The following is a 50,268-nucleotide window of genomic DNA, read 5'->3' on the forward strand; positions in this document are numbered from 1 at the left end:
GGCAGCAGCTCCCACACGCCTTCCGCGGCCGTTCGCAGATCGACCGCCTTCAAGTTGATGTGCATCGTGCCCTCGTTCAGCCGGGACAAGTCGAGAATATCCTCCAACAGATGAGACAGGTTGCGGCCCGTCGACACGATTAATCGAAGCCGTTCCGCCTTCGCCGCGTCGAGCCCGCCCTCGTCCAACGAAAGCTGCGCCATGTTGATCATCCCGTGCAGCGGCGTGCGCAGCTCGTGGGACGTCGTCGCCAGAAACTCGCTCTTCATCCGGTCGGCCTGCACCAGCTGCATGGAAGCTTGTTCGACCTTCTTCAGATTGTCGAAGAACCGCTTCGCGAGCAGCACGCCCATCGAAAAGACGAAGGCCAGCATCTCGATCGGAAAGAAGAGGTTGGAAGGCTGGAGACCGAGGAACGTCAGCCCGACGAACAGATGCTCATAGAACAGACAGAGCGCTCCGAGCAGCGCATACACCGATTCGGTCTTGCGGGTCAACACGCCGGCGAGCAGCCACGCCATCAAGTACAACGACAAGAGCCCCTCGAAGCCCATAAGCAAGTAATCGTAGGACGAGTATACGAACACTTCGCTCAAGAGACAGAAGACCGTCAGCAGCGCCGTGACGACCGTCGACAGACGGACCACCCAAAGAGACGCATACTGGGGGAACATAAACCGTACGAACCAGAGAATCGTAAAATAAATCGAGAGGGAGGATAACATCTGGAGCTTGCTCTGCCACTCGTAGCTCAGCGTCGGCCACCAGACGAACAACAGCTTCTCCCCGTGGGTCGCCCCGAACGCCAAATACGCGAGGAAGAAGCACCCGAACCAGAACAGCTCCGGGTTTTGCCGCCGAAGCGCATAGACCGCGATGAACAGCAGCCCAAGAGTGAGAAACAGTGCGCCGAGAATCGTCTCTACCATCTTCTCGGCCTGTTCCTCGCGCACGACGTTGTGCACGGTGCCGAGCTGGAACGTATCGAAGACGCCGCCCTGATTGCCGTAATGGAAGTTGGCCGTATGGACGGTCAGCGTCAGCGTATCGCCTCGTACCGCCGTCTCGGCGACGTACGGCGTATTTTGCGGAGACGTCGACGCCCGGTCGACGCCGGGCGTTCCGCTTCCGCCGACGGGCTCGCCGGAGACGTACAGCCAGTGCGCCGTCCGCACGTTGGACGAACGCAACGCCAACGCGAGCCGGTCCCGATCCTCGTCGGAGAGCAGCACCCGCAGCCGATACGTCCCGTATCCGAACGTCGTCTCTCCGTCTTCCGATAAGGCGTCGTCCCACTTGCCCGGCACCTGCAGGGGGACCGGCTCGACGCCCGACGGATCCTCCGTCGAAGGATCGACGTAAGCGGACGGGTAGAACAGCCACTCCCCCTCCAATCGGACGGTGCCGTCCTCCGCGAGATTCCAGTCCCGCAAATCCAGGGTGCCCCCGGCCGCTTGAGGCGAAGGGGCTTCCGCGACGAAGAGAGCGTATCCCCGGAAGAACATGAGCACTGCAAAAGCCGCCAAAATCCAGATTTTCTTACGACTCATCGGACGACCCGCTTTTTCCCGTTATATTGAACCTATTGATTTCATTCTAGCAGGAAAGCGTAGTCCCCACTACCGTTACGCGCGAAAAAGCAGCCCCCCGCGAACGGGGGGCTGCGGCGCACCGCCGCGACCGCGCGGTTACGGCGTCGGCAGAAGCAGCGAATGCAAACTTTCGAATTCATATCCTTGCGCTCTGGCGTAGTCGATGATGCGGGCCATCGCGTCCGCGTTGTCCTTCGAGACGGAATGCAGCAGCAGGATCGCGCCGGGATGCAGCTGAGCGGTCACTTGGCGGAACGCGTAATCGGCGCCCTTCTGCCGCTTCGTATCCCAATCGACGTACGCGACCGACCAGAACACGTTGACGTAGCCGAGCTTCTTGCTCGCCGCGAGCGTCCGGTCGCTGAAGATGCCGCGCGGCGGCCGCAGAAACAGCATGTCCTTCTGCTTCGTGACGGCGGCGACGCCCGCCTTCACCCGCTCCAGCTCCCGCTCGAGCTCCGCGTCGGATACGGTCGTCAGATCCGGGTGGCTCCACGAGTGGTTGCCGATCAGGTGCCCCTCGTCCGCCATCCGGCGCAGCAGCTCCGGCTGCTCCTTAATATATTGACCCGTGACGAAGAAGATGGCCGGCACCTTCTTTTCCTTCAGCACGTCCAGGATTTTCGCCGTAAACCCGTTCTCGTACCCGTTGTCGAACGTCAGATACAACGTCTTGCGCGTGCCGTCGCCCTTGAAGAGCGCGCCGTGCTTCTCGACGAGCGGCAGGAACGGCTCCTGCGCGATCGATGCGGGCTCTCCGTTCTTGCTCTTCTTGAACCCGAAGTGAAACGGCGTATCCGTCCCCGCCGCCGCCGCGCCCGCGGCGGGGCTTGCGGCCGTCAGCAGCGACAGCAGCAGCAGCAGGGCGGCGCCGATTCGAAGTCTGATCATGGCGATCCTCCTCCTCGATAGGTTTCCATCATAGGTACTATCCCTCGGAATTTCGCCTCCCATTCGCGGCTCGCGCATTCAACAAAAAAACGGCCGGACGAGGGTTTCCCCTTATCCGACCGCTTCTTCCGTATTCGGCGCTTCCTTCTTCCGATTGACGACCACGATGCCGGCCGCCACGAGGACGAGCCCGAGCAAGATGTACCTGTGGAGCGCCTCGCCGAGCAGCAAGGCGGATAGAAGTACGCCGAACACCGGAATGAGGAACAAGTACATCGAGACGTTCCCCACGCGATTGTACTTCATGATCGTGTTCCACAAGACGAAGCCCGCCGCCGACAGGAAGGCCAAGTACGCCAGCATCCCCGCCGACGCGAGCGTGAAGTCGAATCGCGGCCAGCCGCCTGCCGTCGTCGCTCCCGCCGCCAGCAGGCCGATCGCCCCGAAGAGCATCTGATAGCCGGTGAGATACGCCACGGGCATCGAGGCCGAGCCGTCTCGAGCGAACAAGTTGCCGAGGCCGGCGGCCGCCATGGCGAGCAGCAAGCAGAGCTCGCCGGCGCCGAAACGCAGCTCGAACGCCCCTTGCGTCAAGTTCACGGCGACGACGCCCGCGAAGCCGACGAGCAGCCCGGCCGCCTTGCGGACGTTCAGCTTGTCGTCCGCGTACAGGAAGTGCGCGAAGAGCATCTGGAAGAACGAGGTCGTCCCCGAGATGACCGCACCCTGCATGCCCGTGGACAAGCTGAGGCCGATGTAAAACAACACGTATTGCAGGAACGTCTGGAAGACGCCGATCTTCAGCAGCGACGGCAGCGCGCTTCGCCGCAGCCCTACCTTGCTTCTCATCAACGAGGCGAAGATCAGGATCAGGATCGCCGCCAGCAGAAATCGCAGTCCCGCGAACCAGAGCAGCTCCGCCGTTTCGTCGGAGCGAATGTCAAGCGCCTCGTAGCTTCGCTTAATGACGGGGAAGGCGCTCCCCCATAACGCCGTGCATACGACCGCCGAAACGGCGACGCCGTACGGATTTGTGAAAAATTTCTTCGTATTCAAAACGATTCCCCGGCCGAGCCGTACCCCTTCTCCTTCGATAGCGTCGATGACGCTTTCCAAGGGTACAACACCGCGGGTCGCCGGTCAATGCCTCAAGACGCGGATCGGCCCGATTTCGCCAACAGCTCTTCCTCCGGCATCGGCTTGGAAAAGTAGTACCCCTGGATAATGTCGCAGCCTAATCGATGCATGAACAAGAACTGTTCCTCCGTCTCTACCCCTTCGGCGACGATCACTAGATCCAGGCTCTTGGCGAGCGCGACGATCGCCTTCACGATGCGGCATTGCTTCTCGTTGCTCAACATATCCTTCGTGAAGTTCTGCGCGATCTTCAGCGCGTCGACGGGGAGATGATGCAGGTCGCTCAGCGACGAATACCCGGTGCCGAAGTCGTCCAACGAAATATGGATGCCCTGCCTTTTGAAAAATTCGAGCTTGCGGATCGCTTCGTCGTCCCGCGTCAAGCTCTCCGTAATTTCCAGAACGAGAGCTTCCGGAGGCACGCCCGTCTCGCGTAAGACGTCCATCGTCCGCTTCGCGAAATCCGGCTGCCGGAATTGAACCGGCGATACGTTCACTGAAATCTCGAACGGCTCCGAGCACGCGTCCAGCCAAAGCTTCGCGAAGCGGCACGCTTCGCGAATCGCCCATTCGCCGATGCCGACGATGAGCCCCGTCTCCTCCGCGAGCGGGATGAATTCCGCCGGAGAGACGAGCGCTCCGTTCTTCCGCTGCCATCGGAGAAGCGCCTCCGCCCCGATCATCCGTCCGCTGACCGTCTCGTACATCGGCTGATAATGCAGCACGAACTCCCCCCGGTCCAGCGCCCTGCGGAGCGAATGCTCCAGCGCGGCGGTCCGCGCGAAGCTGCGATCCAGCTCCTCGGTGAAGAAGCAGTACCTTCCGCCTCCATGCGCCTTGGCCTTGTACATGGCCGCGTCGGCCTTCTTCAGAAGCCCCGCCGGCAAGCGAGCGTCCTGCGGGTACACCGCGATGCCCGCGCTCGCGCCCGTCAGCAGCTCGTGGGTACTCCACTCGATCGGCTTAGCAAGACAACGCAAGAACCGCTCCGTCCATTCGCCGATCTCGGCGTCGGAACGCATGCCTTGCAGCAGCACCGTGAATTCGTCGCCCCCCCGGCGGGAGACGATATGCTTTCCCTCCGCCTCGACCTTCATCCGGTCCGCGACTTGCCTGAGGAGCGCGTCCCCGACGTCGTGTCCGTAGCTGTCGTTAATATACTTGAAGCGGTCGAGATCGAAAAACAGCACCGCGATGCGCGACGACGGCGCCGTCTCCAGCGCTTCGGCCAGCGCTTTCTCGAAATGCATGCGGTTCGGGAGGCCGGTCAACGTATCGTGATTCGCCAAGTAGTCGGTCTCTCGGAGCAAGCGACTCGTTCCCCGCAGCAGCGCCCGATTTTCCATCATGACGAACGCCTGCCGCAGCATAATCAAGCTTACGATCACGCCGTTCGCGACGAGCGATTCGATTCGTTCCTCCCCGGGTTGCGTAATCGGCAGTACGAGAAGAACGGCGGCGACGCCGTACGGGAGCAGGTATCTAAGATTCTCCCCCCAACCGGAACGATGCCGTTCCGACACGCCGCCCGGCCGGCCGCCCAAGGCGTACATCCCCGCGGAAGCCAAAGCGAACATCGCGGCCGCATAGCTGACGTCCGCCCATCCGTCGGTGTCGGCGCCGCCCGCGAAGCCCGCCATGAAGAAGACGTCGCCGCACACGAAGAGCAGCAGCCCCGCCGTGAGAAAGCCTTGCACCCTCGGAGCGAACAGCCCCCGATACGCATATCCGATGAAGAGCAGGCAGAAGACGATGACCAGGTCCGAGACCGGATAGACGGCTACGGAAGAGATAGCGGCCCAATCCCGTTCCGACAGCATCATGCCGAGGTTGGGCTCCATGAAATATTCCCACATGACGGCGGCGACGACGATCAAAATAATGAACGCGTCGATCGCGACCTTCACGCCTTGATAGACGCTTCGCTCCTTCGCCATCAAATAACAGATCGCCGCGATGAACAGGACGGTCTGGGCGTTCCATAACGCGTCCGCGAGGCTCGGAACGGGCGGATCGATGCGGGCGAATCCTTCGTAGTAACTCCAGACGAGCAAGGCCAGAAAATAAAACAGACACCCGGTCGAAATCAGATGCCAGAACGTCCGATAGCTGCCCTCGCTTCGACGTGCGACGTGTCGCAGCAGCAGCCAGGCGAAGGCCGGGATGACGCATTGCAGCGACAGCCAGACGAGCGGCGTCGCGAGCTCCAACGTCGCCCCTATATGTAGTACCGCGATATATCCGGCGAAAACCGCCATCCAACGGGTTCGATTCCGATACCAAGACAAAGGGACGCCCCCTTCGACGACTGAATTCGATCCGATTCGGCCGAATTCGACCCATGATTTGGTTCGATTATAGGTCTGCTTTGTAACCGCTGTCTATCCCATGAACCTCACATTACAAACGCGCGATTCTTGCTTTACAAAACATTAAAAACCGCCACCGACGCGATGTCGGAGGCGGTTTGAGGGTTCGGCGGCTTTTTACAATTTTACGACGTTCTCCGCTTGCGGACCGCGGTTGCCTTGAACCACGTTGAATTCCACGCGTTGACCTTCGTCCAACGTCTTGAAGCCTTCGCCCTGAATGGCGCTGAAGTGTACGAAGACGTCGTCTCCCCCTTCAACCTCGATGAAGCCATACCCTTTTTCTGCGTTAAACCATTTCACTGTACCTGTCTGCATGCTTTGTGTACCTCCACAATAAAGTCTACCGTTGTTACTATATCCAACAATTCAGCGTTTCATCCTCCCTTTCGAAACTTTTTGAACGCGGCGACTATGTGGCATACTACGAAAGGCGGATTTCGCCGAAGGAGGGGCTGGCCTTGAACATTATGGACGGCATGGACGCCGCCCGGTTTACGTCCGGAAACCCCGGACCGGCGACGGAGGCTTCTTCGAAGAAGCGCAAGCGAGCCGGCTCGAATGCGGAGCCGGCTGCCCCGATGCCGCAGGTGCTGCGCAATTTGAACAACAAGTAGCTCCGCCGCGAGCGCTCCCCGGCCGTCGCCGCCTATAGCGGCTGCGAATTGGTCGCGGGGGCGCGTTTTCGCTACACTGAAAGATGGAACGCCGATTCGCTTTTTCGCGCGTATCCGCGATGGAGAGGAGCCAAGATTCCATGATCCCGTTCAGGTACCACAATCCCACGCAGCTGTATTTCGGCCGCGGCATGCTGGAGACGCTCCGGAAGCTCGCGCCGGCGTACGGCGCGAAGGTGCTGCTCGTCTACGGCGGCGGCAGCATCAAGAAGAACGGATTGTACGATCAAGTGATGCAGGAGCTGTCGGCCGCCGGCGCCGCCGTCAGCGAGCTTGCGGGCGTCGAGCCGAATCCGAGGCTGTCGACTGTACATAGAGGCGTAGAGATCTGTAAGAAGGAGCGCATCGATTTCATTCTCGCCGTCGGGGGCGGCAGCGTCATCGACTGCGTGAAGGCGATCGCGGTCGGCGCCAAGGTCGACTTCGACGTCTGGGACGTCATTACGCGGAAGGCGGCGGCCTCCGAAGCGCTGCCGTTCGGTACGGTTCTTACGTTAGCCGCGACCGGTTCGGAGATGAACTCGGGTTCCGTCATTACGAACTGGGAGACGAAGGAGAAGGTCGGCTGGGGCAGCCCGCATACGTTCCCGAAGTTTTCGATCCTCGACCCGAGCTTCACGTTCACGGTGCCTCGGGACCAGACCGTCTACGGCATGGTGGACATCATGTCGCACGTGTTCGAGCAATACGTCAGCCACACGACGAACGCGCCCGTCCAAGAAGGCTTCGCGGAGACGATTTTGCGCACGGTCATCGAGACGGCCCCGAAGCTTCTTGCGGACTTGGCCTCGTACGAGCATCGGGAGACGATTCTCTACAGCGGCACGATGGCGCTGAACGGAACGCTGTCGATGGGCGTGCAGGGCGACTGGGCCACGCACAATATCGAGCATGCGGTGAGCGCCGTATACGACATTCCGCACGGCGGCGGCCTCGCGATTTTGTTCCCGCATTGGATGGAGCACGTGCTGGACGAGAACGTCGGCCGGTTCAAGCGGATGGCCGTCAACGTCTTCGGGGTCGAGCCGTCGGGGCGGAGCGACCGCCAGACCGCGTTGGAAGGCATTCGCGCCCTGCGGGCGTTCTGGACGTCCATCGGCGCGCCGAACCGTCTCGCGGATTACGGCATCGGCGAAGAGCAGCTGGAGGTCATGGCCGACAAGGCGATGGCGAACGGACCGTTCGGCCAGTTCAAGAAGCTGCAGCGCGAAGACGTGCTAGCGATCTACCGGAAGTCGTTATAAGACGGAAAACGGGCCGCGGTCCGCACCTCTTCGGTGCGATTCGCGGCCCTTCGTTATGTGTCGCTTACGCCGGCGACAAGCCCGACAACGCCGCCGCCGTCTCCCGCTCGCCTTCCGACGGGATCGGGAACGACGCCCGCTCCCGTTCGCATAGCCGCGTCCAAGCGTCGACGCAAGACGGGTCGAAGTGGCTGCCCCGCTGCTCCGCGAGAATGGCCATGGCCGCCTCGTGCGTCATCGCCTTTCGGTACGCCCGGTGCGACGTCAACGCGTCGTACACGTCCGCGACCGCCACGATGCGCGCCAACAGCGGAATGCGCTCGCCCGCCAGCCGATCCGGATACCCGCGGCCGTCCCATCGTTCGTGATGCCAACGGATGATCTCCAGCTCGTCCTTCATGAAGCCGAGCTCCCTGCACATCTCATAGCCCTTGACGGGATGCAGCTCGATGACGGCGCGTTCCTCGTCCGTCAGCCGTCCGGGTTTGTTCAGAACGGCGTCGGGCACCTCGATCTTCCCGACGTCGTGGATGACCGTCCCCTGCGCCAAAGCGCGCTGCCGATCCGGGCGAAGTCCCATCTCCTCGCCTAACTTAAGCGCATACAAGGTCACCCGCAAATTATGGCCGGCCGTATATGGATCCTTCTTCTCCGTGGCGATCATGAACGCCTTGATGCTCGGCGAGATGGCGCTCGTCACGCGTTCGACCGAGTCGGTCGTATAAAGCGCACGGAACGCGCTCGTTAAGGAGCCGCTGCCGCCGTACTGCTTCGCGAGCCCGACGAGCATCGAAATCATCGAGGCGAGCAGGAGGAAGTGATATAACCACCAGCTGGCGCGCCAGAGCTCTCCCTGCACCATGATCAATTGACTGACGACGATGAGCGCCGAGCTGTATACGATCGCGAGCTGCAGCGGAAACCGGGAATATAAATAAGAACGATAATACCGATACATAACGGTTCCTAGGAGCAAGATCGTCGCGCTCGCCACGCTCCAGTTCACGGGCTCGGCGGTCAGCGGAATGAACGCCACGAGCTCCGGCCGGAGCATCAACAACGTTCCTACGCCGATCAAGCCGACCGTCCACGACGGCAGCAGCGATGCTTGCCTGCGGGAGAAATATTGCACCCACGGGTGATCCGCCGACAACGAGGACATGAACAGCCAGAACGTCGCGAAGATCAAGCTGAGCGGGCTGCTGATGCTGGGCAGCTGCGAAGGATGAATCAGGAAGTGCGGAGTGGACAAGCCATGAACGGAAAAGATGACGGACAGCGATAAGAACGCCAGCGACAAGAACGTCACCTTCGTATTCCGCAGCCGAGCGCCCGCGATTCCGACGGCGAACGCGATGCCCGCGGCCAGCAGCGAAACGACGCTGACGACGTAGAAGTGGCCGGTCGGGGCGCTAAGCGACAGGTCGAACGGCGTTCCTCGCAACCCTGCGAATGCTCCGTACGATGCCAACATCACGGCGATCGGCCCGATCATACTGCGGTACCTCATGAAATACCTACTCCGTTTCGTGTTTGGCCTGGGTAATATGACTTATTCCCTTAATAATAGAACACGAAACGAGAATTGAAAACTCTTATCGGCTGATTCTCCCCTTGAAAAACCAATGCTTCGTCAGCGTGAAAAACAAGATCGTCGCGCTCTGCGCCAGTAAATACACGATGAAGGAATACCCGGGATTCCACTCCTTGTAAGTGAACACCTGGAACTTCACGCTGAGCAGCTCGAAACACACGCCCAGGGCCGAGCCGACCAGCACGTAGACCGGTATCGCCGGCCCCGCGATTCTCAGCCTATGGTAGAAGTATATGTACAGATAACCGGCCGCCGGGTACAGGAACCATGTCGCGAAATCGGACACGTCGAACACCGGTATTTCGTTCGTGTCATAATAATCCAATGGGGCTACGCCCAACGTATGGTCGGCGCCCTTGGCCAGGCTGATGCTGAATAGCCCGATCAAGAGCGCGATCGACTTTGGGAACAACCTCGGCAGACGGAATACGGTCGTGTACGCGATCGCGAGGCTGATCAACAGAAACCATTCGTTCTGATCGAAATCGCTGAACGGCTTGATCACCGGACGATGCCCTCCTTCCGCAGCAATCTTCGGAAGCTCCCCGTGAGCGCCCGCGCGGCCGCATAGACGAATACCGCTTCCGCGAGCGACAGCCAGCTCGGCCAGCCGTCGGCAGGCTTCCACGCGCCTAAGGCAACCATAGCGAAATCGACCCCGAGCAGAGCCGTCACGGCGAGCGCCGCGGCGGACGCCTCCCGGAGCGGCCGAACGCGGTCGGCCACCGCGTCGATCGCCCATACGACGATAAGCGGGGTGAGGAAATATAGGTTCAGCATGCGCAGGTAGAGCGCTTGAAGCGTGGGCGGCACATCCACGAGCTTCAGGTTGAGGAACGCCACGTTGAACATCGCGTCCTTCACGAACACCGCGACCATCCAGCATAGCACGAGCGCCAGCGCCGGCAGACGCTTCGTCTTCACGACGAACGACAAGAAAGCAAGAATCGATACCGCGAGCAACGCGACGACGGCCACGCCATCCCCGCCCTTCGTAACGGAGTCACAAACATATTCTATATGCAAATATGCCCATAACGCGCGTCGCTAAACGGATTTTCCGCAGTTATGCCTTCGCCAGCAACCCCTTATACATCTTAATCGCTTGGAAATGCATGCCTTCGTGGTACAATGTAAAATTCAGGAACGCATCCGTGGCCGTAAGCGTGATGCCCGTCGACGTCGTATAGGGCTTCGGCGCGCCTTCATGCAGCCGGCCGTCCCACGTGTCGACGATCCGTTTCGTTTGGTCGCGAAGCATCTCCGTCAACTCGGCCAGCGCGGGCGGACGATCGGCCCACGTTGCGGGCGACGAGCCCGGGGCGAACCATGCGGCGAACCCTTCGGGAATTTCGGCTTCCCTCCCTTGCGCCGAGAACGCGAAGCGCTCCTGCACAAAGTAAATATGCCCGGCCTGCCATAACACCGAATTCCGGAATCCGGCCGGAACCGCAGCCGCCTGCGCCTCCGATACGTCCTGCAGCGCCTTCACGGTCTGACCTCGAACGAACGCCAATTGCTCGAACAAATACGCGGACATGGGCATGCACTCCTTAAAGGATTGGATGAATTTGGAGAACAGTATACCATAACCCTTATCCTTCCGTTACGGTTGTCCTCCGATTTGCGTTATAATAGGATTTATCCGAAATTCGATCGACGACAAAGGAGGCGGCGAACCATGGCCGACGCGCCGGAACAGCGATTCAAAATATGCGCCTATTGCCAAACGTCGAAGCCCGCCGCCGACTTCCTGCGACGCACGGGCCGACGCGCCGGCAAGAACGCTAGGCGGGGACCTTGCCGCGCGTGCCGGATCGAGCGCAAGACGAAGCTCTTGCCCGCACCGGAGCCGCAGCCAGCGCTTTCACACGCGCACGCGGCCCCCCCGCCTCCGGCGGATCCCGCTTCGCCGCAGCCGAAGAAACCCGCTTGGCGGCGCCCGCCGCTGCCCGCGCCGACGCCGCGGCCCGAGGGGCCGGACGTCTCGGTGCTCCGCGTCAACCGTCAAGGGCTCGTCGGCATGCGCGGCAAGACGGACAAGGGCCGGCGTTGGTACCAAGAGACCGATCTCGAGACGGCGGTCACGCTCGTCAAGGAGCACGCCGCCGTCGTCGTCAACCGGCATACGATCCGCCGCATCTACAGCAATAAGGCGTTCCGGCGTTACATCTTGGACCGGGACAGGTACACCTGCTTTTTCTGCGGAGAGCCCGGCGACACGATCGACCATCTGCTCCCTCGGGCCAAGGGCGGACATACGACGCCGGTCAACTGCGTGTGCGCCTGCAATCTATGCAACCAGAGCAAGGCGGATACGGATCTCCAGGTCTTCATCGAGCGAAGGCGCGGCGAATAAGAAGAGACGCCTCGGAGGTTTTCCTCAGGTGTCTCTTTTTCGTTTCCCTTACCTCTCTTTCGCCGGCTCCCCCTTATCGAGTTTGACGAAGAACGACACGGCGACCGAGATCGCGATCAGTCCGAGCGGCACGACGCTGATCAAGGTCCGGAACGTCGCCTCCGGATTCGGCCCCGGATTGTCGCCGCTCTCGTAGCCGAAGAGAATGCCGACCACGAGGAACGCCAAGGCGGAGATCAGGCCGCTGGAACGCGTGATGAAGCCGCTTACGGCCGTGTAGATTCCTTCGCGGCGACGTCCTGTCTTCTCGTAGTCCCGATCGATGATCATGCCGGAGACGATCGGCGGCGTCACGAAAAATCCGGCGAGCCCGAACCCGACGAGAATGCCCGCCGCGATACCGGTAGCGAGAGAGTTGCCGAACCACAGCGGGATGACGGACAGCCCGTAGGCGATCAAGCTCAGCCTCCAGCCCTTCACCGGATCCATCTTGCGGATGAGCCGATACCAGACCCCGACGAGCGGAATGACGGAGACGAACATCGCGGCGAGCAGGATCGTGACTTGCGCCTCCGGGATTTTCAACACGTACTTGGCGTAGAACGGGATCATCGAGCTCAGCAAGCCGTTCACCGTCTGCGCGAAGGAGTTCGCGACGTTGAACGTCCAGAACGCGCCGTTCTTCAGCGTCTCCCGGAACGCTTCCTTGAACGGAAGCGGCGGCGTCCGACGCGCTTCCTCGTCCTCGCGCACGGAGCCCGCGAACAGCAGCATCAAGACCGCGAAGACGAGCGCATAGACGATCGACATGCCGTTGAAGCCGATCGCGGCGAACAACAGCGGCGTGGCGGCCGTGCCGATCAGCAGCGCGACGATCTGAAAGCCTTGCTGCACGGCGGACGCTTTCGCGCGTTGCGCGTTGCCGCGGAACAGCTCCGGGAACAGCGCTCCGTAGTTCACCCAGAGCACCGTGGCGACCGCTTCGTAGAACACCAGCGCGATCAAGAACCACGCGAACAAGCCGTACCCCTGCAGCCCCTCCGGCACGCTGAACACCAGAATGAACGACAGCATGAACAGCGGAATCGCGCCTACGATCCATGGCCGCCTACGGCCGTATTTCGTGTCGGTTCGATCCGACCAATACCCGAACAACGGCTGATTCGCCGCGTCCCAGACGAGGAAGATCGTGCGAGCCAGCGTCGCCAGCCCGAGGCCCAGCCCCAGCTTCTCCACGTAATAATAGCTGTAGAACGAAGAGAACGCCTGGCTTGGAATCATCATCGCCAACATGCCCAGCGCATACATCGCCGGAGAATTTTTGCCCTTCCCGAACATGCCCTGCCGCCCCCGTTCGCTTATCGCTTCCTTTTCCTGTATATTCGCCGGCCGCTCTCTTTCTTCCTTCTATCGAAAAAGACGGCGAGCGTCGCCGCTCACCGTCCGTCCTTCGCATACGTTCTCCGCACGACGTCCAGCACGTCGAGCTTCTGCTTCGTCTTCTCGTGGATCAACCACCGATCCCGGACATGATCCACGAACAGGACGCCGTCCAGATGATCGATCTCGTGCTGCATGCAGCGGGCAACGTCCCCCTCGGCCTCCAACGTTACGCGTCGACCTTGCCGATCCAAGCTCTCGACCCGTACGTAGCTCGCCCGCTCCACCTGACCGAAAAATCCGGGGAACGACAGGCAAGCTTCGAATCCGATCTGCGAGCCTCGCCGCTCCGCGATCCGCGGGTCGATCAGCCCTTCCCCCATATCGAGCACGGCGAGCCGCCGATGGATGCCGATCTGCGGAGCGGCGAGGCCTGCCCGGCCTTCGTCCGCGTACAACGTGTCGGCCAGGTCTTCGAGCGTCTTCAGAATTCTTGGGGTAATCTCCCCGACCGGCTTCGCCTTCGCGCGCAACGCCGGGTCTCCGAACGGCAGTATCGTTCGTACGACCATGACTATGCCCCCTTGGAGCGACGGGGCGGCGTATGCACCCATAGTTCGCTCGGCGTGCAGTCGAGCGCCGTGCATAGAGCATCCAACGTATCGGCCTTCATCTGCTTCGGCTGCCCGTTCAGCAGCGCGCTGACCGATGGCGCGGACAGCCGGTAGCCGGCTCGCTCCTCCAATACGCGGGCCAGCTCGGCCCCCGACCAGATGCCTCGCTGCGCCATGACTTGCCGGAGCATCCATTCCAACATCGTCATCTCTCCCTCGCGAAAATTAGGTATCGCCTTATTTTATTAGCTATCACCTAATTTATCACTCGGCCACCTCGATGTCTATCCCATAGCGATAAACATACACCTTCGTCGCATAGACGTCTCGACAGACGACGACCCGCTCCGGCCTCCGTTCGGGTATCGCGAAGCCTACGCTGACGACGCGCGCCCCGGGGCGCAGCCCCCGCTTCCATACGCCGTCGAGGCGCGACATCGCCCCGGGGTACAAATAGCAGACGACGAGGTCGACCTCGTCGTAGGGGAAATCGTATAGGTCGCCCCGCCGGAACGTAACCCGCTCGCCGACGCCGGACAGGACGGCAAGCAGCTTCGACGCGAGCCACGGGACCGGCGAGTTTTCGACGCCGACGATCGTCCGGCCCGGATTGCGCCTTGCGATCGCCAGCGCCAGCGTGCCCCATCCCGCGCCCGCCTCCGCGATTCGGCCGGTCGGGCCGAGCCGCGCGACCTCCTCGGCGACGGCTCGCCGAACCGGCGCGGACGCGGGCATCGGCGAGATGCCGTTCTTCCAGCTCGCGATCACGATCGAGAGCGCGGCGGCCAGCGCGATCGCCGCGATCGCGTAGCTCATCTTGGCCCTCGCTTAAAATCGGAACCGCTCGTGGCCGCGGTCCTCGACGTGATCGATGCCTTCCAGCGCAAGCAGCCTCTTCTTGACCGCCAACCCGCCGCGGTAGCCGGTCAGCGTGCCGTTCGCCCCTACGACACGATGACAGGGCAGGATGACCGGCAGCGGATTCCGTCCGTTCGCCGCCCCGACCGCGCGCGTCGCCGTCGGGCGGCCGATTTCCTCCGCCAGCCGGCCGTACGTCCACACCTCGCCGTACGGAATGTTCGCGAGCGCCGCCCATACTTCCCGTTGGAACGGCGTGCCCATCAGATCCATCGGGATGTCCTCGAACCCGACGCGCTCGCCCGCGAAATACCGGCGCAGCCGATCCGCCGCGCCGAACGCCTCGAAGGGGCCACGATCGGCGCGAAGCTGCGCTCCCGGCCTCATCTTCTCCAGCCATGCCCGCGCCTCGCCCAATTGGTCTTCGTTATATAACAATCCGCATACGCCGCGCTCGCTCCCGAGCAGCGTCCAAGTCGCTTCCGCATCCGGCAGCGTATAGTGGTAAACCGTTCCCGCTTCCATCGTCACTCGCTCCTCGTTCTTCGTTCGTTCCGGTACGCCGTCGGCGTCATCCCCGCGCCGCGCGCGAACCAGACGGTGAAGTGCGACGCCGTCCCGAATCCGATCGACGCCGCGATGTCGGCGACGCTGTCGTCGGACCGCGCCAGCCGACGCTCGGCTTCTTCGCGCCGCAGCCGTTCCACCGTCTCCGCCGGGGAGACGCCCCTCACTCGCTTATACGTCCGTTGCAGATGGTACGGGCTTACCGCAAGCTCGTCGGCAAGCGCCGACAGCGTGACCTTATCCGCGTAGCGCCCGGCCAGGATGGCGTCCGCTTGGGCGGCCATCGCGGCGTCCGGCGACAGAACGCCGTTCTCGTCCGGCTTGCATCGCTTGCACGGCCGAAAGCCCGCGGCGAGCGCCGCCTCCAGCGACGGATAGAACGTCACGTTCTCGGGCTTCGGCGTCTTCGCCCGGCAGGACGGCCGGCAGACGATCTTCGTCGTCCTCACGCCTGTATAGTATACGCCGTCGTACGTCGACTCCCGCCGCGCGACCGTCGCGTAGATGCGCTCGAACAGCTCTCGCTCCATGCGCTTTTCACCTCATATCAGCAGTATAAGCCAGACGCTCGCCCGCTCATAGCCCTCTCGCATAGGAGCGCAACATTACGAAAGCGGGTCGGCCGCCAGAAGGCAAGCAGCCCCCGGGGAAGGTCCCCAAGGGCTGCAGCGACTTACTTAAACTCGATGGAATCGATCGTCTCTTGGATGCGGCGGAGCGTAGACTCCGTCGCATTCGCTTCGTTTACCCGATACCCGATCATGTACGTCCTGCCGTTTTTTTCGAAGATGTAGGCTGTTTCTAGAATTTTGTAGCCGTTGCTCTTGTAACTCAATTCAAATTTGGTAGCCGGCGTCGATCCGAACAGAGAAACGCTCGACTTTCCGATCAGCCTGTAGTTCGGATCGTCCTGACTCTGCTTCGCAACCGCGGCGTCCATGGCATTGATTAAATCGGATCGGCTTAACGTCGTTCCCAACTGAGAAAACACCGTGAAGTCCGCGCCGTCCAATATGTAAGAGAACGAGTCTCCCCCATCGTGATCGGATCCCTGCATCCAATATTCAGGAATCTTAATCGAATACTTCGCCTTGCTATTGTTGACGAGTACGCGATGTTCATAATCCGTATTATCCCAGCTGTCATACAGTTCGCCGAGGTTCGGACTCATCGCGGATGGATCGATTTCGATGGACTTCACGATGTTGCTGCGAAGTTCTTCCTTCTCCTTGGCCGGCAACTCCTCCGGGTAGCCGATGGAGAAATAATACTTGTAGTCGCCTTCCATAAGGAAGATTTCGTATTCCTCGTGCCAACTGCTCCCGTTCCCGAACAAGTCCGTCCGCGCTACGCCTTTGATTCCGTCGATTTCGATCGGCTGGAGCGCCCCTATCTTCAAATATTGGGAGACGTACTGGTCCTTGTACTGCTTCTCGATCCGGCCCGCCCATGCCTCGGGGGTGTCCCCAGGCTCCCTAGAGGTCACCTGGTTTTGGAAGTATTGGTCAAAATCCTCGTTCAAGTATTGATCTAATTTATGGAATGCCGTTTCCGATTGGAACCAATCGACAGGCACCTTGAACGCCAAGCCGTACTCGCTCGCTTCGATGCTCCGATACCCGTCCTTTACGTTGGAGATATCCTTATACGCCGGGTTCCCGCCATCGAACGACAGAGAGAATGTATCTAAGAAGCTTACATAGGAGGCCCATTTTTGCTTATCGTTAAAATTTTCCGTGCTCGTATTCAACGTTACGAAATACTCTTTATCGCCCTTCATGTAGACGCGAATTTCAGAAACCGTTCCATCGGGGTCTTTACTGACGACCTTGGCGTATCCGCCGTTCTTCACGTAGGTTTGGCTCAAGATCGAACCGTCCGCATACTCGGCGGCTTCCTTCATCAGCCCTTGGGCGGACATCTCCGGTTGCTCCTCGAAGACGTGCACGTACAACGTAAATTCGTCCTTCAGATGGTCGAACCGGACAAAGTTGGTCGAAAACTCGTTGTCCCATGGGCTGATTTCGGGCAAATACTCGATCGACCACCCGTAGTAGCTGTCCCCGATATGCGTGCTGTCGGCGTCTTGGTCGGTCAACTGGATATCTTCGCCCGCCTCGCTCGAACCTTTCTGAATGGTGATCGTCGACGTCGCGGCGTCGAAATTTACGGCCGCGCCGAACGTCTGCGTAATGAAGCGCAGCGGCACCATTGTCGTATTCGAGCTCAGCTCCGGGGCCGCTTCCAAGGTCGAGCTCTCGCCGTCGACCGAGACGTTCTTGCTTCCGATCGTCAATTGAATGTTTCGTCCTTCGTAGGCAAGGCCGATCGAGCTCGTTTTCTCGTCCCACTTCACCTCCGCGCCGAAGGCGGACGTAATGACGCGCAACGGCACCAGCGTAACGTTATTGGACAAATACGGCTTCGCGACTTGGATCGTCTGTTCGTTAATCTTGACGTTCTCGTTGCCGATCTGGACTTGGACTTCGACCGGCGCCGTCGCGGCGCTCGCGGTTCCGAGCGCGATCGCGGAGGACAATAGACCGCCGATCAAGGCTGTTTTCAACGTTTTATTCATCGCCAAGCTCCTTTGCTTCTCCGAAAGTAACTTCCTTGCGAATCAAGTCCCCGTTCGACATTAACATGATCTTCGCTTTGTCGCCCGGCAAGTAATTTTTCAATAATTCGTTATAACCCACTAACGTATTCACGTTGACGTCGTTGATGGAGTAGATGACGTCTCCCGCCTTAATGCCGGCCTTCTGCGCGGGCGAATCCTTGCTCACGAATTTCACCTTCAACGGATCGGTCGTCGGAAGTCCGATTAAGGCCGCCCAGCTTTCTTCCAGCTCGACGCCCAAGGAAGGGCGCTTAACCTTGCCATATGCGAAGAAGTGTTTCATGACATACTCCGCCGTATCCGCCGGGATGGAAAAGCCTAAGTTTTCGACGCCGACCGCCGCGAACTTCAACGTATTGATGCCGACGACTTCGCCGTTCAGATTGACCAGCGGGCCGCCGCTGTTTCCCGGATTAATGGCGGCGTCCGTCTGGAGCAGCATGTATTTCGAATGCAGCGACCGTTGTACGCCGCTCACGACGCCGACGGAGATCGAGTTGCGCAACGCGAACGAGATCGGCGTCCCGATCGCGACGACGGATTCGCCGACCGCGGCATCCGTCTTGCTGAACGCTGCGACGGGCAACTGCTTCGCCTCGATCTTCACGAGCGCCAAATCGCTCTCCTCGTCGATATGCGTCCGCTTGCCCGCGAACGTCTTCCCCGCAGCCGTGACGACCGTGATTTCCTTCAGGTCCTTCACCACGTGCGCGTTCGTCAGGATCCATCCGTCCGTTTTCACGATGAAGCCGGTGCCATGGATGAGGTCGTTCCGGTTGACCGTCGTCCGTTGATCGCTTTCCGACGGACGTCCGATGATCGCGACGACCGCAGGCGAAACCTTCTCCACGACGGCCGAGACGCTCTTCTCCTCCACGTAGACGAACTTTCCGTCCTTCTGGTTGTAAATCCCGCTACCTCCGAACTGCTCCAGTACCTCTTTCGCCTTCAAATACACCTCGCCGTTGATCTCCTTGGCGGTGATCGGCGTTCCTTGACCGCCTGCGCCGGCAGCCGACGCCTGCGCGGCGATCGTCGCCGTGACGGCGACGGCCGCAACCCAACCGGACACCTTCCATACGTAAGGTTTCATAAGGGCTCCTCTTCTCCGATCGCTATGCAGCCTATGTGCTAGTTCAAAATCCCTAATCATTATACATTATGGAAACATTGGCGAATACAAGAAAATTGGAACAAAAAAACAAGGGGCACGGTGGCCCCTTGTTTTCTCTCTAGGATTAGTGCATCGAATGCATCGGCGCCGCGTGATTCACGATAACGCGACGAATGAATAACGCCATCGCGAGGCCGATCAGCGTCACGATCATCGCGAATAAGAACACATGCTGCGAGCCGAACGTCATCGCGTTCGCCACTTCGACCACTTCGGTCGGCGCCGACGACGACCCGAGGTAGCGTTCCATGCCCTGCGTCAGAATGCTGATCGCGACGGCGGTGCCGATCGCGCCGGCCACCTGCTGCAGCGTGTTCATGACGGCCGTACCGTGCGGGTACAGCTCCGGAGGCAGCTGATTCAGGCCGTTCGTCTGCGCCGGCATCCACACCATGGAGATGCCGACCATCAGGCCGATATGCAGCGCGACGATGAACGCGATCGACGTCGCCGGCGTAATGCCGGAGAAAAACCACAGCGCCGCCGCGACGATGGCGAGGCCCGGGATGACGAGCCACTTCGGCCCGTACTTGTCGAACAGCCGGCCCATGTACGGCGACAGGAAGCCGTTCAGCGCGCTGCCCGGCAGCAGCATGAGCCCTGCGGCGAACGCGGACAGCGCCATGCCGTTCTGCAAGTACATCGGCAGGATGATCATGCTCGACAAGATGATCATCATGCAGGAAAGCACCATCAGAAGTCCGACGATAAACATCGGATACTTGAACACGCGCATGTTCATCATCGGTTCGCGCATGGTCACTTGACGCAGAACGAACAGGGCGAGCGCCGCGAGGCCGATAGCGATCGAAGCGACGACGACCGGATGGCCCCATCCCTCCGAGCCTTCGCCGGCCTTGCTAAAGCCGAAGACGACGCCCCCGAAGCCGACCGTGGACAGCACGACCGACAGAATGTCGATGTGCGGCTTCGTGACTTCGGTGACATTTTCTAGATACTTGAGCCCTACGAGCAACCCGACGATCAAGACCGGGAGCGACAGCCAGAAGATGTAATGCCACGTTAAATATTCGATCATGAGTCCTGCGACGGTCGGTCCGGTCGCCGGCGCGAACATAATGACGAGGCCGACGAAGCCCATCGCCGCGCCCCGCTTCTCCGGCGGATACACGACCAGAATCGTATTGAACATGAGCGGAATCAGGAGACCCATACCGGCCGCCTGCAGCACGCGCGCGACCATCAGCATCTCGAAGTTGACCGCGAGCGCCGCGATCAAGGTACCGACGATGGAGCTCGCCAGCGAACCGACGAACAGCTGTCTCGTCGTAAACCATTGCAGCAGCAGCCCCGTCATCGGCATTAAGATGCCGAGCGTGAGCAGGAATCCCGTCGTCAGCCATTGCGCGGTCGCGGCCGAGATGTCGAACACGACCATTAAGTTGCTGATCGCGATGTTCAATGCCGTCTCGCTGAACATGCCGACGAAGCCGCAGATGAGCAGCGACGCCATAATGGCCTTCGTATTATATTGCTTTACCATCATTCCACTTCCTATCCCTTAGAAAATCTTATTTGACGAGCTCTTTGTTCGGTGGCTCGCTATCTGTTACAATAATGTTTACAGTTACGCAAGTCAATACCTTTACAATAATTTATTTCTGTTCGTCGATTCGCCCTTCGTCCCACGCGCGCTCCAGAATGCGAGACACCGTCTCCTCAGGCGTCCATTCGGTGGAATCGAGCCACAGTCCGAGCTTCGGCGTCTCCGTCCGCAATACGCCGTCCAGCTGGGACGGCGTCCAAATCCCGTACCCCTTCTTCCCCCGGCCGGCCTCCCGCGCTTCGACGGCGGCGACGGAGGGGCACAGCACGACCAAATACAACGGCCGGTGGCCCACATACGACAGAAAATCCATCAGCAGCGTCCCGACCACGACGTCCTGCATCACCACGTGAAATCCAGCCTCGAGATACGCGTCCGCCGCTTGCGCGGCCAGCCGGTACCGCAAGCGAAGCTGCTCGAGCCCGTCCGCATCGCCGTCCGGCTTCGCTTCGACCCGATCGTTCACGATCATCTTACGGAAGACGTCCCCGCGGAGATGAACGGATCGTTCGAATCGCTCCGCCAGCAGCTGCGCGACGGTCGACTTGCCGCTTGCCATAATCCCCGTTATCAAGAACAAATGCGGTCCGCTCGGCTGCATATGCTTCCCCTCCCGCTCCCTGTTAGAATTTCGCTATCTTCGAATGATATCGGAATCGCCGAGAGGTGGCAACGGAAATCGCGTCCACGAAGCCTTCTATTGTCACAAGCCCGCATATTGCCTAGGAAATAGGACCTCCCGCGCGAAAATCAGCCAGTCCCTCTTCCGAGACCGGCGCGCCAGAGGCGTCGAAGAACGCGAGCTTTATTTGCAGCATGCCGCGTACATGAGTCAGAATCTCTGCATGGCTACTTGCAGCGTCGCCTCTCCCGATGGGACGTCTTCGATCGTCTCCGAGAACGTGTCCAGCATCATGGCGAATAAATCGATGATTTCCAAGATTTTGTTCTTCGGCAGCAGCGCCGCGACCGAAGTACCATGTAGGTGTAAGCGCAAATTTGAGCTTATAAGCCGCGGTTCCGTATAACAGGCCGCTTTAAGCGCATTTCTGAGCTTATAAGCGGATTTTTCCGTCTAACAGGCTGTTCTAAGCGCATTTTTGAGCTTATTAGCGGAATTTTCCGCTTAACAGGCTGATCTAAGCGCATTTCTGAGCTTATAAGCGGAATTTTCCGCATAACTGGCCTCCCTAAGCGCATTTTTGAGCTTATTAGTGGCCCCCCCCCTTGCCGCCCACGAAAAAAAGGACGCCTCCGCGAAGGCGTCCCCCATCTATGCCCGGCGATAGACCACGTTCCCGCCGACCATCGTCCACTCGACTTCGAACCGCTCGTCCAACAGCACGAGATCCGCGTCCGCGCCCGCCTCGATCCGGCCCTTCGTCGGCAAGCCGAGCAAGTCGGCCGGCGTCCGCGTCGCCATCTCGACGGCGTGTCGCAGCGGAATGCCCGCGTTCACCGTCTTCGCCAGCGCCTCGTTCATCGTCACCGTGCTCGACGCGAGCGTGCCGTCGGCCAACGTCGCGACGCCGTCCGCCACCTTCACTTCGTGCCCGCCGAACGTATACGTGCCGTCGCCCATGCCCATCGCCTGCAGCGCGTCCGTGATCAACACCATCTTCTCCGGCCCCTTCTCGCGATACAAGAGGCGAACCATCGCCGGGTGCAGATGCACGTCGTCCACGATCGCCTGTACGCTGACGTGCTCCGCCTCGAAGGCGGCCAAAATCAGGCCCGGATCGCGGTGATGGATCGGGCGCATGCCGTTGCAGCAATGCGTGACGTGACTCGCGCCGCCGCGGAACGCCTCGACCGCTTCCTCGTACGTCGCGTCCGTATGCGCAAGCGCCGGGATGACGCCTCGCTCCTTCAAGAAGCCGATCATCTCCATGCCGCCCGGCAGCTCCGGCGCCAACGTCACCATACGGATCAATGAACCCGCCTTCTGGAGAATGAGGCCCATCTCGTCCCGATCCGGATGGCGCAAATATTTCTCGTTCTGCATCCCTTTGCGTTTCACATTCAAGTACGGTCCCTCGATATGCATCCCGACGATGCGGGCGCCCGGCTCGCGGCCGACCGTCCGCGCGACGTTATCGATCATCGTCAGCAAGTCCTCCAACGTGGACGAGACGGACGTCGCCAGGAACGACGTGCACCCGGTCCGCGCGCAAGCTTCCGACACGACCTCCACGCTCTTCGTCGTGCCGTCCATCATATCGAAGCCCTCGGCGCCATGGATATGGACGTCGATCATACCCGGAATAAGCAATCGTCCGTTCCCGTCGACGATCTCGTCGACGTCCGTCCAGGCGGCGTCGGCTTCCGCATGCACGGAGACGATGCGGCCGTCCCGCACCAACACGCTGCCTGAAGCCGTCTCGTCGCCGGCGATCAAGCGGATATTTCGGATTCCCGTAGTTGTCATGTTCGGCTTCACCCTTACTGAATAAGTTATTACCCAGTATACCCCGGCCGCGAGGCGGCTGCCACGTTCGGAATTATCCATAGAAAAAGAGCGAACGCCTCCGTCCGCTCTCGACTCGCATGTTTATAGATCCGGGGCGATCAAGCCCCGCCCGATGACGTTGGGAGACACCGGCGCCTTCCCGACTTCCCGCGCCCATACCGACAGCTGTCCGGCATGATGGATATGGTGCGCGACGACGTGGCGCATAATTTCGCCCCAGGCGTCTATGACGACCGTGCCGTCCGCGCGGCGATCGTAGAACGGCCGCCGCTCCAACCCGTCGTGCCAGCCGTCGACGAACGCTTCCACTTCGGGACGAAACCGCCGGTCCAGCTCCTTCACTCGCTCGAGGCTCCGGTATTCGGCGAAATCCTCTTGGAAATCCGGTTCGCCCTGCATGACGCGAATCCAGCTCCACTCCACGTCGACCATATGGAACAGCGTACGCAGGATGCCGCCGACGCCGCCCGTCCGCTCGCGAAGCAGCTCTTCCTCGGGGACGTTCTCGCACCACGCATACCACGCATCGCGCACCATCCAGTTGTACCGAAACATCGTCTTCATGGCCGGCCCCCTACGTTATCTTCTGCCCGAACCCCGTTGCGTCCGATTCGCGCCGGCTGTAGACGCCGCCACCGGCTGCTTCCGCGGCTGCGACGGCTGCGACTGCGGCCCCCGCTGCTGACCCCGCGGTTGTTGGCCTTGCGGCTGCTGCCCCCGAGGCTGCTGACCTCGCGGCTGTTGCCCCCGCGGCTGCTGCCCCCGCTGCGGCTCCGGCTTCGCGGCCGGCATCGCGCCGGTCATCGGGTACGGGTGGTCCTTCACGACCGGGATCGTCTTTTTCGTCACCTTTTCGATATCCTTCAAGTACGGAATCTCTTCCTGCTCGCAGAAGGAAATCGCTATGCCGCTGTGTCCGGCGCGCCCCGTCCGGCCGATCCGGTGCACGTACGTCTCCGGAATGTTCGGCAGGTTGAAGTTGATGACGTGGGACAGCTCTTCGATATCGATGCCCCGCGCCGCGATATCCGTCGCCACCAGCACGCGCGTCGTGCCGTTCTTGAAGTTGTTCAACGCCGCCTGCCGCGCGTTCTGCGACTTGTCGCCGTGAATCGCTTGGGCGGAGATGTTCGATCGCGTCAGCCCTTTGGCGACGCGGTCGGCGCCGTGCTTCGTGCGCGTAAACACGAGCGCGGACGAGATCGATCGGTCCTGCAGCAGGTCCGTGAGGAGCTTCTGCTTATTTTCCTTATCCACGAAATAAAGGGATTGCTCGATCCGATCCACCGTCGAGGACACCGGCGTCACTTCGACGCTGACCGGGTTCACGAGCAGCGAATTCGCCAGCTTCGAAATTTCCGGCGGCACCGTCGCCGAGAAGAACAGCGTCTGCCGCTTCGCCGGAACCGCCGCGATGACCTTCTTCACGTCGTTGATGAAGCCCATGTCGAGCATGCGGTCGGCTTCGTCCAACACCAAAATCTCCACGTGCCGCAGATCGACGACCTTCTGGTTAATCAAGTCGATGAGGCGCCCCGGGGTCGCGATCAAAATGTCCACGCCGCGCTCGAGCGCCTGCTCCTGCGGCTTCTGGGACACCCCGCCGACGATCGAGACGTTCTTCAAGCCCGTGAACCGGCCGTACGCCTGCATGCTCTCGTCGATCTGAATCGCGAGCTCCCGCGTCGGCGACAGGACGAGCGCGCGAATGCGGCGGCGTTCCCCCTGCTTCCGCGGCCGCGAATGCAGCAGCTGAAGGATCGGCACGGAAAAGGCCGCCGTCTTCCCCGTCCCCGTCTGCGCGCAGCCGAATACGTCGCGGCCGGCCAGCACGGCGGGAATCGCCTGCTCTTGGATCGGCGTCGGCTTCTCGTAGTTTTCCTTCGCCAGCGCCTGCAGGATCGGGGGGATTATGTTCAATTCTTTAAAGTTCATTAAGGGTCTCCTACTCTAGTTCTCCATTTGAAATCGTAAGTTCAACCGTACCACACTTAAGCGCAATTGAAAAGGAAGGGACATGGTATAATGGACGAAGAACGCAGGGAGGTTTTTGGAAAATGAATTCGACTCCTCCGTCGCCGTCCCGGCGCAACGTGGGCATCTTCGCCCACGTCGACGCGGGCAAGACGACGACGACCGAGCATCTCTTATACGAAAGCGGCCGCATCCGCGCGCTGGGCGACGTGGATCGGGGCACCGCCTCCACCGATTGGTTGGACGTCGAACGCGAGCGCGGCATCTCCGTGCGGGCGGCGACGACGATGTTCCAATGGAACGGCGTCTCGGTCAACGTCGTCGATACGCCGGGCCACGTCGACTTCCTCTCCGAGGTCGAGCGGTCGCTCCGCGTCATGGACGGCGCGGTTCTCATCCTCTCGGCCGTAGAAGGCGTGCAAGCCCAGACCGAAGTGATCTGGCATGCGCTCCGCAAGCTGGGCATCCCGACGATCCTCTACGTCAACAAGATGGACCGCGTCGGCGCCGACGCGGCTCGCGTCCTGAACGATATCCACAAGCACCTGTCGCCGCTCGCGACGCCCGTACAGCAGCCCGTCGGCGCGGCGGAGACGTTCGACGGCGCAAGGGACCTCTGGAACGCCGCCGAACGCGAGCCTGGCGCGATCGAAGCCCGAACGAGGCTGATCGAGAGCGTCGCCCAGACGAGCGAAGCGCTGATGGAGCGGTATTTCGAGGAGGGCGCGCCCGATACCGATACCGGCTTGGCGGCGTGGCGGACGACCTTCCGTTCGCTCGCAAGGTCGAGCGCCTTGTTCCCGGTGCTGTTCGGCGCCTCGAGCAAGGGGATCGGCATCCGCGAGCTGATGGAAGCCATCGCCCTGTACCTCCCCGAGCCCGGCGGCGACGCGTCGGCTCCCGTCTCCGGCGTCGTCTTCAAGATCGAACGCGACAAGACGATGGGACGCATGGCGTACGTCCGCTTATACCAAGGCACGCTTCGCAACCGCGACCCCATCCGCAACCTGACGCTCGGCGCCGACGAGAAGGTAACGCAAATTCGGAAGGTCGACGGGCAGAAGTCGGAGGACGTCGGCGTGCTGACGGCCGGGGACATCGCGGCCGTCTGCGGCCTCCAGCAGGCGCGGATCGGCGACGTGCTCGGCACCGGGGAAGGCGTGCCGGAGGAAGCGAAGCTCGCGGTCCCGCTCCTTACCGTGCAAGTGCATTGGGCGAACGAACAAGACTACCCGCGCGTCGTCGCCGCCCTGCACGAGCTCGCGGACGAGGATCCGCTGCTGTCCTTGCAGTGGCTGCAGGAAGAGCGGGAGCTCCATCTGAAGGTAATGGGGCCGATCCAGCTCGAAATTTTGTCCCGCTTGCTCGAGAGCCGCTTCGGCCTTTCCGTGACGTTCGGGCAGCCGTCCGTCATCTACAAGGAGACGCTCCGCGGCGCCGGAGAAGGCTTCGTCGCGTACACGATGCCGAAGCCGTGCTGGGCGATTCTGCGCTTTAAGATGGAGCCGCTGCCTCGAGGGGCCGGCTTGCGATACGACGCGCAGGTGCGCACCGAAGACTTGCTGCCGCAGTACCAGAACGAGGTCGCCCGACGCGTCCCCGAAGCGCTGCAGCAAGGCTTGTACGGGTGGGAGGTCGTCGACGTGGGCATCAAGCTCGTCGAAGGGCAGCACCACGTCTGGCACACGCATCCGCTCGACTTCGTCGTCGCCACCCCGATGGGCATCATGGACGGCCTGAACCGGATCGGCACGAAGCTGCTCGAGCCGATGCTCCGCTTCCGGCTGACCGTGCCCGAAGAGTTCGGGGGCAAGGTGATGAACGATCTCGTCCTCATGCGCGCGACGTTCGAAGCGCCGGAGCCGCACGGCGACCGAATGACGATTCACGGCCGCGTGCCCGTGGCGACGTCGCTCGAATACGCGGTCAAGCTCGGGTCGATGACCAAGGGCCGCGCCGCGCTGTCCACGTTCTTCGACGGCTACGAGGAGTGTCCGCCGGACGTTCGGGCGGAGCGCCCGCGCCGCGGCGTCAATCCGCTCGACACCGCGAAGTACATTCTCAGCGTCCGGAACGCGCTGTCGTCATCCTAATCAGCTATAAGCCCTTGCACCAGAACGTGTTGACGAACGCGGTGCGGAAGCCGGCCTTTTCCATATTGGCATGACTGGGCGTGCCGAAGACGACGTCCGTATAGACGGCCTTCGCGCCGAGGCGAGCGGCGTCCGCAAGCCTTCTGCGGATCAAGGCGGTCTGGCAGCCGCGCCCCCGGTACGCGTCGAACGTATAATCGTTGGCGAGGTACGCCTCGGCGCCGTGCAGGAACAACGACGCCATCGCGGCGGGCCGGCCGTCGATTTCGATCATGTAATTGCGGAAATGCGGCTGCCGAAAATACCCCTTCGTCCGCTCGATCGTCGCATCCGCGATGGACTGCCCCGGCGAAGACGCTTCGATCCAGCGGATGAACGTCTCCGCCGCGCGCTCGGTCACCAGACGGATGTCGAACGGGCTTGCCGTCACCGCCCCACCCTCTTCCGCCGCTTCGGACGGCTCCGCCGCCAAGAACGCGAGCTGCTCCGCCGGGAGGAAGCCCGCGTCGGCCAACGCGCGGCTCGCCTCCGGTCCCATGCGGTCCGGCGTCATGTCGAAGCAAGGCGCGGCCTCGCTGTCCGGGTAGCGGGCCAAGATCTCCTGCAGCCTTGGAACGTCGCCGGCGCCGAACCCTTTGATTCGGTTATAGTACATCGAGTGCGGGTCCGTCCGATCCCGAAGCAGGACGCACCCACCCAGCTCGATCGCTTCGACCTGCCGCTCCGTCGGCGTAAGGGAACGTCGAGCGTTCCACTTCGTCAGCTCGAGCTCCATCCGTTCGATGTCCGCTTGCAATTCCAGAGGTTTCTTATTAGCGTTCAATCGTTTCCGTCATCCTTCCTTCACCGCTCTTGCAGCCGCCTCCATCGCGCCGACGACGCGGTCGCACCACGCATCGAATTCGGGGTCCTCTTGTTGAAGCTCCGGATGCTCCAAGATGTTCCGGATCGTCGCCTTAAGCCCTTGATCGAGCCGCGTCGTCGCCACGAAGTCCGGCACGAGCCGCTTCAGCTTCGCGTTGTCGAAGACGACCGAGTTCGCCTTGTCGCCGAGCAGGCCGCCCCGATAATCGATGTCGCCGCACTCCGCGAGAAACTCGGACGCCACGTGCACCGCGCGAAGCTCGACGCCGAGACTGTCCGCGATAATCTCGTAAATCTGATTCCACGTCACCGTCTCGTCCGACGTGATGTGCACCGACTCTCCGATCGCGTGAATGTTGCCCATAAGCCCGATGAAGCCCTTCGCGAAGTCGCTGTTATGCGTCATCGTCCAGAGCGACGTCCCGTCCCCGTGGATAATGACCGGCTTGTTCTCCAACATTCGCTTGGCGACCTGCCAGGTCCCCTTGCGTCCGTGAACGCCGAGCGGAATGGAGCGCTCGTCGTACGTATGGCTCGGCCGGACGATCGTGATCGGGAAGCCGTCTTCCCGATACATCTTCACGAGATATTCTTCGCAGGCGATCTTGTTGCGGGAATACAGCCAATACGGATTGGATAAGGGCGTGCCTTCGGTAATGCGATAGTCGGACAGCGGCGTCTGATACGCCGAAGCCGAGCTGATGAACATGAACTGCTTCGTCTTTCCGGCGAACAAGCGGTAGTCCCGCTCCAGCTGGGCCGGCTCGAACGCGATGAAGTCGGCCACGACGTCGAAGCGCATGCCGTCGATCAAGCCGGCGACCTGCGCTTCGTCGTTGATGTCGGCCGTCAGCGCACGAACGCCGTCCGGCAGCCGGTCGTTCCGGCGGCCGCGATTGATCACATACAACTCGTGCCCTTGCTCCGCCAACTGTCTCGTTATCGCGGAGCTGATCGTTCCCGTGCCTCCGATAAACAGCGCTTTCATAAACCCGCCTCCGTAGAATCGTTATAGGTAAGGCGAAACGAGTGTTATACCCGCTCCGCCCATTGTTCCGCGTTGCTCCAATCCTTCGCCTTCCACCGCAGAACGTCCGGGTTCGCCATCGAGATGATTTCCTTCGCGAACTCGAGCCGTTCGATCTCGGTCATCGGACGGAAGCTTCTCGCGACCGCCAGATTGTTCTCCAGCTGCTCCATCGACTCCATCCCGATAATCGCCGTAGCGATCGGCAGCGACCACGTATACCGCAGCGCCTTCTCGTACCATGACGCCAGCCGCCCAAGGCCGATGACCTTCATGCCGACGACCGCGACGCCCTTCTCGTTCGCTCTCGGGACGAACTCGTGCGCGAAGCTGTAGATGAACTGATCCGCCGCGGAGAGGGCGACCAGCGCGCTGTCGAACGGAAATCGCTCGATCGCCTCGAGCTGCACGCTCGGATTCGTGTGCCCGCTGATGCTGATATGCCGGATGACGCCCTGCTCCTTGGCCTCGACGAGCGCCTGCAGCGCGCCGTCTTTCGCGAAGCAGGCGTCGAGCTGCTCCATCGTCCGCACGTCGTGCAGCCGCCACTCCTCGACATGGTCCGTCCGCAGCCGCTTAAGGCTGCCCTCGAGGGAGCGCCACGAGCCGTCCCGCGTCCGGTCGATCGTCTTGGTCGCGATCCACGCCCGGTCCCTGCGCTCCCCGAACGACTTCCCGAGCCGCTCCTCCGATTGCCCGTCGGAGTAGATCGGCGCCGTGTCGAAATAAGTGATTCCCTCGTCGATCGCCCGGTTCACGATCCGGATCGCTTCTTCCTCGCCGCAGCCGTGATCGTCGACGATCCGCTGCGCGCCGAAGCTCAAAATCGGGAACGACGCGCCGGTGTTCCCGAAGGCCCTCTTTTCCATCGAAGCCCCTCCCCTATGTTTTCGGAAAATGGTTACGATTGTAAATATGCCTTCCATCCGAGCAAAATATCCCGCCACAGCCGAACGATGGTTTAATTTTCTTGCGTTATGTATTCTCCATCGGCGGCTCCGGTTCCTTCCGACGGCCGTTCGGTTGTCACGCTTGCCCGTCTGTGTCACAATCGGAGGAGCAACGATTTTCTGTATATAAAGAGGAGCTGGATACCAACCCATGAGAACGATTCCGTTAGGACAGAGCTCGTTACAGGTGCCGGTCGTCGCCGTCGGCTGCATGCGCATCACGTCCCTCGATAAGGCCGGAGCGGAACGCTTCGTGCGAACGGCGATGGAGGAAGGGGCGAACTTCTTCGACCACGCGGACATCTACGGAGGGGGAGCTTGCGAGGAGCTGTTCTCCGATGCGATCGGAATGAACGCTTCGGTGCGGGAAGGGATGATCCTGCAATCGAAGTGCGGCATCCGCAAGGGAATGTTCGACTTCTCCAAGGAGCATATCTTGACTTCGGTGGACGGCATCCTGAAGCGGCTGAAGACTGAATATCTAGACGTCCTGCTGCTGCATCGTCCGGACGCGCTGGTCGAGCCGGAGGAAGTCGCCGAGGCGTTCGATACGCTGGAGCGCTCGGGCAAGGTGCGCCACTTCGGCGTCTCGAACCAAAATCCGATGCAAATCCAGCTGCTGCGGAAATTCGTGAAGCAGCCGATCGTCGCGAACCAACTGCAGCTCAGCATCACGAACGCCACGATGATCTCGAGCGGAATCAACGTCAATATGGAAAATGCGGCCGCCGTCAACCGCGACGGCAGCGTACTCGACTTCTGCCGGCTGAACGACATCACCATTCAGCCATGGTCGCCGTTCCAATACGGCTTCTTCGAGGGCGTCTTCCTCGGCAACGAGAAGTTCCCGGAGCTGAATCGGAAGATCGACGAGGTCGCGGCGGCGTACGGCGTGACCAATACGACGATCGCCATCGCGTGGCTGCTCCGCCATCCGGCGCGCATGCAGCCGGTTCTCGGCACGATGAATGTCGACCGTCTGCGGGATTGCCTCAAGGCCGCAGACATTACGTTGACCCGCGAGCAGTGGTACGACATCTACCGCGCCGCGGGGAACGTACTGCCGTAAGCTGCATCCGAACCTCGAAAAGAACCTCCCGTCCGATCAAGACGGGAGGTTCTTCGCGTTCGCTCGTACCTTTCGACGCGGTTGTCCGCTTTATTCCGAATCGTCTTCCTCGACGAACGCCTTCAACGCGATCAGCTTGTTGTCCCAATAGCGATCGAAGTACGCCAGCCATCGGTGAAGGTCTCGCAGCGGATCCGGCTGCAGTCTATACCGGGTCTCCCGTCCGACCTTCCGGTTGCTGACGAGTCCTGCGTCCGTGAGAACGTGCAGATGCTTGTTGACGGCCGTTCGGCTGATCGGGAAGTGCTCCGCGATGCGCGAGATGGGCAGCTCCTTGTCCGTCTCCGCGAGCAGCGTCAGCATGCTGCGGCGGGTCGAATCGGCGACCGCCTGAAATACGTCGTGCCTAGCCTCCGCAGCCGGCATCTTACGCCTCGACGTAAGCGGGCAGCGCCTCGGCGACGATCTTCTCCCAGCCGTTGTCCATGATGCCGCGAACGACCGCGTGCGGCTGTCCGAATTCCGTCGTCTTCGCCGGGTCCCAGCCGGAGTGAATCAAGGTGAACTCCGTCTTGCCGTCGACTTCTTTCAACTCGAACGTAAGATGCCATTCCGCTCCCCAGTCGAAGCCGACGCGGTGCGGAGGATCGATCTCCGTCACCTTGCAGGGCGAATCGCCGAACGGGCCCGCGTGAAGAATGAAGTCCTTCCCGACGACCGGCTCGAACGTATTGGGCATCCACCAGCCGGCGATCCCCTCCGAGGTGGCGATCGCCTTCCACGCTTTCTCGATCGGGACGTTGAGGACGACGGTCTTGCGGATGTCTGGAATCGTATCTTGAGATTGCATGCGAATAACCTCCGTCATTTTTATAACACCTTTTGGTTTCACAATTAATATAACACCATTAGGTGCTATATTGTCAAGGCTCTATCCCCTTACTCCCCTTAGTTTGCCCCGCTGCCTATTCCCAATGAATAAATCGTCTGCCTCCGCAATAGGGTTAAAATAATAATTTTCTTCTTGTAATTCCGTCGTTTGTTTCCTATTATGAAAAGTGCATTTTTGTCATTTGTTGTCGGAAGCTGTTGGAAGCGAAAAATGATATGGGCGGTGCGGAATGGTTCAAGAAAGAAATATCGGGTTGGCGGTCGTCCTGACCCTGGTGACCTGCGGGATTTATGGAATTTATTGGTTTATCGTCCTGACCAACGACGTCGGGCGAGTAAGCGGGGACCCCTCCTTCACAGGGGGCAAGCATTTCCTGCTGAGCATCGTGACTTGCGGCATCTGGAGCATTATCTGGTCTTACCAAGCCGGCAAGCTCGTCGAGTCGGCGCAACGGCAACGGGGCCTCCCGGGTTCGGACAATTCGGTGCTCTACCTCGTGCTGACGATCTTCGGCCTCGGGATCGTTACGTACGCGTTGGTCCAGGCGGATGTCAACAAGCTGGCTTAATTCGGCGTTCTCGGCGGTCGCGAGGAGCCCCCGGTGGATTCAGGGGTCCTTGGCGGCTGCCGGAGGGCTGGCGTACTTGAAGGTATGGCTGCCGGCGACCGGCCTCGGCATTCCCTGCGTCTTTCACGAAGCGACGGGGCTGTATTGCCCGGGCTGCGGCATGACGAGAGCCGCTTTATCGCTGCTCGAGGGGGACCTGCCTCAGGCGTTCCGGTACAACGCATTGGCGTTCGGTCTGCTCCCATTGGTTCTAGTCTACCTGATCGCGAACCGAAGGGGCATGCGGCGGACGAGCCGAACGGTCATGGGCGCGATGGTGACGGCGGCGCTCGCCTTCGGCGTGATGAGGAATCTACCGGCGTGGGAGTGGCTTTCGCCGACGGCGATCGGATCGTAAGGAAAAAAGAGCGAATCGGCCTTTGGGGCTGATTCGCTCTTTTTTCGGTCGGCACGCCTGCCTTCATCGTCGCCGACCGATCTTTCCGGTTCGCTTGCTGATCTTCGGCGCCTTCGTCTTCTTCGGCTTCGTAAGAACGCTGCTCTTCTCGCCGGACGAGCCGCTTTCATCCCTCACGATCTTGCCGGAGGAAGCCGACGAGGCGGGCGGCGATACGGCGCTCTTCGACGCCGAAGCGTCCGCGTCGGACGATCGACGGACGATGCTGCCGGACCGATTCACGGTGACCGGCGGCGCCATCTTCTTATCGTCGACCGTAGGCGTACGATAGGTTTGCTTCGGGGCGTAAGCGCCCTTGCTGCCGTACCCTCTGTAGTCGCCCCCCGCATATCGCCCGCGATCGAACAGATCGCCGATGACGGAAGCGATGATATAAGCTTCCAAGAAGCTCGGGCTGTAATTCTGACGTACATACTCGCGGCTGCTGATCTCGATCAGCGTATCTTCCGGCCGTTCGGGATCTTGCTGCACTTGAACGATCTCGTCGGCGTAGACCAAGAACATGCGCTCCGCGTCTTCCTCGGATTGCTGCTGCGGCCGCTTCCGTTCGACCAGCTCGTTCGCAACCTCCGGGACGCTTCGGTCCGCCGCTCGGTATACGTAGGAAGTCTCGTTCCCCGAACCGCTGACCGACTCCAACGGATAGGACTCGCCGACTTCGAAACTTTGCATGCATCCGGCCAATACCGGGACGATCAAACTCAGGATCAGGAGATGCTTTATCCCCCGGGACAGCCACGATTTCAATGGTTTACCTCCTTACCCGCCGCGCAGCACGCGAACGTCGGCCGGGAGCACGGACTCGCCCTCGTACAGCATGAACCTGCCGTCCTGCCATTCGATGCGAAGCAGCATACGGTCGTCCGACACGTATTGCCACACGTATTGCTCCCCGCCCTGCTGGAACGGCGTCTTGCCGCTCGATTGGATGATGCCGGAATAATGTTCTTCCATGTGATAGGCGCGATCGTCCAACTCAAGGGTCGTCGGCACCTCTTCGAAGGAATCCAGCCTTCCGTCGATCGGTTGGTACAGGGCGAACAGCGTCCGTTCGCGGTCCTCGATCGCGAGATACCGAATCGCCGTTCCGTCCTGCAGCGTGAGGACGATCGCGTTGCGCTGTCGATTTTGCGTGCGTCCGACGACCTGATAGGTCACGAGCGACACTTCGCAGACGTCGCCCGGCCCGATCGTGAGGATGCTCTTCTCCGGCATCGGCGGCGCCGGCTTGCTTACCAGATTTTTAATGCGTTGGAATAAACTCATCTTGCCGCTCCTTATGTTCAGGAATTAGACCGCTCCGATGATCAGGGCGCCTGCGATATGAAGCGATCCCGCGAAGAGCGCGTTGGCGATTTTCCCTTCGTGTATGCCTTCTTCCAATTGGAAATGGGTGAGCTTCGACAAGACGGTCCGCGCCAGCCATTCCAGAACGAACAGCAACACGAAGGAGACGACGGAGATGATGATCGCTTCCCAGATGACGTCCGATTTCGCGATCGACTGTCCCAAAATATACGCTTGCGCGATCAGCTTCATCATGAAGCGCGTCGTTACCGCCACGTTGCCGCTCTTCATCTCTTGGATGTCATGATAGCGGGTCGTCAGCGAGTCCAAATACATAATTAAAAATAAGAGCAATGCGCCCATTCCCGTCCATACGGGAATTCGGGCGTAATCGATCCATGACAAAACAGATCCCTCCGAACGATGCTTGAATGTAAAAACGCCTGTATGTCGCTATTGCAGCATTCGTGTCATACAGGCGCACTTCGTATCCGGTTGTAGGTCGGCTTATTGATCCTTGTTCTCGTATTGCTTCATCAGCGCGGCCAGCTCGTCTTCGACGGCCTTATCCTTGCCGAGCTCCTTGAACTCGTCGTCGAGCGACTTGCCCTTAGACGCGTACAAGCTGTTGCTCGCTTCGGCCTGCGCCTCCATCTGAAGCATCTTCTCTTCCATCCGCTTGAGGCCCGCGGAGGCCGAATCGGATCCGAAGCCGTTCATCGCTTTGTTGATTTCGGTCTGCGCCTTCGCCGCGTTATAACGAGCGACGAGCATCTCGCGCTTGTTCTTCAGCTCCGTCAATTCCTTGCGCATCTCTTCCAGCTTCGCGCGAAGGTCGTTGGCCAGCTTCAGGTTCAGGTCGTACCCGGACTTGTATTCGGCCATCTTGCTTTCGGCGGCTTTCTTCTCTTCCAACGCGCGGCGCGCCAAGTCGACGTTCTGCGCCTGCGCCGCCATATGGGCTTGCTGCGTGCGTTTCTCCACGAGCTCGACTTGCTCTTCGTAGAGCCGCTTGAACTTCTTCTCCAGTGCGATCTGCGCGGCCACCGCTTTCTCCGCGTCTCCCAAGTCCTCGGTCATATCCCGGATGTATTGATCCGTCAGTTTGATCGGATCCTCCGCCTTGTCGATCAACGCGTTGACGTTAGACAGAGTGAGATCTCGAAGCCTCTTAAACAAAGACAATATCGCCGCCTCCTAAAGATTGAGTATCGAATACATATCCATACGTACGGGGGCGATGTCGGGTTTCATCCGCCTCCGATAAAACAGAAAGAGAGATGAGTTTCCCATCTCATCCCTCTGCAATGTTCTCTATCCGATTCCATCCGTCGAAGTTTCCCGATTATCTGCCGAGCTTCTTCGACCCGCCGCCCTTGCCTTGCAGCGCCAATAGGTTCGTGTCGTAGCTGAACGTCAGCTGCGACTTCGTCCGGTGCCGCTTCAGCGCGAGCTGAATGAGCTGGCCGGTCATCTGTTCGAAGCTCTTGCCCTTCGGCTCCCATAGGTAGAACGCTAGCGATCCAGGGATCGTATTGATCTCGTTGACATACACCTTGCCTTCGTCTTGGTCGATGAGGAAGTCGATCCGCGACACGCCGTTGCAGCCGAGCTCGAGGAACGTCTGCTTCGCTAACGCTTGAACTTCCTCCGTCATCTCCGGCGAGATATTGGCGGGAATGATGCGGCTCGTCCCGGACATGCCCTTCGACGCTTGATTCAAGTATTTATCTTGGTAGCTCAAAATTTCGCTCGTCTTGAGCACTTCCTCGCAGACGGACACCTCCGCCGACTCGTGGTCCCCGATGACCGAGCAGTTGACCTCTTTCAAATTTTGGACCACTCGCTCGATAATGACCTTGTCCGCGAAGCCGAAGGCGTTCCCGAGCGCGCTCGTCAGCTCTTCCGTGTCCTCGGCGATCTCGATGCCGACGCTCGAGCCGAGGTTCGCCGGCTTGACGATGACCGGGTACTTCAGCTGCGCTTCGGCCTTGGCGATGCAGGAGCCCGGATCCTCCGACCATTGGTGATTGTAAAACGTTACGAAATCCACGACCGGCAGCCCGGCGCTGCGGACGACGGCTTTCATGACGACCTTATCCATGCCGAGCGCCGAGGACAATACGTCGCAGCCGACGTAAGGCACCTTCTGGAACTCTAGCAAGCCCTGCAGCGCGCCGTCCTCGCCGAACGTCCCGTGGGTGACGGGGAACGCGACGTGGATTTCGTCGACGACCGGATTCTTGAACCAAGATTTCCTGGTCGCGATCAACTGATGCGCTCCGCTCTCGTTCGTAAACAGCGTTACGTTCGTGCTCTTCCGAAGCAAACCCGGGAGATCCTTGTATTCGTCGATGGAGCCGACCGCTTCGCCGGTATACCACTTGCCCTCTTTCGTAATATATATCGGGACAGGCTCATATTTATCTCTCGGGATCGCATGATAAGCCTGCAGACCGGAGATGACGGACACCTCGTGCTCTACCGACATCCCTCCGAATAGGACTCCGACGCGTATTTTCATAAGTAAGAAATCCTCCGTTTATTCGTTATAATTGTCGGGCAAGTCGTTCTCGAGAAGGACGACGGTGTGTTCGTTCGCGAACCCTTGCAGGAACTGAAGCCCTTCTTGGAGATGCTTCGCCACGCGGAAGTTCGCGTAACCGGCGGCTTGCAGCGCATCCTGCATCGGCTTCGTCTGCTTCGGCCCGACTAGAATAATATAATCGCACACCTTCGCGGCCGCTTCGGCGAAGGCATAATTGTATTCATACTCTTTCGCGCCCAGCTCGATCATTCCGGGGGTCACGAGAATCTTCTTCTCAGGCATCTGCGCTAGCACCGCGAGCGCCGCCTTGGAGCCGACCGGATTCGAATTGAAGCTGTCGTCGAGAATCGTCAAATTCCCGTTCTTCTTGAGCTCCAACCGATGCTTGACGGGTTTGACCTTGCGGATATACATCGCCAGCTTCGGCAGCGGAATGCCCAAGGTATCGCCGACGGCGATGCACGCCAGCAGGTTTTGAATGTTGTGTTCGCCGAGCAGCGCGGTTTCGAACTCCTGAACCGCGCCGTTCCGGACCCGCACCGCGAAGGCGCAGCCGTTGCGGGAATAGCGAACGTTCTCCGCGTAATAATCCGTGTCCGGGTTGCGGCTGCCGTACGTCACGACCTTGCATCGCAGGTTCGACTTCCGCAGCTGATCGGCCACGTTCTCGTCGTCCAAATTGAGGAACGCGACGCCGTCCGCGGGCAGCGCTTCGGCGAGCTCGAATTTGGTCGCTTTCACATTTTCCAAACTCTTGAAGGTTTCTAAGTGCTGCTCCCCGATCGCCGTAATGATGCCGTATTTCGGATGCACGATATCGCAAATTTCCTTGATGTCGCCCTTCTGCTTCGCGCCCATCTCGCTGATGAATATCTCGTGCGTCGGCTGCAGGTACGTGCGGATCGTCTTGGTGACGCCCATCGGCGTATTGTAGCTCTCCGGCGTCATGAGCACATGATAGGACTGAGACAACACCGTCGATAGAAAATGCTTCACGCTCGTCTTCCCGAACGAACCGGTGATCCCGATGACCTGCGTCGAGGCGTGCCGCTCGATTTTCTTGCGCGCATCGTTAATATAATAATTGTTGATCTGATGCTCGATCGGTTTATTGACGGTATTCGCAAGGAGGATGAAGACCGCGGGAAGCAGGGTGACCGCGTACATGGCCAAGGCTGCGAACGGTGTCCACGGCAGGAGCGCGCCGACCAAGACGACCAGCAAGATCGCCGTCGTCGTCAGCAGCCGCTTCACGCGGGCGGTATAGACCAGCTTCTTCTTTTCGATTTCCTTCGGTACGGTCAGCGTCAAGAGCAGGAACGCCGCGATCCAAGCGATGTGACCCCATAACGGTTTGTCCATGGCGAACAGGATCAAGGGAACGATCGGCAAGACGTCCATGACGCGGATCGTTCGCTTGAAATTTCCCATGTACCAGTTCCACAGCCGCAGATTGCGGTAGGAATTCAGCTGCAGCATATGCATGCTCTTGATCAGCTTCCTGCCCGCATAGATCGCCCAGACCGCAATGCTGACGATTTGTAACACCGCTACTAGCGTCATTGGTTGTTCCTCTCGTTCTCTAGGAATTTATTCACGATGATTTCGAACTCTTGAGGTCTCTCCAAGTACGAGAAATGCCCGGCGTTCAGCACGGCGAGGCCGGCGTCCGGCAGCAGCGATTCCATGAGCTTCGCGTCGGCGATCGGCGTCGCAGTGTCGTGTTGCCCCCAGATCAGCAGCGTGGAGCATCGAATGCCCGGCAGCAGATGGCGCAAGTCCGTATTGACGACCCGAACGAGCGTCTGCTGCATGACCCCCGATACGTTCTTGTAGTCCTCGGAGCCGACCCGACCCTTCATATAAGTAAGAATGCGATCCCGGTACAGATGCAGTCCCGGAAGTCTCAATACGTGCTTCACGAGCTTGTACGTGTATACTTTCACATAGTACTGCGGCTTGCGTTTCGGCTTGATGCCCGCGCTGTTGACGAGAATCATCTTCTTCACGGGATACTGCGAGGCGTATTGAATGCTGATTCTTCCGCCGTTGGAATGTCCCACGAGAATCGGGGAGGAGATGCCGAGCTGCTCGAAGAACTTGCGGACGAACTGCGTGTACTCCTCGACGCCCCAAGGCACGGGAGGCTCCGAGCTTAACCCGAAGCCGGGCAAGTCGATCGCGTATACGCGGAAAAAGCGGGACAGATTCTCTTGAATTCTATGGAATGTGCCCAGTTCCGCCCCCCAGCCGTGCAGCAGTACGACGTCCTGTCCTTCTCCCTTCACCGAATAATGTATCTGTAGATTATCGATGGTGATGTTCAATCCTATCGCATCCCTTATGTGGTACTTAAAATAAAAAAATCATATCACACCCTCTGAACCGGGAACAACATGATCGCCGCCGCGGAGATAACCTCTGTTCTATATATGCGTCGTGCTTGTTTCGATATAACCCGAAATATCCATAGCTATGATGTCCATCGCCCCATGCGCGGATACCCTAATCATACCATGAATCGGGCAAAGGAAAATCCACAACCTACGGCGGTCGTGGATTTCTTCGCTTCAGTATTACCTAGCATCACTTCGCAATACCGGGGCGCACCAGCCGGCCAAGGCAACACTTGACATGACCAGGCACCCCTTTGTAATACCGAGTATTACTCGGTATTACTTTGTCTTACTCGCTACATCCAAGCTTCGATATCGTCGTCGTCGATGTCGTCGTCGACGTTCCGCTTCGCCGCGGGAGGCTCCGCGTCCTCGATCCGCGCCGCCGGAGACTCCGGCTCCACCCGAACCTCTTGTCTCCCAGCCGCGATCTCCGCCGTTCCTTCGCGAACGTCCCTAAGCGCTTGCATCGCTTCGACCGACGGCGCAAGACGTTCCGTTGCGGGAGCGATGTCCGGCGCGATGCCCCCCGGAACGGGCGAAGCGGTCCCCAGCACGTTCCGTTCCACCGGGATGAACGTCTGCAAATTGCGGACCCCGTTTCGCACGATTTCGTGTTCGATCAGGTAGCGCAAGGAATCCATCAGATTCGTCTGGGCATTAATCCAGTTCATGACGAGCGGATCTTCCGTTTTCTTCGTCTTTAAGCTGATGTTCTCTCCAGGTTGTTTCGTCTTTTTCACGCTTGCCACCTTCCGGTATCCCCTTACCTCTTGCCTTACGCCTTCTTCCTAATCTCGATTAGGCCGGCTGCACGGCTTTATTCTTCAGCGCCTCGTAGATTTTCCCGCGAACGAAGGCATCCAGTCCCATCGCATTCATCTGCACCGCATAGGTCGGCGGGATGTACAACAGCTGCATCTCCCTTTCGACGCACAGCTCCTCGAGCCGCGGATAGAGCAGCGAACGCATGAGGATGCTGCCTCCGCCGTAGACGCAGATCAAGTCGATCTCGTTCCGCGTCTTGGTCAGCTGCCGCTTGACGTTCTGTACGATCTGGCGGACTTGGCTTTCGAGCGGCCGCTTCAACGTCTTGATCGCGCGGGCGTGGTACTTATGCTTCGGATTTTTGATGACGTCGCTGAAAAACTGTCTCGGGCTGTCGGGCAAGTGGATGAGCCGGTTGAACTCGTCCAGCGCTTCTTCGATGGCATATCCGGTCCCATGGTGGCTGCCGTGGACGAATTGACGGAGGAACTTGTTCCCTTCGGTAACGGGATATTCCGTCGAACCGTCGCCGATATCTACATGAAGGATCCGTTTCTCCTTGAAGTAGTTGCCATTGAACTTCTTGTCCAGCTCATAGGTTTCTACGAATTCCTCGAAAATGTCCCCTTCCCGCCAGTTGCCTTCCGCGTCCTTCTGGAGCGCGAAGATGACGGGCGTCGCTTCCGGGACGACCTTCGCGAACGGGAAGGCGATCTTGACCGCCACGCGGTGAATGCCCAGATGAACCGTTACGCGGTGGGTTCCGGTCATGAAGCGCCGCTCGAACTTCGCCGACGTCTCGTCGGTGTGCTGCGTGACCGGCAGCGCCGTGGCCATATCGACGTCCACGTCGATCTGCTCCGGTACTTTCTTCTCTTCGTCGTAAGCCTTCTGTACCGCGATCGCCGCGATCTGCGCGAGCGTGTTGACGATCGGAAGGTCCATGTCGCACTTCATATCGATGCCGATCTGCAGGTTGTCCAACACTTCGCCGCTCTCGAGCGCGAATTTGCCGACATAATACATCCCCGGCCGCGCCGCCGGAGAATCGACCGTGACGACCAACTGGTCCTGGAGGTTCTTAATGAAGCTCTCGGGCGCTTGCTCCTCGCTCCACGGCAGCTCGTCCACCGCGCAATTGACGTTCGGCTGCTGAATTAACTTGCCGTCTATGATCAGATCATGTTCGCTGTTTCCGTTGTCGTTGCCTACGAAAAAATGATAATTCATAGAAATTCCCTCCTAATATGTAAAACCCACAAGTAACACTTTGACATACTCGGTGTTATTCGACAACCTCTAATGGACCCACTCCAACATTTCCCACCCCCGGTCCTACGCTCCATTGCGAAAAAGAGGCCGTCCCGGTCATCGCCTTCGCGTGCGACTTCCGAGACCGCCTCTCTTGCTTGTTTCCTCCGGGATGCATATTGCCCATTTTTCACGCCTATTGGTTCGTCAGCTTATCCGGGTTGTACCGGGCTCCGAGCTTGTTCGCGATATACGTTTCGTAAATTTCCCGCTCTACGGGGTCGTCTACGTGGCACACCTCGATCTTCGCCACTTCGTTCCGATGGTCCTTGATCGGCGATACCGTATCTTCGAAGTGCTTCTTGATACGCTGCCGCAGCTTCCGGGCTTTCCCGACGAAGAGCAATTCGTCCTTGTCGTTATAGAACATGAAGATGCCGCCCTTCTCCCTGGTGATCAGGTGGAAGTCGGTAAAGCCGTAGATGTGGCTCAGCTCGGGAGCTTGCTGTTTGTAAATCGTGACGTCCGGCGTCGGGACCGTTATCGTAATCATCCGTATCCACTTCCTCTTTCCATATAGAGCTTCATCGTAACATAGATGCGCGTTATTCGATAGTTTACCCATTAGAGCGGTCGACTTTTCCCGTAAGAGGCTACTCCTCTGCATATTTATCTTTCATGATGCTCGAGCCCGCTCCGCCGACGACCATGAGGAGCAGCGGTCCGAAGTTCCATAGGAACGACCCGCCGGCTAAGGGAATGCTCGATCCGGCGACTTTGTTCAGCAGCAGAACGCCCAGCTTGCTCGCCAACAGAACGACGCCGAGCAGGAACAACACATCGAACGTATACTTCAGCCGCGGATACGCCAGCTTTTTGCTGTCTCGAATCACTTGTTTCGTCAACCCCTCGTCGCTTCGCAACAATTCATCGATCGTTACGCCGAACAGATCGCTCAAGTGAATGATCACTTCGATGCTCGGATAGTTCTGGCCGTTCTCCCATTTGGATACGGACTGTCGACTGACGAACAGCTTCTCCGCCAAATCCTCTTGGGACCATCCTCTCTTCTTTCGTTCCTGTTTCAACTTCTCGGCGAACACCATTCCGACAGCCGCCTCTCTTCTTACGATGATATAGGCCCATTATTATAGCCCCCCGTAAAAATGTAAAGATCGCTATGGTTGCGAGCCTCCGCAACCGCCGGTTGCATGAGAATTCTCTTGCATATCCGCGATCCGCAAGGGACATCCTACGTTCGAACGCAAAGAAAAAGCGACCCGCAACAGGTCGCTTCTTCATGCCATATTTACACGTAAGCGGGAACCTTCTTCTCTTCCGCCGCGGCGCTCGCAAGACCGAGCGTCTTCGCCGTCGAAGCGTGAATGTCCCGAACCAAGTCCGGGTTCTTCGCAAGGGATGCGCCGTACGAAGGAATCATCTCCTTCAGCTTCGGCTCCCAAGCTTGGATTTGCTGCGGGAAGCACTTCGCGATGACCTCGAGCATGACGGACACGGCGGTGGACGCCCCCGGGGACGCGCCGAGCAAGGCGGCGATCGAGCCGTCCGCGGCGTTGATGACCTCCGTGCCGAATTGGAGCGTGCCTCGGCCGGCGGCCGTATCCTTAATAATCTGGACGCGTTGGCCCGCGACGATTAATTCCCAATCTTCGCTCTTGGCGTCCGGAACGAATTCGCGCAACGCTTCCATCCGCTGCTCCTTAGACAATAAGACCTGCTTGATCAGGTATGTCGTGAGCGACATGTTCTTCACGCCGGCCGCCAGCATCGTGACGAGGTTATGCGGCTTGACGGAAGTGATCAGGTCGAACATGGAACCGAACTTCAGGAACTTCGGCGAGAAGCCGGCGAACGGTCCGAAGAACAAAGATTCCTGCTTGTCGATCACCCGCGTGTCCAGATGCGGCACGGACATCGGCGGAGCGCCGACCGACGCCTTGCCGTATACCTTCGCGCGATGCTTCGCGACGATCTCGGGGTTCCGGCATACCATGAAGAGCCCGCTGACCGGGAAGCCGCCGATGCCTTTGCCTTCCGGAATGCCGGACTTCTGCAGCAGGTGGAGGCTTCCGCCGCCGCCGCCGATGAAGACGAATTTCGCTTGACGCCGTTCGACGGCGCCGCTCTCGACGTTCCGCACTTTCAAATCCCAAGAGCCGTCGGAAGCCCGCATTATATCGTCGACTTGATGCTTATATTGGATTTCGACGTTCTTGTTCTTCAGGTGGTCGAACAAGATACGCGTTAACGCGCCGAAGTTCACGTCCGTGCCGGACTCGATTCTCGTCGCCGCGATCGGTCCGTTCGATATCCGGTCCTTCATCATCAACGGAATCCATTCCGCCAGCTTCGCCCGGTCGTCGGAATATTCCATCCCTTGGAACAGCGGATGGGCGGACATCGCTTCGAACCGTTTCCGCAAGAAGGTAACGTCCTGCTCTCCTTGCACGAAGCTCATATGCGGTACCGGAGAGATGAAGTCCCGCGGGTTGCGGATCAAGCTGCTGTTCACGAGATAAGACCAGAATTGCCTCGACACCTGGAACTCTTCGTTCACTTTAATCGCCTTGCTGATATCTATGGAACCGTCCGGCTTCTCGACGGTGTAGTTTAACTCGCACAACGAAGCATGCCCCGTCCCCGCATTGTTCCACTCGTTGGAGCTTTCCTCTCCTGCCGTCGCGCGGCGCTCGATCACCGTAATGCTCCAGTCCGGCATTAACTCCTTCAAGAGCGAACCCAAGGTCGCGCTCATGATTCCCGCTCCGATTAAGATCACGTCTGTTTTCTGTAGTCTATCGTTCATGATTACCGTCCTTTATCCCCTACGATTTGCAGAAAGGATGTAGGAACCGAATTCGTCACACATCTTTTCTGGATCAACTATTACCTTATCATAGTTTATCACTATTTTAGATTATAATATTTATCGAATTTTTAACAGAAACGCGCGATCGGTTCATTCTCCCCAATTTTTTTTACTAATCATATGCGCAAATCTGGAAAATGACATAGAAAAAGGGCCTCGCGGCCCCTCCTCTAGTGTTCATGTTCCATGCCCGAGCCCGAAAGACGTCTCGACACTTGCGCCTCCGTTCCCGGCTCGACGACGACGAACTGCCCCATCATGCCGCTGTCCTCGTGGTATAAGAGATGGCAGTGGTACATGTACGGCGTCTCGGGGTCGGGATGGCTGCCGAATTCGACCGCGACTCGGACGGTCGTACCGTTCGGGACGAACACCGTATCCTTCCTGCCCCGTTCGTAGATCGCCGGGGGTTGTCCGTTCTTGTCCAGCACGGTGAAGACGGCATCGTGGATATGGAAGTTATGGTCCCATCCCCGATTCGAAATTTCCCAGATTTCTCGGGCACCGGCCGGGACGACCTCGTCGATCCGATTCATATCCATCGGCTTCCCGTTGATCGCGGACTCCGTCGTAAGCACGAACTTCCGAACCGTTGCGTCCTCCGACGCTTCGATCGACGGTTCGGCGGACAACCGGCTCGGGAGCGGCGCGGAAGCCGCGAGCTCCCGGTCGGCGACGATCTTGACCAGATCGAACTCGCCGTTTCCGATGCCGTCCTCGCCTGCGAAGCTGTGCAAGATCGTCTCCTCGCCCGCTTGGAATTCGACGACGATCTCGGCGCGTTCACCCGGGCTCAAGAGGAGGCGGTTCAGGGATACCGGCTCTTGCAGAAGCCCCGCGTCGTTCCCGACCAGGGCGAACGACCGGTCGTCCGAGAAGCCGATCTGGAACGCGCGCGCATTCGAACCGTTCAACAGGCGGAAGCGCACCTGGCTGGCGGTAATTTTCAAGTATGGGTCGTACGTTCCGTTAATCAGGATCTGATCGCCCAGCATCCCGAACGGGGTTAGGTCCATGCTTTCGTGGAAGGTGCCGTCGCCCTTGAACCGCTTATCTTGCACGACGATCGGAATGTCGTCCACCCCGTATTCCGACGGCAGCTTCTTGGACTCCTCGTCCTCGATCAGAAATAACCCGGCGAGTCCGCGATACACGTGCAGCGCCGTCTTCCCGTGCAAGTGCGGATGGTACCAGGTCGTCGCCGCCGGCTGCTCGATCGTCCAATGCGGCTTCCACGTCGCTCCCGCTTCGATCATCTGGTGCGGTCCGCCGTCCATCTTCGCCGGCAATAACATCCCATGCCAATGCAAGGTGGAGCGTTCCGGCAGCCGATTCACGACGTCGAATGCGACCCGGTCGCCGCGCGACGCGCGAATCGTCGGTCCTAAATACGATCCGTTGATGCCCCAGGTCGGCGTGCGCTTCCCTTCGAAAAACTCGGTCGTCCCCGGCTGCATCGTTAACGTGAATCGCTTCTCTCCTTCGCTGTCCACGGTCGGCTCCAAGAGCGGAGGAATATGCAGCGGATTCGTAAATTCGAGCTCGCCGACATTCGTCGTCGTATTTCCGTCGCAGCCGGCCAAGCCGATCGCGATGCCGACCAGCGACAGCGCGATCGCCCATGTATGAAGTCGTTTCATTTTCTTACTCGTTCCTCTCTATCGATTCATTCTCTTGCCTCCTTATCAATGTACGACATGAATGTTGCGAACTTTTGGCGATCTCCTATGGGTGCTGTGAACGAAGAAAACCCCGAACGCCCGTCGTCGGGGTTTCGAGGCTTCGATTTCTATAAATCTAGCGGGTCGTTATTCGAGAACAAGTCCGGGTTGCCCTTCAACATGCGCGTTAAGACGTCCGCCGTCGCCGCCGCATCGCAAACTCTGACGACGGCTTCGCCGAGCCGCCCCTTCCGCATCGCGCCTGCATCCTCGAGAATCTGGTCGACTTTCCAAAAATGCTCCGACCACCGCAATCCGCAATGCCTGCGGGAAGGAACCGCGATTTCCGTGCCGTCGGGCAATACCGTGTAAAGCGGCTCATGGTCGTCCGTCAAGCGGCCCGGAATGTCCAGCCACTCTTCCACGCCGTGGATGAACGTGTTCCGCCTTAAGTCTACCCCGACTAATAAGATGGTCGCCTTCCGGTCGAGCAGCTTTCCCCAGGCGGAGCCTCTCGCGCACGGCGTATCGAACCGGTGGTCGTCGCCCGTAAACGTTATGGCGTCCCGCCCTATAGCCGCCACCGAATGCGTAGGATGCAGCGACCGCACCGCGCCGGGCCGCTTCCTGAACAGCTCGGGCAGTATCCCGACGCAGGAGGGGGAACGGTCGACGTCGAACCTCGGATTGTCCGCATTGATGTAGGACCAAGTATGGGTGGGAAACGCCAATAGTCCGTCCTTCATATACTCCTCGAATGCATCGAGCACCGCGTCCGCGCCTCCCTCGACCGGTCCCATGCTCTTCAGCGAAGAGTGAACCAGCAGCGTCCCCTTGCGGTCGATGCCGAATTGCTCCAATTGCTTCATCAAGCTCTCTTTCGTATGGATGCGATTCCCCTCCCTTTCGGTCTTTGCATCCATTGTACTCCATTCCAAAAAAAGAAAACCATCCTGTGCTCAGGATGGTCTCGAATGGATTCGTATGACGTTTATCGAACGAGCTGGCGAGCGATGTTCGCCGGCACGGCCGCTACTTTCTTCAATCCTTCTTCGATGATCGCCGCCGCCTGACCCGGATTCGCGTTATGGCCCTCGATCACGACTTCGTCGATAATCTCCATCCCGAACACGCCGCCGAAGACGTTACGCATATAGTTGACGGACATCTCCATGCCCGCGGCTTCCGGAGTCGAATACACGCCGCCGCGCGCGTTCAACAGCACGACTTTCTTGTGTTTCTGGAGCTGAGCCATCGAGCCGTCCGCATTGTATTTGAATGTAAAGCCTGCGGCATACACGTAGTCGATGAAGGTGTGAAGCACGGCCGGGATCGTTAAGTTCCACAGCGGGAAAGCGAAGACGAGCACGTCCGCCGCCGCGAAAGCGTCCATCGCCTTTTGTTTTGCGGCCATGAGACGTCCTTCCGCTTCCGTTAACGCTCCGTTATTTTGCAATTTGCCGAAGGCGCTGAATAGATCTTGTCCGAGATACGGTAGATCCTCGTTGTACAAATCATATGTGGTAACGTTCAACTCTTTGTTTTCGGCTGCGGATGCGATAAATCTCTCGTACATTTTAGTAGATACGCCGTCCGGACGATTATTCGCTTTTACGACCAATACGTTTGTCATTCTGGTTGTCCTCCACGTTTATATATAATTTCTGACCTCCATATCATAAACTATTTTATAGTAAGTTACAATTAATAACTTGATTTGCTTCCTCCCCTTCTCACAACCGATTTAATCCGTTATCCTCCAACATGGCGGATTTGTCCCCGTACTCTCGGATAATATGTTTTTCCCCCCAAGCGCACAGCGAATCCAGTATGGATTGCAGGCTGCTCCCGTAGTCGCTTAGCTCGTATTCCACTTTCGGAGGGACTTGGTTATAGACGATCCGATTGACGATGCCGTCCTCCTCTAACTCCCTTAACTGCTGCGTTAACATTTTTTGCGTAATCCCGGGCATTAGCCGTTTTAAATCGCTTGTTCGTTTCTTCCCGTGCGTCAGATGACACAGAATGACGCACTTCCATTTGCCGCCGATCACTTCCAGCGTCGCCTCGACGGATATATTGTATTTCTTCTTCGTCGGAGCCTCAGTCGCCATAAGGTTTACCCCCTAGATATATATTTCATAGGCACTTTTAAGTACCTATATCACTAAAAAGTACGTACTATCCAACGTCGCCACTATCCAGCATAATAGCATTCACCGGCCGGACTTACTATACATCGTAGGAGTGGAAACATGACATCGGAAAACAAAGGAAACCTTCCGGCTTTGCTGGCGTTAGCCGTCTGCGCCTTCGCCATTGGAACGACCGAGTTTATTAGCGTAGGGCTGCTTCCCCTCATCGCTGAAGACTTTCATATATCGGTGGCGACCGCCGGGCTCACAGTCACCTTGTACGCGCTGGGCGTAACGTTCGGAGCGCCGGTACTCGCCTCGCTGACCGCCGGCATGCCTCGCAAGACGTTATTGCTCTGGATTATGGTTGTGTTTATTGCGGGAAATCTTCTCGCCGCTACGGCCGACGGGATGCTCGTCCTGCTTCTCGCCCGCATCGTTAGCGCCTTATCGCACGGCGTATTCATGTCGATCGGTTCGACGATCGCGGCCGATCTCGTCCCGGAACGTCGCCGCGCGAGCGCCATCTCGATTATGTTCTCCGGGTTGACCGTCGCGACGGTGACCGGCGTGCCGCTTGGAACTTATATTGGCCAACTCATGGGGTGGCGAACCGCATTTTTCGCGATTGTCGCCATCGGCGTCATCGCGTTGCTGGCGACCGTGGCCTTGGTTTCTTCGAACTTGCCGCAAGCCGCGAAAGTCCCGCTTCGCCGGCAATGGAAGCTCGTCGCGAACGGCCGCTTGCTGCTTGCCTTCGCGATTACGGCTTTGGGGTACGGCGGAACGTTCGTCGTCTTCACCTATTTATCTCCGCTGCTTCGCGACATTACCGGGTTCGGTGAAATGTCCGTCGCTTTAATCCTTCTCGCGTACGGCATCGCCATCGCGATCGGCAATGGGATCGGCGGCAAGGCGGCGAATCGAACCCCCGCTGCGGCTTTGTCCTACATGTTTACGCTGCAGGCGATCGTACTCTTGGCGTTGCTCTTCACCGCTCCGTTCCGAATCGCAGGCTTGGTTACGGTTCTCTTCATGGGGTTATTCGCCTTCATGAACGTCCCCGGTCTTCAAGTGTACGTCGTGATGCTGGCGGAACGGTTCGCGCCCGGAGCGAAGGATGTCGCCTCCGCCCTTAATATTTCCGCGTTTAACGCGGGCATTGCGATAGGCGCTTACTTGGGCGGCATCGTGGCCGATTCTATAGGATTGATTCATACGACATGGATCGGAGCGCTGATGGTTTTCGGGGCGGCGGCGCTCACGATGGGCGCCCGGATGTTAGAACAGAAGGACCAAATTCGGTATGTACTAACGGAGGAATGAACGATGATAAGACATCTGCAAGATACGGTCACGTTGCACAATGGAACTCGGATGCCCGGACTCGGACTTGGGGTATTCAAAGTAGAGGAGGGCGCGGCCTTGGTGCAAGCGGTCCGATCCGCCGTCGTCCACGGATACCGGAGTGTCGACACGGCTTCGATCTACGGGAACGAGCGCGGCGTCGGCGAAGGCATCCGACGAGCTCTGTTAGAGAACGGGCTTCGGAGGGAGAATCTCTTCGTCACGTCCAAGGTGTGGAACGCCGACTTGGGGTACGAGAGCACATTAGCGGCTTATGAAGATAGTTTAGAGAAGCTGGGACTCGACTACCTCGATTTGTATTTGATCCATTGGCCGGTCACAGAGAAATATAAAGAGGCCTGGAGGGCGCTTGAAACGTTGTATCAAGAAGGACGCGTGAAAGCCATTGGGGTCAGCAATTTTCAAATCCATCACCTTGAAGATTTATTAAGCGTCGCCCGGGTCAAGCCGATGGTCAACCAGGTCGAGTTCCACCCGCGCCTTACGCAGAAACCGTTGCTTCGCTTCTCGAAGGAGCAAGGCATTCAACTGGAAGCTTGGTCTCCTCTTATGCAAGGCGAACTGCTTGAGCATCCGACGTTGTCGGAGTTGGCGGCGAAATACGGCAAGTCCGTCGCGCAAATTATATTGCGCTGGGATGTGCAGCACGGCGTGGTGACGATCCCGAAATCGACGAAGGAACATCGCATCGTCGAAAATGCGGCATTGTTCGACTTCGCGCTCAGCGAGGAAGACATGCAGCGAATCGATGGCTTGAATCAAGATCTCCGCGTCGGTCCCGACCCGGACAACTTCGATTTTTGAAGAGATTGTACAAAGGCGCTCCCGTCATTGAACTGTGACCCCATTGGCGGACAGTTTGAAGAAAGCCCTCGGCGGCTAAGCCGCCAAAAGATGACTCCTGTATTCATTGGGGGTCATCTTTTTTAATGACCATTGGTAGCGCCCCGTATTGTA

At 59.2% G+C, this 50,268-nt stretch carries 52 protein-coding genes (1 of these 52 only partly in view); 9 read left to right on the forward strand and 43 right to left on the reverse strand.

What is annotated here, in order from left to right:
• The 5 genes from FE782_RS24030 to FE782_RS24050 form a co-directional block, all read right to left on the reverse strand.
• On the reverse strand, positions 1–1,550 hold the 5' end (the start) of the coding sequence (locus FE782_RS24030; RefSeq protein WP_138196892.1) for an ATP-binding protein. It extends 1,591 nt beyond the left edge of the window; the window shows 1,550 of its 3,141 coding nt (coding positions 1–1,550); its start codon is at positions 1,548–1,550; the stop codon falls past the left edge of the window.
• Between the two features lie 138 nt (positions 1,551–1,688).
• Positions 1,689–2,483, reverse strand: coding sequence for a delta-lactam-biosynthetic de-N-acetylase (gene pdaA, locus FE782_RS24035; protein WP_138196893.1), 795 nt, complete (start codon positions 2,481–2,483; stop codon positions 1,689–1,691).
• 111 nt (positions 2,484–2,594) lie between these two features.
• The gene (locus FE782_RS24040) at positions 2,595–3,539 is read right to left on the reverse strand and encodes a DMT family transporter (RefSeq protein WP_138196952.1); all 945 of its coding nucleotides are present in this window, start codon (positions 3,537–3,539) and stop codon (positions 2,595–2,597) included.
• A gap of 92 nt (positions 3,540–3,631) precedes the next feature.
• Complete coding sequence (locus FE782_RS24045) at positions 3,632–5,908, reverse strand: putative bifunctional diguanylate cyclase/phosphodiesterase (protein ID WP_138196894.1); 2,277 nt, start codon at positions 5,906–5,908, stop codon at positions 3,632–3,634.
• Between the two features lie 198 nt (positions 5,909–6,106).
• Positions 6,107–6,307: a cold-shock protein gene (locus tag FE782_RS24050; protein ID WP_138196895.1), complete on the reverse strand. Its 201-nt coding sequence runs from the start codon at positions 6,305–6,307 to the stop codon at positions 6,107–6,109.
• A gap of 143 nt (positions 6,308–6,450) precedes the next feature.
• Here FE782_RS24050 and FE782_RS32405 point away from each other — a divergent pair, with 143 nt between their 5' ends.
• Positions 6,451–6,606, forward strand: a complete 156-nt coding sequence (locus FE782_RS32405; RefSeq protein ID WP_158299521.1) for a hypothetical protein — start codon at positions 6,451–6,453, stop codon at positions 6,604–6,606.
• Positions 6,607–6,746: 140 nt separating this feature from the next.
• Entirely contained in the window at positions 6,747–7,910 is a 1,164-nt protein-coding gene (locus FE782_RS24055; protein WP_138196896.1) for an iron-containing alcohol dehydrogenase, read from the forward strand.
• A 64-nt stretch (positions 7,911–7,974) separates the two neighbouring features.
• Here FE782_RS24055 and FE782_RS24060 read toward each other — a convergent pair whose 3' ends face one another.
• From FE782_RS24060 to FE782_RS24075, 4 genes are all read right to left on the reverse strand, one after another.
• Complete coding sequence (locus FE782_RS24060; protein WP_138196897.1) at positions 7,975–9,420, reverse strand: HD-GYP domain-containing protein; 1,446 nt, start codon at positions 9,418–9,420, stop codon at positions 7,975–7,977.
• Positions 9,421–9,505: 85 nt separating this feature from the next.
• A complete protein-coding gene (locus FE782_RS24065; protein ID WP_138196898.1) occupies positions 9,506–10,009 on the reverse strand; it encodes a hypothetical protein in 504 nt (167 codons plus the stop codon).
• A complete protein-coding gene (locus FE782_RS24070) occupies positions 10,006–10,482 on the reverse strand; it encodes a hypothetical protein (protein ID WP_138196899.1) in 477 nt (158 codons plus the stop codon). The genes FE782_RS24065 and FE782_RS24070 overlap by 4 nt, the downstream gene beginning before the upstream one ends.
• 88 nt (positions 10,483–10,570) lie before the next feature.
• On the reverse strand, positions 10,571–11,044 hold the full coding sequence (locus FE782_RS24075; protein WP_158299522.1) for a DinB family protein: 474 nt from the start codon (positions 11,042–11,044) through the stop codon (positions 10,571–10,573).
• 141 nt (positions 11,045–11,185) lie between these two features.
• On the opposite strand from FE782_RS24075, the gene FE782_RS24080 reads away from it, so the two are divergent.
• Positions 11,186–11,863 (forward strand): HNH endonuclease, encoded by a 678-nt coding sequence (locus FE782_RS24080; protein WP_138196901.1) that lies wholly within the window; start codon positions 11,186–11,188, stop codon positions 11,861–11,863.
• A 48-nt stretch (positions 11,864–11,911) separates the two neighbouring features.
• Here the strand turns inward: FE782_RS24080 and FE782_RS24085 are convergent, their stop codons facing one another.
• The 13 genes from FE782_RS24085 to FE782_RS24145 all read right to left on the reverse strand — a co-directional run bounded on the left by FE782_RS24085 (position 11,912) and on the right by FE782_RS24145 (position 25,048).
• The gene (locus tag FE782_RS24085) at positions 11,912–13,201 is read right to left on the reverse strand and encodes an MFS transporter (RefSeq protein WP_138196902.1); all 1,290 of its coding nucleotides are present in this window, start codon (positions 13,199–13,201) and stop codon (positions 11,912–11,914) included.
• A gap of 98 nt (positions 13,202–13,299) precedes the next feature.
• Entirely contained in the window at positions 13,300–13,815 is a 516-nt protein-coding gene (gene def / locus FE782_RS24090; RefSeq protein WP_138196903.1) for a peptide deformylase, read from the reverse strand.
• A 2-nt stretch (positions 13,816–13,817) separates the two neighbouring features.
• Positions 13,818–14,060 carry a helix-turn-helix domain-containing protein gene (locus FE782_RS24095; RefSeq protein WP_138196904.1) on the reverse strand — a complete coding sequence of 81 codons (243 nt, stop codon included), beginning with the start codon at positions 14,058–14,060 and terminating at the stop codon, positions 13,818–13,820.
• A gap of 61 nt (positions 14,061–14,121) precedes the next feature.
• Entirely contained in the window at positions 14,122–14,673 is a 552-nt protein-coding gene (locus FE782_RS24100) for an SAM-dependent methyltransferase (RefSeq protein ID WP_138196905.1), read from the reverse strand.
• Positions 14,674–14,685: 12 nt separating this feature from the next.
• Positions 14,686–15,240, reverse strand: a complete 555-nt coding sequence (locus tag FE782_RS24105) for a methylated-DNA--[protein]-cysteine S-methyltransferase (protein WP_138196906.1) — start codon at positions 15,238–15,240, stop codon at positions 14,686–14,688.
• 2 nt (positions 15,241–15,242) lie between these two features.
• A complete protein-coding gene (locus FE782_RS24110; protein ID WP_138196907.1) occupies positions 15,243–15,812 on the reverse strand; it encodes an Ada metal-binding domain-containing protein in 570 nt (189 codons plus the stop codon).
• A 143-nt stretch (positions 15,813–15,955) separates the two neighbouring features.
• Entirely contained in the window at positions 15,956–17,860 is a 1,905-nt protein-coding gene (locus FE782_RS24115) for a copper amine oxidase N-terminal domain-containing protein (protein WP_138196908.1), read from the reverse strand.
• Positions 17,853–18,995, reverse strand: coding sequence for a S1C family serine protease (locus FE782_RS24120; RefSeq protein ID WP_138196909.1), 1,143 nt, complete (start codon positions 18,993–18,995; stop codon positions 17,853–17,855). Before FE782_RS24120 ends, FE782_RS24115 begins: the two co-directional genes overlap by 8 nt.
• 145 nt (positions 18,996–19,140) lie before the next feature.
• Positions 19,141–20,580 (reverse strand): DHA2 family efflux MFS transporter permease subunit, encoded by a 1,440-nt coding sequence (locus tag FE782_RS24125; RefSeq protein WP_138196910.1) that lies wholly within the window; start codon positions 20,578–20,580, stop codon positions 19,141–19,143.
• A 112-nt stretch (positions 20,581–20,692) separates the two neighbouring features.
• Positions 20,693–21,244 (reverse strand): P-loop nucleotide/nucleoside kinase family protein, encoded by a 552-nt coding sequence (locus FE782_RS24130; protein ID WP_138196911.1) that lies wholly within the window; start codon positions 21,242–21,244, stop codon positions 20,693–20,695.
• A gap of 672 nt (positions 21,245–21,916) precedes the next feature.
• A complete protein-coding gene (gene nagA, locus FE782_RS24135; protein ID WP_138196912.1) occupies positions 21,917–23,071 on the reverse strand; it encodes an N-acetylglucosamine-6-phosphate deacetylase in 1,155 nt (384 codons plus the stop codon).
• 123 nt (positions 23,072–23,194) lie between these two features.
• Complete coding sequence (locus tag FE782_RS24140) at positions 23,195–23,677, reverse strand: DinB family protein (protein ID WP_138196913.1); 483 nt, start codon at positions 23,675–23,677, stop codon at positions 23,195–23,197.
• A 15-nt stretch (positions 23,678–23,692) separates the two neighbouring features.
• Positions 23,693–25,048: a DEAD/DEAH box helicase gene (locus FE782_RS24145; protein ID WP_138196914.1), complete on the reverse strand. Its 1,356-nt coding sequence runs from the start codon at positions 25,046–25,048 to the stop codon at positions 23,693–23,695.
• Between the two features lie 122 nt (positions 25,049–25,170).
• Between FE782_RS24145 and FE782_RS24150 the strand changes: the two genes are divergently transcribed.
• Positions 25,171–27,180, forward strand: a complete 2,010-nt coding sequence (locus tag FE782_RS24150) for a GTP-binding protein (RefSeq protein ID WP_138196915.1) — start codon at positions 25,171–25,173, stop codon at positions 27,178–27,180.
• A gap of 4 nt (positions 27,181–27,184) precedes the next feature.
• Here FE782_RS24150 and FE782_RS24155 read toward each other — a convergent pair whose 3' ends face one another.
• The 3 genes from FE782_RS24155 to FE782_RS24165 are packed head-to-tail and all read right to left on the reverse strand — an operon-like array spanning position 27,185 to position 29,940.
• A complete protein-coding gene (locus FE782_RS24155; protein ID WP_138196916.1) occupies positions 27,185–28,003 on the reverse strand; it encodes a GNAT family N-acetyltransferase in 819 nt (272 codons plus the stop codon).
• A gap of 9 nt (positions 28,004–28,012) precedes the next feature.
• Positions 28,013–29,032, reverse strand: a complete 1,020-nt coding sequence (locus FE782_RS24160; RefSeq protein WP_138196917.1) for an SDR family oxidoreductase — start codon at positions 29,030–29,032, stop codon at positions 28,013–28,015.
• Between the two features lie 44 nt (positions 29,033–29,076).
• Complete coding sequence (locus FE782_RS24165; RefSeq protein WP_138196918.1) at positions 29,077–29,940, reverse strand: aldo/keto reductase; 864 nt, start codon at positions 29,938–29,940, stop codon at positions 29,077–29,079.
• Between the two features lie 232 nt (positions 29,941–30,172).
• Here FE782_RS24165 and FE782_RS24170 point away from each other — a divergent pair, with 232 nt between their 5' ends.
• A complete protein-coding gene (locus FE782_RS24170; protein WP_138196919.1) occupies positions 30,173–31,090 on the forward strand; it encodes an aldo/keto reductase in 918 nt (305 codons plus the stop codon).
• A 90-nt stretch (positions 31,091–31,180) separates the two neighbouring features.
• Here the strand turns inward: FE782_RS24170 and FE782_RS24175 are convergent, their stop codons facing one another.
• Both FE782_RS24175 and FE782_RS24180 read right to left on the reverse strand, forming a co-directional pair.
• A complete protein-coding gene (locus FE782_RS24175; RefSeq protein ID WP_138196920.1) occupies positions 31,181–31,516 on the reverse strand; it encodes an ArsR/SmtB family transcription factor in 336 nt (111 codons plus the stop codon).
• A 1-nt stretch (position 31,517) separates the two neighbouring features.
• The gene (locus tag FE782_RS24180; protein ID WP_138196921.1) at positions 31,518–31,940 is read right to left on the reverse strand and encodes an SRPBCC family protein; all 423 of its coding nucleotides are present in this window, start codon (positions 31,938–31,940) and stop codon (positions 31,518–31,520) included.
• A 271-nt stretch (positions 31,941–32,211) separates the two neighbouring features.
• Between FE782_RS24180 and FE782_RS24185 the strand changes: the two genes are divergently transcribed.
• Both FE782_RS24185 and FE782_RS24190 read left to right on the forward strand, forming a co-directional pair.
• A complete protein-coding gene (locus FE782_RS24185; protein ID WP_138196922.1) occupies positions 32,212–32,550 on the forward strand; it encodes a DUF4234 domain-containing protein in 339 nt (112 codons plus the stop codon).
• 49 nt (positions 32,551–32,599) lie between these two features.
• Positions 32,600–32,947, forward strand: coding sequence for a DUF2752 domain-containing protein (locus FE782_RS24190; protein ID WP_238392642.1), 348 nt, complete (start codon positions 32,600–32,602; stop codon positions 32,945–32,947).
• Between the two features lie 63 nt (positions 32,948–33,010).
• On the opposite strand, the gene FE782_RS24195 is transcribed toward FE782_RS24190, so the two are convergent.
• From FE782_RS24195 to FE782_RS24270, 16 genes are all read right to left on the reverse strand, one after another.
• Positions 33,011–33,754 (reverse strand): DUF4247 domain-containing protein, encoded by a 744-nt coding sequence (locus tag FE782_RS24195; protein WP_138196924.1) that lies wholly within the window; start codon positions 33,752–33,754, stop codon positions 33,011–33,013.
• Positions 33,755–33,766: 12 nt separating this feature from the next.
• Positions 33,767–34,273, reverse strand: a complete 507-nt coding sequence (locus tag FE782_RS24200; RefSeq protein ID WP_138196925.1) for a DUF4178 domain-containing protein — start codon at positions 34,271–34,273, stop codon at positions 33,767–33,769.
• Positions 34,274–34,297: 24 nt separating this feature from the next.
• Positions 34,298–34,699: a DUF350 domain-containing protein gene (locus FE782_RS24205; protein WP_138196926.1), complete on the reverse strand. Its 402-nt coding sequence runs from the start codon at positions 34,697–34,699 to the stop codon at positions 34,298–34,300.
• Positions 34,700–34,801: 102 nt separating this feature from the next.
• Positions 34,802–35,479, reverse strand: coding sequence for a PspA/IM30 family protein (locus FE782_RS24210; RefSeq protein ID WP_138196927.1), 678 nt, complete (start codon positions 35,477–35,479; stop codon positions 34,802–34,804).
• 160 nt (positions 35,480–35,639) lie between these two features.
• A complete protein-coding gene (locus tag FE782_RS24215; protein WP_138196928.1) occupies positions 35,640–36,818 on the reverse strand; it encodes a D-alanine--D-alanine ligase family protein in 1,179 nt (392 codons plus the stop codon).
• Positions 36,819–36,836: 18 nt separating this feature from the next.
• A complete protein-coding gene (locus FE782_RS24220; protein ID WP_138196929.1) occupies positions 36,837–38,405 on the reverse strand; it encodes a UDP-N-acetylmuramoyl-tripeptide--D-alanyl-D-alanine ligase in 1,569 nt (522 codons plus the stop codon).
• Positions 38,402–39,169: an alpha/beta fold hydrolase gene (locus tag FE782_RS24225; RefSeq protein ID WP_138196930.1), complete on the reverse strand. Its 768-nt coding sequence runs from the start codon at positions 39,167–39,169 to the stop codon at positions 38,402–38,404. The genes FE782_RS24220 and FE782_RS24225 overlap by 4 nt, the downstream gene beginning before the upstream one ends.
• A 365-nt stretch (positions 39,170–39,534) precedes the next feature.
• Positions 39,535–39,990 (reverse strand): hypothetical protein, encoded by a 456-nt coding sequence (locus FE782_RS24230; RefSeq protein WP_238392643.1) that lies wholly within the window; start codon positions 39,988–39,990, stop codon positions 39,535–39,537.
• A 49-nt stretch (positions 39,991–40,039) separates the two neighbouring features.
• Entirely contained in the window at positions 40,040–41,236 is a 1,197-nt protein-coding gene (locus FE782_RS24235) for a ParM/StbA family protein (RefSeq protein ID WP_138196931.1), read from the reverse strand.
• Between the two features lie 217 nt (positions 41,237–41,453).
• Positions 41,454–41,810, reverse strand: coding sequence for a nucleotide excision repair endonuclease (locus FE782_RS24240; RefSeq protein ID WP_138196932.1), 357 nt, complete (start codon positions 41,808–41,810; stop codon positions 41,454–41,456).
• Between the two features lie 100 nt (positions 41,811–41,910).
• The gene (locus tag FE782_RS24245; protein ID WP_138196933.1) at positions 41,911–42,363 is read right to left on the reverse strand and encodes a helix-turn-helix domain-containing protein; all 453 of its coding nucleotides are present in this window, start codon (positions 42,361–42,363) and stop codon (positions 41,911–41,913) included.
• Between the two features lie 203 nt (positions 42,364–42,566).
• On the reverse strand, positions 42,567–44,084 hold the full coding sequence (locus FE782_RS24250; RefSeq protein WP_138196934.1) for a malate:quinone oxidoreductase: 1,518 nt from the start codon (positions 44,082–44,084) through the stop codon (positions 42,567–42,569).
• Between the two features lie 233 nt (positions 44,085–44,317).
• Positions 44,318–45,787, reverse strand: a complete 1,470-nt coding sequence (locus FE782_RS24255) for a multicopper oxidase family protein (protein ID WP_138196935.1) — start codon at positions 45,785–45,787, stop codon at positions 44,318–44,320.
• A 149-nt stretch (positions 45,788–45,936) separates the two neighbouring features.
• A complete protein-coding gene (locus FE782_RS24260) occupies positions 45,937–46,698 on the reverse strand; it encodes an AAC(3) family N-acetyltransferase (protein ID WP_138196954.1) in 762 nt (253 codons plus the stop codon).
• A gap of 101 nt (positions 46,699–46,799) precedes the next feature.
• Complete coding sequence (locus FE782_RS24265) at positions 46,800–47,441, reverse strand: FMN-dependent NADH-azoreductase (protein ID WP_138196936.1); 642 nt, start codon at positions 47,439–47,441, stop codon at positions 46,800–46,802.
• Positions 47,442–47,541: 100 nt separating this feature from the next.
• Positions 47,542–47,922 (reverse strand): winged helix-turn-helix transcriptional regulator, encoded by a 381-nt coding sequence (locus FE782_RS24270; RefSeq protein ID WP_138196937.1) that lies wholly within the window; start codon positions 47,920–47,922, stop codon positions 47,542–47,544.
• Positions 47,923–48,063: 141 nt separating this feature from the next.
• Here FE782_RS24270 and FE782_RS24275 point away from each other — a divergent pair, with 141 nt between their 5' ends.
• Positions 48,064–49,269, forward strand: coding sequence for an MFS transporter (locus FE782_RS24275; RefSeq protein WP_138196938.1), 1,206 nt, complete (start codon positions 48,064–48,066; stop codon positions 49,267–49,269).
• Between the two features lie 3 nt (positions 49,270–49,272).
• The gene (locus FE782_RS24280) at positions 49,273–50,115 is read left to right on the forward strand and encodes an aldo/keto reductase (RefSeq protein ID WP_138196939.1); all 843 of its coding nucleotides are present in this window, start codon (positions 49,273–49,275) and stop codon (positions 50,113–50,115) included.
• The last annotated feature ends 153 nt before the right edge of the window (positions 50,116–50,268 follow it).

The organism is Paenibacillus antri, from assembly GCF_005765165.1.
Lineage (GTDB): Bacteria > Bacillota > Bacilli > Paenibacillales > YIM-B00363 > Paenibacillus_AE > Paenibacillus_AE antri.

What these genes read in the sequence shown, in the direction of transcription:
- pdaA (WP_138196893.1), bottom strand. Translation starts at nt 2,483, where the DNA reads ATGATCAGACTTCGAATCGGCGCCGCCCTGCTGCTGCTGCTGTCGCTG.
- FE782_RS24050 (WP_138196895.1), bottom strand. Translation starts at nt 6,307, where the DNA reads ATGCAGACAGGTACAGTGAAATGGTTTAACGCAGAAAAAGGGTATGGC.
- FE782_RS24055 (WP_138196896.1), top strand. Translation starts at nt 6,747, where the DNA reads ATGATCCCGTTCAGGTACCACAATCCCACGCAGCTGTATTTCGGCCGC.
- FE782_RS24060 (WP_138196897.1), bottom strand. Translation starts at nt 9,420, where the DNA reads ATGAGGTACCGCAGTATGATCGGGCCGATCGCCGTGATGTTGGCATCG.
- FE782_RS24075 (WP_158299522.1), bottom strand. Translation starts at nt 11,044, where the DNA reads ATGTCCGCGTATTTGTTCGAGCAATTGGCGTTCGTTCGAGGTCAGACC.
- FE782_RS24080 (WP_138196901.1), top strand. Translation starts at nt 11,186, where the DNA reads ATGGCCGACGCGCCGGAACAGCGATTCAAAATATGCGCCTATTGCCAA.
- FE782_RS24085 (WP_138196902.1), bottom strand. Translation starts at nt 13,201, where the DNA reads ATGTTCGGGAAGGGCAAAAATTCTCCGGCGATGTATGCGCTGGGCATG.
- def (WP_138196903.1), bottom strand. Translation starts at nt 13,815, where the DNA reads ATGGTCGTACGAACGATACTGCCGTTCGGAGACCCGGCGTTGCGCGCG.
- FE782_RS24095 (WP_138196904.1), bottom strand. Translation starts at nt 14,060, where the DNA reads ATGTTGGAATGGATGCTCCGGCAAGTCATGGCGCAGCGAGGCATCTGG.
- FE782_RS24100 (WP_138196905.1), bottom strand. Translation starts at nt 14,673, where the DNA reads ATGAGCTACGCGATCGCGGCGATCGCGCTGGCCGCCGCGCTCTCGATC.
- FE782_RS24105 (WP_138196906.1), bottom strand. Translation starts at nt 15,240, where the DNA reads ATGGAAGCGGGAACGGTTTACCACTATACGCTGCCGGATGCGGAAGCG.
- FE782_RS24110 (WP_138196907.1), bottom strand. Translation starts at nt 15,812, where the DNA reads ATGGAGCGAGAGCTGTTCGAGCGCATCTACGCGACGGTCGCGCGGCGG.
- FE782_RS24115 (WP_138196908.1), bottom strand. Translation starts at nt 17,860, where the DNA reads ATGAATAAAACGTTGAAAACAGCCTTGATCGGCGGTCTATTGTCCTCC.
- FE782_RS24120 (WP_138196909.1), bottom strand. Translation starts at nt 18,995, where the DNA reads ATGAAACCTTACGTATGGAAGGTGTCCGGTTGGGTTGCGGCCGTCGCC.
- FE782_RS24125 (WP_138196910.1), bottom strand. Translation starts at nt 20,580, where the DNA reads ATGGTAAAGCAATATAATACGAAGGCCATTATGGCGTCGCTGCTCATC.
- FE782_RS24130 (WP_138196911.1), bottom strand. Translation starts at nt 21,244, where the DNA reads ATGCAGCCGAGCGGACCGCATTTGTTCTTGATAACGGGGATTATGGCA.
- nagA (WP_138196912.1), bottom strand. Translation starts at nt 23,071, where the DNA reads ATGACAACTACGGGAATCCGAAATATCCGCTTGATCGCCGGCGACGAG.
- FE782_RS24140 (WP_138196913.1), bottom strand. Translation starts at nt 23,677, where the DNA reads ATGAAGACGATGTTTCGGTACAACTGGATGGTGCGCGATGCGTGGTAT.
- FE782_RS24145 (WP_138196914.1), bottom strand. Translation starts at nt 25,048, where the DNA reads ATGAACTTTAAAGAATTGAACATAATCCCCCCGATCCTGCAGGCGCTG.
- FE782_RS24150 (WP_138196915.1), top strand. Translation starts at nt 25,171, where the DNA reads ATGAATTCGACTCCTCCGTCGCCGTCCCGGCGCAACGTGGGCATCTTC.
- FE782_RS24160 (WP_138196917.1), bottom strand. Translation starts at nt 29,032, where the DNA reads ATGAAAGCGCTGTTTATCGGAGGCACGGGAACGATCAGCTCCGCGATA.
- FE782_RS24165 (WP_138196918.1), bottom strand. Translation starts at nt 29,940, where the DNA reads ATGGAAAAGAGGGCCTTCGGGAACACCGGCGCGTCGTTCCCGATTTTG.
- FE782_RS24170 (WP_138196919.1), top strand. Translation starts at nt 30,173, where the DNA reads ATGAGAACGATTCCGTTAGGACAGAGCTCGTTACAGGTGCCGGTCGTC.
- FE782_RS24175 (WP_138196920.1), bottom strand. Translation starts at nt 31,516, where the DNA reads ATGCCGGCTGCGGAGGCTAGGCACGACGTATTTCAGGCGGTCGCCGAT.
- FE782_RS24180 (WP_138196921.1), bottom strand. Translation starts at nt 31,940, where the DNA reads ATGCAATCTCAAGATACGATTCCAGACATCCGCAAGACCGTCGTCCTC.
- FE782_RS24185 (WP_138196922.1), top strand. Translation starts at nt 32,212, where the DNA reads ATGGTTCAAGAAAGAAATATCGGGTTGGCGGTCGTCCTGACCCTGGTG.
- FE782_RS24200 (WP_138196925.1), bottom strand. Translation starts at nt 34,273, where the DNA reads ATGAGTTTATTCCAACGCATTAAAAATCTGGTAAGCAAGCCGGCGCCG.
- FE782_RS24215 (WP_138196928.1), bottom strand. Translation starts at nt 36,818, where the DNA reads ATGAAAATACGCGTCGGAGTCCTATTCGGAGGGATGTCGGTAGAGCAC.
- FE782_RS24220 (WP_138196929.1), bottom strand. Translation starts at nt 38,405, where the DNA reads ATGACGCTAGTAGCGGTGTTACAAATCGTCAGCATTGCGGTCTGGGCG.
- FE782_RS24235 (WP_138196931.1), bottom strand. Translation starts at nt 41,236, where the DNA reads ATGAATTATCATTTTTTCGTAGGCAACGACAACGGAAACAGCGAACAT.
- FE782_RS24240 (WP_138196932.1), bottom strand. Translation starts at nt 41,810, where the DNA reads ATGATTACGATAACGGTCCCGACGCCGGACGTCACGATTTACAAACAG.
- FE782_RS24245 (WP_138196933.1), bottom strand. Translation starts at nt 42,363, where the DNA reads ATGGTGTTCGCCGAGAAGTTGAAACAGGAACGAAAGAAGAGAGGATGG.
- FE782_RS24250 (WP_138196934.1), bottom strand. Translation starts at nt 44,084, where the DNA reads ATGAACGATAGACTACAGAAAACAGACGTGATCTTAATCGGAGCGGGA.
- FE782_RS24255 (WP_138196935.1), bottom strand. Translation starts at nt 45,787, where the DNA reads ATGAAACGACTTCATACATGGGCGATCGCGCTGTCGCTGGTCGGCATC.
- FE782_RS24265 (WP_138196936.1), bottom strand. Translation starts at nt 47,441, where the DNA reads ATGACAAACGTATTGGTCGTAAAAGCGAATAATCGTCCGGACGGCGTA.
- FE782_RS24270 (WP_138196937.1), bottom strand. Translation starts at nt 47,922, where the DNA reads ATGGCGACTGAGGCTCCGACGAAGAAGAAATACAATATATCCGTCGAG.
- FE782_RS24275 (WP_138196938.1), top strand. Translation starts at nt 48,064, where the DNA reads ATGACATCGGAAAACAAAGGAAACCTTCCGGCTTTGCTGGCGTTAGCC.
- FE782_RS24280 (WP_138196939.1), top strand. Translation starts at nt 49,273, where the DNA reads ATGATAAGACATCTGCAAGATACGGTCACGTTGCACAATGGAACTCGG.